This window comes from Paraburkholderia sp. GAS41 (genome assembly GCF_050436545.1).
Taxonomy (GTDB): Bacteria; Pseudomonadota; Gammaproteobacteria; order Burkholderiales; family Burkholderiaceae; genus Paraburkholderia.
Map to the genome: position 1 here is coordinate 346030 of NZ_JBNDMK010000003.1, position 57671 is coordinate 403700.

The following is a 57671-nucleotide window of genomic DNA, read 5'->3' on the forward strand; positions in this document are numbered from 1 at the left end:
GATCCTTGATGCCGAGCACTGCGTCGCTTGGCAACAGATACACGCTATCCACTTCAACGGGCGTGCCATCAGCGATCGGATGGACGGGAAGAGACGTAAAGCGCGCCACTATTTCAGGCAGCATGCTCTCGCGGTTGGGACTCAGGTGCGTGACCACGACGAACGCGAGGCCAGGATTGTCCCGGCATGCCACGGAAAAAGCCTTCGAGCGCCTCGACTGCGCCGGCGGAGGCACCCATGCCGACGATCGGGAAATTATTGGATGACATGACGCTCACTTTGACGGAGCAACGGAGGATTCGGCATCGGTCACCTCTCGCAGTTACCAGGCGGCCCCATGCAGGAGGAAACGCGGCCACAGGCGAGCATGGCTGAAATGTTCGGAGCGCATTCTACATTCCATTGCAGCAATTTCGAGGGGCGGTCTGACCGGAAGCGGACCGGGTTTGGAGCGGAGCGCGTGAACGCGTTCGCGTCAGGATTCCGGATGCTCAGCCAAGATTATTTTCTTAAACCGTATATACGGTATTATTGAAGGACAGTGCTGCGTTCCACAAACGGTGCAGGCGCTGTCGTTGCTCTGATCGGGGTTGCTAGCTGGAAGACACGTTTCACGCGACCCCGTTGCGCCAGCGCGCAGAGTTCGCAGAAGAAGGTGAAACGGACGTAGGGAGGAAAGCCGTGAAACATTCACATAGACTGAGCACACATACGGCGGGGCCCGTCTGGGGCCTCGCTTTCGGTTCGTTCGTATCGCTTGCCGGGATTGGTTTGTGGTGCGATGCGAAGCTGTCGGCATTCCCCGGCCCATATGACGAGCCGTTGGGGATAGCGGCGTTGCTTATCGGCGTTTTCGTTGCCACTTACGCCGCGCACGAATTACGACATCGCTAGTCGTGGTCCAGGGGGCGTGCGATTGTTCCCATTTCAATTTGCACTCCTGCGGGGCTCCGACGATCGCAACTCACATACCGCCGAGCGGCTTCTGCACCGTCAGTTTGTTGATCACCGAGGTGGCATCAGGAACACCTCCGGCGATCTCGGCAATCTCTCTCACCTGAGATGCATCGGCGGCTGTGCCATTGAGCGTGACTACTCCGTTTTTCGCCGTCACACTGATGTCTCCGGCGTTGATCTCCTTATGCCTGGCAATAGCCGCATACACTTTGCGGCGCAGAACGCGATCAGCTTTCCTGCCGCTCGACGCCGGCATGCCTCCTGATGCCGTCACCGCAGCCTGCACCGGCGCGCTGGCCGGTTCACTCGTCTGCGACCAACCATTCATTGACATCGTGACGGTCAGTAGAAAAACTGCCCGCTTGCATAGCGGAATGACTTTCATGGATTACTCCGGTCTGTGTAAGTGACGGGATCAGAAGGTATGACGTATGCCGATCATTGCCGCCGTAGTGGACACGCCGGGCGCGACCGGTGCTCCGTAGATGATCGTCTGGTTCATCGTCCCCTTGTTGTCGACGTACCCGACCTGGGCATACGCGCTGGTTCGGATCGAGAGACTGTATTCGGCTCCCACTGAGAATTCGCTTGAGTGATTGGCGGAGTGGTTCCGATCCTTCAGGTAATAGTAGCCAGACGTGACCTTGAAACGCGGATTGAACTGGTAGCCGAGGCCACCCGAAATCATTTCGAAGTCCGTTGTATTCGAGCTCGCAGGATTCTTGCCAATGCCATATGAGGCGGACACAGAAAATCCTGCAATCGTGTACATCGCGCCGAGGTAATAGAAGCGGTTGTTGTCGAGGCCGGTTGCAGACGTTGCCGGTGCGGCTGGATAGGTGATGGGAAACGGATTGGTGTCATGCCCGTTGTAGTACACCGCAGACAGATTCAAACCGTAATTGGAAAACTTGAGCACGGCCGATTCGCGCGTGCCCCCTTGAAATTGGCCGGCTACGCCACCCGGCGCGTATTCCAGTGCGAGCGAGGTGCCAAAGAACTTCGGCGAGCGATACACCACTGCATTGCTGTCATACAGTGCACCGATCGCTGCATTCGTACTGGTGCCGGGCCAGCCCGCCGCCTGATTCACACCTAACCACGCGGTCAGAATGCTTCCGAAATACTGCGCGCCGCGTACGTCGGTTTCGGCCATCGCATAGATCATCGGAATGATCTGCCGGCCCATGTCGATCGTGCCGAACGGACCGGATGCGCCAATCGTCGCGAACTGGTTGAAAATCGCGGTGGTGCCGGGTGTATCGGACAACCCGAACTTGCCGCTCATGGAGTTGAACACGCCCTGCAACTTGAAGTTGATCCTGTAGCCACCGCCAATGTCCTCGCTCCCCTTGATGCCCCAGAAGCTGGAAAATATGCCGCCGTCCTTCAGTTGATAGACGTGCCCCAGATTGGGTGCATGCGGCAGGAACGTTGCCGCCGATGTGCTCTGGTACAGCAATCCACTGTCAATCACGCCATATAGCGTGACCGACGATTGGGCGTAGGCGGTCGTAGCGGATATCGCCAGCGTCGCAGTGCAGATCAACTTCAATTTCATTCCGTGTCTCCAATGGTATGCCGGTCATGTCCGGCTATTCTTCTGGTTATTGCGTGAATGAAGCTGCATTGCTGCCCGAGCGGTTTGTCAGTCCGTCAGGTAGTAATGGCTGAATTGATCTCTCAACGGGTTCTTGAGCACTTTTCCTGTCGCACCGAGCGGAACAGTCTCCACGAACACCACGGCATCCGGCTTCCCCCACTTCGCCACTTGTCGTCAAAGAAGGCCAGCAGTTCATCTGCCGCGAGTGCGCTGCCGGGCTTTTTCACGACCAGCAGCAACGGCCGTTCATCCCACTTCGGATGCCGCGCGGCGATACACACTGCGCTCGTGACTTCGGGGTGCAGACACGCCACATTTTCGATCTCAGTCGAACTGATCCATTCGCCCCCGGACCTGATAACGTCCTTGCTGCGATCGGTGATCTGCATAAAGCCATCCGCATCGATCCGGGCCACGTCGCCGGTTGGAAACCATCCTTCCTGCAACGCAGCTTCATCGCTGCGGAAGTAGTGCCGTGTGACCCAGTGATCGCGCACCAGCAGGTCGCCGCTGGCGGCGTTGTCCCATGGCAACTCCTTGCCGTCCGAGCCGACAATTTTCATATCGATGCCGAATATCGAGCGCCCCTGCTTCGCCTGAAGCGCATAGCGCTCTTCAGTGGACAACGGCAACGTGTGCGACCTGAAACTGCAGACTGTACCGACGGGACTCAACTCGGTCATGCCCCAGGCGTGCAACACTTCAATATGGTGGCGCTCCTGAAAGGCCGTCGCCATGACGGTCAGACAGGCTGCGCCACCAATGATCGTGCGTCGCATCGAAGAGAACGCGTCCGGCATGCCTTCGACATGCGCAAGCAAGCCTTGCCAGATCGTTGGCACGCCGGCTGAGACGGTGACCTGTTCCGCCTCGATCAGTTCGTACAGAGACTTGCCATCGAGCGCCGGGCCGGGAAACACCAGTTTTGCACCCACCATCGCGGCGATATACGGCAGCCCCCATGCATTCACATGGAACATCGGCACGACAGGCAGAATCGCATCGCGGGCGGCACAGTTCAGCGAATCGGGCAACGCCGCCGCGTAGGTATGCAGGACGGTCGAGCGGTGGCTGTACAGCACCCCTTTCGGATGACCCGTCGTGCCCGACGTGTAGCAAAGCGATGAAGCACTGTTCTCATCGAGAGCTGGCCATTCGAAAGTATCGCTGTGCACATCGATCAGGTCCTCGTAACACAACAGCGGAATCGGCAGGCTGTGTGCGTGTGGCATATGCTCGCGATCGGTCATGGCGACAAACGCCTTCGGGCTTTTTACATGCGGTGCAATGCTTTGAATCAGGGAAAGAAATGGCAGGTCGAAGATGATGATGCGATCTTCGGCATGCTCGATGATGTACGCCAGTTGTTCGAGATGCAGGCGTGGGTTGAGCGTATACAGCACAGCGCCGGACCCGGACGCTGCGAAATACAGTTCAAAATGCCTGTAACCATTCCATGCGAGCGCGCCTACCCGCTCACCCGGCCCGATACCGAGTTCTTGCGGCACTTTGGCAATGCGGCGCGCACGGCGCGCGAGATCCCGGTATTGATGCCGGTGAATGTCTCCTTCGACGCGACGCGACACGATTTCCTGCGTGCCGTGATGGCGTTCAACGTGCTTGAGCAACGAAGCAACCAGCAGCGGCTGTTGCATCATCAAACCTTCCATGACTTCTCCTGCATGATTTACCAGGGGATCGGTGAGGCCGCACGCCGGATCAGAGCAGTTCACGAATCAGCGTTTCGGCCATTGGCCATTCACCAAAACCCGCTGCTGGATTGAGGTGACCGACTTCGCCAAGGTCAACGAGGCGGCTTCCCCAATCCTTCGCCATCCCAGACGCGCGCTCGAACTGCGCTAGCGGATCGTTGCGGCTTGCACCGACGATGCTTGTGAACGGCAGAGGATCGCGCGGCATGGGATGCCAGCCGTTCTGCGTCAACGTGTCGAAGTCGGGGTAGCCTTCCGACAGCGGCGTTTCGAGGTCGGCCGGTGCAGCGAGCAGCGCACCGTGAATCTGCCGGCGATGCCGCCTCGCCCAGTGCACCGTGATCATCACGCCCGCGCTGTGCGCGACCAGAATGACCGGGCCGTCGATCTTCGCAAGGGCAGCATCGAGTGCGGCGACGCGCGCTGCGCAACTCAACCCGTCACGCTCGAGAGGCGGCACCGATGCAGTTTTCGGCAGCTTTCTCTCCAACAGGGTTTGCCAATGTTGTGCGACGTGATCGCGCAAGCCCGGGACCATCAGGATGGTCGGGGCTGTATCGGTAATCATGAAACTGTCTCCTTCCCAATCTCGGTTCTCGATACAACTGTACGTGCAGCGCCGTTTCCACCAATTGACATTAGACGACACGCAATTAACATTTAACGACACTCACGGCGATACTTCACACTACCGAAGTGACCCTGTCGGCCCGGCCTGGAGAGGTATCTGGTGCGCACATCCACCGTCAAACGTAACAACACGCAGGTCCGTTCCGCAGTGCTATGCCATTACGAAGCGGTCGCGCAATCACAAGGGCTCAACCCGCTATCGCTTCTGCGCAAGGTGGGGCTGAGCCGCCGTATCCTGGCCACGCCCTCGCAACTGATCCCCGTCGATAGCGCTGTGGCCTTGCTCGAGGCGTCCGCCGAAGCCAGCGGTTGCGGCACATTTGGCCTGCTCATGGCCGAGGCTCGCTCGCTGGCGGATTTCGGCCCAATCAGCCTGCTTCTCTCGCATCAACCCTCGGCGCGCAACGCAATCAACACCATCATTCAATATCGTCATCTGATGAACGAGGCCCTCGGCATGATGATCGAGGACTTGGGCAAGATGGCCTTGGTGCGCGAAGAGATCATGACCGATCAACCCGGCGACGCACGGCAGTCGATCGAAATGGCGGCTGGTGTACTGATGCTTGTTTTCCGTTCGATTCTCGGATCGCACTGGCGTCCGCAGTCGGTGCACTTCACGCACAAAGCCGCGGGGAATCTGCAGGCATACCGGCGTATGTTCGGTTGCCCGATTCACTTCGACAGCGACTTCAATGGTGTGAAGTGTCTGACTGCCGATCTGGACAAACCGAACGCCACAGCGGACACCACCATGGCGGCCTATGCCCGCACCTTTATCGACGCGATACCTGAGGCGGGCCACAAAAGTATCGTTCGCGATGTCCGGAAATCGGTCTATCTGCTGCTACCGATGGGACGCGCCAGCGTCGAACAGATTGCCTCCGGTCTGGGTATGAACGTACGCACCTTGCAACGCCGGCTCGACGACAGCGAGGCGAATTTCGCTTCCATCGTGAACGAAGTCAGACGCGAACTCGCCCAACGCTACATCGTCCATACCGACTATTCTCTCGGCCGGGTAGCCGAGCAATTGGGCTACTCCAATCTCAGTTCATTCTCCCGCTGGTTTCAGGCGCAATTCGAGTGTGCACCCTCCCAGATGCGCGCCAGCAGACGCCCTGCATAGATCGCGCCTCGGCGTGGCATGTCGTCAACGGATAACTGTCTGTCGTCAAATGTCCAATCGTGTGAAATCCTTTGTTTGAATAATCGTTGGGGCATTGCGTCAAACTCACACCGAGAGGATTTATGTCAGCCAGGCAAAAGAAGGCCATCGTCACCTGCGCGGTGACGGGTTCGATTCACACGCCCTCCATGTCGCCGTATCTTCCCATCAGCGCATCCGACATCGGGAACGCCGCGGTGGACGCCGCGCAAGCAGGTGCTTCCATTGTGCATCTGCATGCGCGTCATCCGCATAACGGACAGCCGTCGCAGGACCCCAAGCTCTTCATGGAGTTTCTTCCGAGCATCAGGAAGCGCTCGAATGTCGTGATCAACCTGACCACGGGTGGCGCTCCCAATATGCCCGTGGAGGAGCGGCAGTACATTGCTTGCCTGCGCCCGGGCGTTTCTTGCTCTCGTCGCGCAACGCCGATGATCCGCGTTCACGCCGCCGCGAGACTCGTCGCACTCTCCACCGCATCGAGTTTGATAGCCGAAACACGCGCGGCATCGCGTTCATAACTTCGCGCGGCCTTGATGAAGAAGCAGGCTGCGAGAATGCTGAAGACCGGCACGACTGCTAGCGCTTCGCGCAATCCCCACCAATCGGATAGCGCACCGAGCAGGAACGGTCCGACGGCAAGGCCGAACAGATTCTGGAACAACGACAGCACAGCCGCGCCGGTTGAACGCACGCCGGGATGAATGACGTCCATCGCGAGACCCGGCACGACGCCCACCGTACACGTCATGAAGAAGCCACCCAGCACGATCAGTCGCAACTGTGCCGTGCCCACCAGCGGCCCGTTGAACGCAAACATCAGGACCGCCAGCGAGGCGAGACACAACACACTCAGCAAGGGCAACTTGTTGCGGGGGCGCCGCAGGGAAAGCCGATCGATCACGACACCCCAGATGAAGCACCCGAATGCGCCCGCCAGAATGACCATCGCCGTCTGCTTTCCAGCCTGAGACGGCGCAGCGCCGTAAAAACGATTAAGAAAGCTCGGCAGCCAGGACCAGATGGCCGATACCACGATCAGTTGCATTGCCGCCGCCGCACAGACCCACAGCAACGTAGGCGTTGCCGCAAGGCTTCCGAAGATATGCCTGAGCGTGCCGCCCAGCGACTGCTCGATCTGATTGCGCTGCGGCGCGAGCTCGACCGTTTTGTAGTCGCGTACCAGCAGATATAGCAGTGCAAGCACTAGCCCAGGCAGGCCCACCACGCCGAATGCGGCTTGCCAGCCCCATCTGGACGAGACCACGCCTCCCAGTACCACACCGAGTACCGAACCGAGCGAACCGGCGGCAAAGAGCGCGCCCATTAGCGTGCCGCGCATCCGCTTGGGAAAGAGATTGGACAGCAGCGCAGCACCCACGGACCCATATCCTGTTTCGCCTACACCAACCACCGCCCGCGCCACGAACAACTGCGCGTACGTGCCCGCGAACATACAGCAGATAGTGGCAAGGCTCCACGTCGTAGCCATGGCCACGATGCTTTTCACGCGGCTCAACCGGTCTGCGAGCAAAGCGACAGGAATGCCGCCAATCGCCACCACGATGGAGATAATGGAAACGAGCGCGCCCAATTCCTTGTCGCTCAGGTTCCACTCGGCCTTGATGTGCGGGAAGAGCGAGACGATGACTTGCCGGTCGATGTAGTCGAACAGCATCAACGCAAAGGTCATGGCAAACGCGAACCAGGCCTGCGTTCTCCCGACCAGATAGTCGTCCCCCGCGGTCGGCGCGACCGTGGTCGAAGTGGGCATCATGCTGCGTCTCCTGTTTTTAGCGGGCCGGGCGAATTCAAGCCACCGAAATTCAAGCCACCTTTCGCAGGAAGCCTTGATGGCCGCCGTTCCGGTTCGGCGCAAAACCGTTTTGCTGCAGACTTTCTTCCACTGTCTTGTAGAACACGCCGATCTTGCTGATCTCGCGTGCCTGCTGGGCGGTAGCGACTTCGCGGCCGAACTCGCGCGAGATGCGCACCAACTGCTCTATCTGCGCCGTTGTGGACATCTTCTCGGTCTGCAACTGGTTCCAGAGATTGTCCTCGATACCGCAGCGCACGTGCAGGCCCGCTGCAATGCCCATCATATTGACTGGCAGCACATTGCGCATCGAGCTTTCCACGGTGAGCACGGCGCCGTCGGGTACCGCGCGCACGAAATTGGCGAGGCTATACAGATTCGGCACGTCCATGCCGCCGCCAATCGCGACCCAGTTCATCACCAGCGGGCCTTTGTATATGCCACGTCGCATCAATCGCTCGACTGAATCGAAACTGTTGATGTTGTAGCACTGAAACGCGCTCTGAATGCCGGCGGCGTTCAGTCTGCGGATGTGCTCCTCGGCCCAGCCTGGCTGGGCCGGTACGGTCATTTCCTTGTAGGCGTTGTAGACGACGGGGTCTTCCATCGACGTACCCTTCGTGTCCTTATAGTCCCAGTGCTCGACCACGTTCATCTGCGAGGTGTTGATGGTGACCGTCACCTGATCGGGTTTTGGATCGAGTTCAGCCAGCATATGGCGCGTGTCGTCGCTCAACCACTTTGCAGCGGCGCCCTCCGTTTCCGGTGCGAAACTGATCGAGCCGCCCACCTGAATAATCATCTCGGGCACAGCGTGCCGCACACCGGCAATCAGTTCGTTGAACTTCGAGAGACGCTTGCTGCCCTTACCGTCCAGTTCGCGTACATGCAGATGCAGCACGGTCGCGCCGGCGTTGTAGCAATCGACGGCCTTCTGGATCTGCTCGTCCATGGTGACCGGAATATCTTCGGGAAAGTCGGACGGCACCCAGGAAGGCGCATAGGGTGCGGCCGTGATGATCAGCGGTTGCTGGTTTTCGGGGAAAAGGTGACCGTCGAGGAAGTTCATGGCATGAGCTCTGAAAAGGATGGCTGAACAGGACGTCAGAAAGGCCGCGTACCAATGATCCCGGCGCGTTCCATCTTGCGGTGGCTGGGCGGGTAATCCATAACTGCGTAGTGCTGGGTCGCGCTGTTATCCCAGATCGCCACGCAATGCGCTGTCCAGCGCCAACGCACCTGATACTCGGGGATGTAGGCCTGGCTGATCAGATAGCGCAACAGGTCAGCCGCGCCGGGGTTGCCGTCCTGGCCATAACGCACGCGTGAAGGCGTATGAAAATTGGTGAAGTGAGTGGTGAAGCCGTTCACGTACAAAATTTTCTCGCCCGTTTCCGGGTGGGTTCGCACTACGGGATGCTCTGCGTCGGGGAACTGCGCCTTGAGCGCCAGGCGCTTTTCGATCGGCATCACCGCACCGAAACTCGCTTCAATGCTGTGGCGCGCACGCAGGTCGGCAATCTGCGTCTTGATGTGTTGGGGCAGGTTTTGATAAGCCAGCGCCATGTTCGTCCACATCGTATCCCCGCCCACTCGTGGACACTCGATACAGTGGAGCACCGCGCCAAACTGGGGAATTTCGCGCCACGTCGCATCCGAGTGCCACGCATTTTCGTACCGGTCGAGAGGATGTTCCGGCGTTTTGTAAATACGCACGAGGCCGGGATGATCGGGCACGCTTCCCAGTACCGGATGATCCTCCAGTTCCCCGAAGCGGCGCGCAAATGCAACATGATCCGCGCGGCTCAAGCTCTGATCCCGCAGGAAGAGTACCTTGTGCATGAACAAGGCCGACTTGATCTCGGCGAACAGATCATCGTCGCGTACCGCATTGCTCAGATTCACTCCGATCAACTCGGCGCCGATGGCACAGGTCAATGGTTCAACGCGCATGTTTGCCTCCGTGGATGGGTTCAGACGACAAAGACGGAAGACCCGGTGGTCTTGCGTGCCTCAAGGTCGCGATGCGCCTGAACGGCGTCCTGCAATGCATAACGCTGATTGATCTCGATCCTGATGCGCCCGGCCGTGATGTGCCCGAAGATTTCGCTGGCGAGTTCGGCCTTCTCAGCGGGGTCGGCGATGTAGTCGGCGAGCGCCGGGCGCGTCACGAACAACGACCCCCTCATGGCCAGAATCTGCGGATCGAACGGCGTGATGGTCCCGCTCGCGGTGCCCACGCAGATCAACAGCCCTCGGCGTTTTAGCGAGTCCAGCGAACTCATGAAGGTGTTCTTCCCCACGCTATCGATCACCACGGACACGCCCCCGCCGTCCGTCAATTCGCGCACCCGCTTCGCCACATCCTCGTGGCTGTAGTTGATGACGTGGTCGCAACCGTGAGCACGGGCCACGATCGCCTTTTCTTCGGTAGAGACGGTACCGATCACCGTCAGACCGAGCAGTCTGGCCCACTGCGAGACGATCAGTCCCACGCCGCCAGCGGCAGCATGCAACAGAATGGACTCGCCCGCCTTGAACGGATAGATGCGGCGCATCAAATAGGCGGAGGTCAAACCGCGCATGGTCATGGCCGCTGCTGTTTCGAACGTAATGGCGTCCGGTAGTCTGATGAGTGGCGCTGCCGGCACGAGTCGCTCGTTGCTATAGGCGCCAAGGGTGTTGGTGAAGCCGGTGTAAGTTACACGGTCGCCCACTGTGACGTTGGTGACGCCCGACCCCAGCGCTTCCACGTACCCCGCTGCTTCAACACCGATACCGTTGGGCAGCGGAATGGGATAGGTGCCGTTGCGGAAGTACGTGTCGGCAAAGTTCAAACCCACTGCCGCGTGGCGGATCCGAACCTGTCCCGGACCAGGATCACCCACTTCGACATCTTCGTAGCGCAATACCTCGGGGCTGCCGGGTTCGTAAAAACGTACTGCCTTGGCCATCTGCCGTCTCCTGTGAAAAGCTTATCGTTCGCCGCCTTCTGTTTGGACCAGTGTAGGGAGAGCGCTGCGATAACCGCTTCACATTTGATGACATTCACTTTTCTTTCGACGACAAATGACGCGACACCTGGGGTTACCCCGAGTGGAAACCGAAGCGGCCGCTGAACGGGTTCACATTTAAATTAGTCCACGGGATCAAGGCAACTGCGTTCGCTGGAGTTGCGAACTGCGCGTTATAGGTGGCCATGAACACAGGAGCGTACGCATTGGCTGCGGAGACCGTGCTGATGACGCGCGGCCTCCTGGTTCCCGAGCCGGTTGGGTAGTGGGAAGCGGCGCGCCCGTGGTTGTCGAGCCTGGAAAGCGTATTTAGCAGAAGCCTGCGATGCCCGAGCAGCACGCCGAGTTCGGCGAGATCGTTGTCCGAGATAAGCGGCAACGAATACAGATCGATGCCGTGGGATTCGAACAATGGCGCGTATTGCTCAAGCCCGAGAGGGCGCAGCCAGGATTCGAGCGTGTCCATGGCCAGACTCCGGTGAGGACGGCAGCTTGCTTGCCGGGCCGTGATGTCAGGCAAGACGCAGGAGATAGATAGTCGAGCGTTGTTACATACCGTAGTAAGAGGATGGGCTGTAGACAAGGTGCATCGTGAATGTTCAGGCGCCAGGTGGTGGGCGCGCAGGCAGCAGCAGATGACGGCATATTAAGTATGCGAGCCATTCGATGGTGTTCCCGAGTTTTAGTCGACCAAAGCCGCCGTAAGGGCAGGATCGAAGATAGGCCCCAGCACTTATGGAAACGCCACAACCGTCTGGATTCCCGAAACCTTGCCGGGAGACTGAGGGCGCATCTCGCGACCGTGCGACGCTGCCGCTTCCTAACGCACCTGCTGCCGCGATCTCTCAGCCCGTGCAATCCGCTTTTCCAGCCTCGGGGCCAAGGTCACCTGTTATCGGTGACCCGGGCGCGGTCATGTTGCCGCCAGCCGCTTCTATGCGACTCCGGCAGGTGCCTTTCCACCCAGCGCATGCGTCGTTCGATTTGCGCTGTCCATGAGCTCCCTGACCTCTTTACATTCCACTTCCGTGCGCAACGTGGTGGGTGATCCAATCAGGCTAATAGCAAATCGAAGATCTCCATCCCGGTCCCAGATCGGGGCTGCGATAGAAACGTAGCCCATGTCCCCGCGATGTACTGTCGTGAAGCCGCAGGTGCGCAATTCAGTGACCGCAGCTTTCCGGAACGAGGCGGGAGTCTGCGTCTGCTCTGAATGCATTTCACGTTCGATAAGGGCGTCGGTACGCGAAGGGTGCAGGCAGGCAACGAACAGCTTTCCTGCCGCCGTCGTCACCAACGGAATCAACCCGGTTCTCAGTTCGAGAATGCTGCGTGTCTGGCTTTCCTGCTTGAAGAGACTCACCGGCCCATCTTCGGTCCATGCGGTGACCGCCGCACTGCTCAGCGTTGCTTCCCGCAAGGCGATCACCTCCCGCCGGACGATATCAAAACCGTCCAGCTGGTTGATCGCGCTCATCCCCAAAGCAAGTGACGCCGGCCCTAGCTTGTAATAGCCGGATCTTTCGTCCGGTGATACCAGGCCGGTCCGAACCAGACTCACCATGTAGTTGCTCGTTGCGCTCGGCGACAGTTCGGCTAGCGCCGCGATTTCCTTCAGAGGAAGCGCGCGCACGGCTGTCTGCAACGCCGACAGGATCCGGAACGCAATCTCGACAGACTGAATACCGCGCCTTGAAGTCACATTGCTCATATTTGCGCCATACGGAGAGTCATGAAATTTACCGCACCGGGTTTCCACGGACGGTGCCTGTGTTGACACATATAGAGGTCACCCCTATAGTTTGTTCAACATGTATCGTAACATTCATTATTGTTGAATGCAACATCAGCGGATGGCGCGTCCAAGGATACGCGAGCAGCCGGAGAGACTCTGGATATGCGGTTGATTTCATTCAGTTAATTAGTAGTACAAATGTTAGTTTCATTCTCATTCAAATAACGCATTCGGAAGAAGCAATCGGATTGGAGACTGGGTATGGCAACTTCAGGACGTACGGTGGCAGCCGCGATCGTGGCACTTTCAGTGAGCGGCACCGCCAGCGCGCAATCCAGCGTGACCTTATACGGCATTGCAGACACAGCATTGCAATACATCAGCAACGTCGGCGGACACGCCTTGTTCCAGGAGGGGAATACCCATGCGCCAGATATCTGGGGCATCAGGGGTATCGAAGATCTCGGCGGAGGGCTGCGCGCCGTATTCGACCTGCAGAATGAATTCCTGCTGAACAATGGCCAGGCACTGGTTCCTGGCACGCTCTTCAATCGAAAATCCTACGTGGGACTGCAATCGAACACCTACGGCACATTGACGCTCGGTCACCAACCCAGCTTCATGTACGACATTCTGGCAAGTTATCAAACGCCCTACGTTCTGGGGAACATTCTTTCGCTGCACGAGGGCAACCTGGATGAAGTAGCCAACTTTTTCCAGTTCAACAACGCGGTCAAATATGTCAGCCCGACCATTGGCGGGTTCTCTTCCGGAGCCGAATTTGCGTTCGGAAATGTAGCCGGCAATTTCGGTGAGAGCAGGGACTATTCTTTCTTCGTTCAATATAAGGGTGGCCCACTGGGTCTGGCCGCTACTTACGCGAACGAGAATAACCGTTTTCTCGAGCTCTCCAGCTTCATAGGTCTCCCGTCGCTGTTTGGGACCGCACTTCCCCAAGCCGAGGGTGTCGTAGCTAACAAGCTCGTCAACTGGGGCGTTGGCGCGTCTTATCAAATTGCCAGCGTCCTGTTGCACACGACCTTTACTCAATCACGCATAACGTTGACCACCGGCCAGGGTAATGCCAACACCGTTGATGCGGGCGCCAACTGGACCGTCCAACCCGACGACGTCGTTGCGATTGGTGGATGGGTAGAAAATCTCGCCGGTGGCAACTGGAAGACAATCTCCCTCTCTAATTCCTACCTTTTTTCGAAACAGACGATCGTCTACCAGCAGGTGACATACCAACATGCGTCGGGTGCCAATGGCGTCGCCTCGCTCGCTGCCGCCGGAAGCGCGTCCGGCCGGAATATCATCGGTGTCTCAATTGGTATTCAGCACAACTTTTAGGACTGCCACACGAACTGCAAGCTGACAGCGGGCATGCGTACGCGCGCCCTTCTACACCTGCATATCTGATTGAACGCCTCGACACCAAGCGTGGCGTTCTTCTTCAGTCTGAAAAGCGACGCTCGTTGCAACCTACCTCTCGTATTCATATGTTTTCCCGCGATCCCTGACATCGCATCGGCAAACCTGTCCGGACCAGAAATTCCGGCCAAAGGTAGGTGCCAACACGGGTTGACACGTCAACTTGCGCATCCTAATATACAACTATAATGCACGCATTCACTATTGTTGAATATTAATTCCGATGTCCGACATTTACAACCGTACCGTGGAAGTCATGGGAACTTCGATGAACACGCTTTCGTATGAGCGCGGAGCACACGCTCCTGAGCTGATTGACCAGACTATTGGCGATTGCTTCGACGACGTCGCCACCAGGATAAGTAGCCATTCAGCGGTAGTCAGCCGTCACGAAGGAATCCGCCTGACTTACGGTGAGCTTCGCGAGAAGTCGGACCGGCTTGCGGCTGCACTCCTCGCCTCTGGACTTGAACCCGGTGACCGTATCGGCATCTGGTCTCACACGAACATCACCTGGCTGATGATGCAGTTGGCCACAGCAAAAGCCGGGCTGATACTCGTCAACATCAATCCGGCCTATCGGACCTCCGAGCTGGAGCATGCGCTCAACCTCGTGGCGTGCAAGGCCGTCGTGACGATGATCCGATACCGCTCCAGTGAGTACCTGAGCATGTTGCTCGAGCTGGGCAAGGCCCGGCTACCGAGTCTTAAGAAGATCTGGTGGATCGACGAAGCCGACAGCCCAGACCAGGCGGGCGCAGAACGGTTTTCCGAGCTGCTGCGTGCAGACGTAGACCGCGCGACGCTTCAGCGCATACGCCTCACCGTGCGTCCGGACGATGCCGTCAATATCCAGTTCACCAGCGGCACGACCGGGCTTCCCAAGGCCGCAACGCTGAGTCATCGCAACATCCTCAACAACGGATTCTTCGTGGGCGAGTGCATGAAGCTCACTCATGAGGATCGAGTGTGCGTCCCTGTTCCGATGTATCACTGCTTCGGCATGGTGATGGGCAACCTCGCATGCCTGACTCACGGCTCGACCATCGTCTATCCCTCGGAACGCTTCGACGCAGAAGCCGTACTCGAAACGGTGCAGGCAGAACAGTGCACGGCTTTGCATGGCGTGCCAACCATGTTCATCGCCGCACTCAATCATCCGCGCTTTGCCGAGTTTGATATGAGCAGTCTGCGGACGGGCATCATGGCTGGCTCGCCCTGTCCTATCGAGATCATGAAGCGGGTGGTCGACGAGATGCATCTGTCCGGGATCACCATCGCCTATGGCATGACGGAAACGAGCCCCGTGAGTTGCCAGAGCCTGACCGACACACCCCTAGAAAAACGCGTCTCCACGGTCGGCCAGGTGTTGCCTCACCTCGAAGTCAAGATTGTCGACACGCTGACCGGCCAGACTGTCGAGCGTGGCCAGACCGGCGAACTCTGTACGCGCGGCTACTCAGTCATGCTTGGCTACTGGAAACAGCACGACCGCACACGCGAAGCCATTGACGCCGAAGGCTGGATGCACTCAGGTGATCTCGCCACCATGGATCGCGATGGCTACGTCAACATCGTCGGGCGCATCAAGGACATGGTCATCCGCGGCGGTGAAAACCTCTATCCCCGCGAAATCGAAGAGTTTCTCTACACCTGTCCCGGTGTGCTCGACGTACAGGTGGTCGGTGTGCCGGACAAACATTACGGCGAAGAACTATGTGCATGGATTGTGGCCAAGGACGGCGTCATTCTGGACGAAATCGCCGTCCGCAACTATTGCGCAGGCCGGATCGCACATTACAAGGTACCCCGATACATCCGCTTCGTTGATTCGTTCCCGACTACGGTGACGGGAAAAGTCCAGAAATTCCGTATCCGGCAGATCATGAGCGCCGAACTCGATCTGAAGGAACAACAGACCGCATGACACTCGCCACTACGCGAGATCGCATCCATCCCATCACCTCATTTTCAGGAGCTTCCCTATGGCAAAAGTCGATTTGCAGACCGTGTATATAGTCGCGAAAGATACCGGCCGGCTCGATGCGTTCTATACACAGGTTCTCGGAATGCCGGTCCAGTTTCGCGACGGGAACAAGTGGACGCAATTTCGCGAGCAACGGAGTGCCTTTGCTCTGAGTTGCGCAGAGGAAGCAGCGCCAGGAGCCGTCGGCGCAGTTCCTGTCTTCCAGGTCGCCGGAGACGCAGCAGACGAATTGCACCAGAAGATCACGTCCGCAGGTGGCGAGCTACTCGCGCGCCGCGACATGGGAAGCCATGGCGTCGTCGCCACTTACAAGGATCCTGAAGAGAACATCTTCCAGATATTTAGCAAAGCTCCTGCTCGCTAAACCATCAAAAGCCGCTCGAATTCTTTATATTGGAAAAGTGATGAAGTTCGGAATCTTTGATCAAAACGATCACAATGGTCTGCCAATTTATAAGCAGTACGAAGAACGCCTGCAAATCATCGAGCTTTATGACAAGCTTGGCTTTTACGCCTATCACATGTCGGAGCACCACTCGACGCCACTAAGCGCGTGCCCGTCACAAAGCGTGTTTCTCTCGGCAGTCGCGCAACGGACAAAAAGGCTCCGGCTCTGTCCGCTCGTCTATATCCTCCCGATCCATCACCCGGTGCGCCTTGCAGAGGAAATCTGCATGCTCGACCATTTGAGTAACGGACGCCTGGAGTACGGCGTGGGTCGAGGCGCCTCGCCGCATGAAATCGAGGCACTCGGCATCGATCCCGCCAAGGCTCAGGCCCGGTACATCGAATCGTATGAAATCATCAAGCGGTATATGAGTTCCGACGCGCTCAGCTACCAGGGTGAGTTCTGGCAATTCAACGACATGCCGATCGAACTCAAGCCGCTGCAGACTCCGCCTCCGAAGTGGTATGCGCTGGCATCGCCCGAGTCAACGGTCTGGCCGGCCCAGGAGCAGATGAACATTGTGTGCGCCGGCCCAGTCCATCGTGTGCGGGCGATCACCGATCGATATCGCGAAGAGTTTGCAACGCGACATCCGTCCGCACCGGAACCGCTCATGGGTGTGAATCGCTATATTGTCGTCGCGGAAACGGATCAGGAAGCGCTGGAAATTGGCAAGCGCGCGTGGTCGGTCTTTTATCCGAATTTTTTCAAGCTCTGGCAAAAGCATGGGACGCAGCCCGTGAACCAGAAGCTGCCACCGACGTTCGAGCCGCTCGTGGAATCGGGTCTTGCCGTGGTCGGACGGCCGGAGACGGTCCGCGAAAAGCTGCTCGAACAGGCACACGCTGGGGCGTTCAACTATCTCATCGGCACGTTCATGTTCGGCGATATGTCTATTTCCGAGGCGAGGACATCGATCGGTCTCTTTCACGAATCGGTTATGCCGGCGTTCGGTGAATGCCAAAAGGCTCTGGCATGAGCGCGAACCTCTCTTCGAACGCAGATCATCCGGTGTCCGCGACTTTCGACAAACGTCAGTTGAGGAACGTACTGGGTTCGTTCGTCACCGGCGTCACCGTGGTCACCACGCGCGATGCCGAGGGGAAATTGCATGGCCTCACGGCCAATTCGTTCTCCTCAGTCTCGCTGGATCCGCCCCTCGTACTGTGGAGCCAGGCAACCTCCGCAGGCAGCCATCCGGCGTTCCGGGATGCCGAGCGATTTACCATCAACATCCTGGCCGAGAACCAGTACGGTCTCGCCAATCACTTTGCGACCCGGTCGCCGGACAAATTCTCTGGCGTTGAGCACGACCTTGGTGTCGACGGCTTGCCGCTGCTGCGCGATTGCAGCGCATGGCTGGAGTGCAAAGTGGTTTCGCGCTTTCCAGGCGGTGACCACGTGATTTTTGTCGGCTCGGTGGAAAACATTCGCCAGAGCGGGAGCCGACCACTTGTCTTCGGCGGAGGCCAGTACCTCGTAGCCGACCCGCATGACCTGGGACGCGCGCCACTAGGGACAGCAGGTGCGATGCTGTCGCAGCCCCATGCTGTTCGGCTCGCGAGCCGATCGATGCTGCGTTTGTCGAGCACGCTCGACAAGACGCTTGCGCTTGTCGCCTGGGGCAACCATGGTCCCACGGTCATCGCCTGGCAAGCGGCCACGACGCCTGTCGCCGCCGACCTCCCGCTGGGGCTCGTGCTGCCTGTGACGTCGTCTGCCTCGGGGCTGGCGCTTGCCGCCTTTCTGCCACCAGAAGCCATCGAACGGTTCGTGACAGCGGAACTGCGTGACAACGAGCACCGGGCACATGACGAACTACCCGTCACTGTAGAGTCGCTCGCCAAGATACTTGAGAGCGTCCGGTCTTCGCATATTGCAACGCGGCGCCCTGGGCCATTTTATGGTGATCGCGTGCTTGCCAACGCCATCAGCGTGCCCATTCTCACGCCCAACGGGACGGCCGTGCTGGCGCTGACCGCGACCGGCCCGGCCGATCAGTTCGACGCCGCGCCCGACGGGCCGTGCGCCGAAGCGCTCAAGGCCGCCGCGAACGAAATCTCTGCTGCCTTGCGTGCCGCGTAAAGCGATTTATTGTTCGCGACAGCTTCCAATCTGGCCATATTTAAATCATGACTGAAGCAGACAGACAACTTCTTGAAACCCCGTTGCCCGATATTGAACGTACGCAACTGGATTGCCCCAAGCTCGATGACGGCAGGCTGATCACTTACCGTACTGCTGGCGAAAAGCAGGCACCTGCAGTCGTGATGCTGCACGGCATTGGCTCGAATTCTTCAGGCTACCGCGCGCAACTCGGCGCACTGAGCAGGACCCATCGGGTCGTCGCGTGGGACGCCCCCGGGTTTGGACAAAGCAGCCCGTTCGCCATTGACACCCCCTCCGCCGCGGATTATGCCGATGTCCTCATGGAACTGATGTCAGCGCTAGACATCTCGAGTGCAACCATCGTCGGCAGTTCGTGGGGCAGCGTGATTGCTGCGACTTTCGCGTCACGGCACGCCTCTGCGACAAAAGCGCTCGTCCTGAGCGCACCCAATATCGCGCGCGGTAATCTGTCCGAAGAGGAACGGGGCGCGGCGCGTGAGGCGCTCATGCGAAGCGGCGCTGCCCAATCGCCCGAAGCGCGCGCCGCCGTGGTGGATGCGCTCATCGCACCAAATGCCGACCCGCTCATTCGCGCTCTTGTTTCGAAGCTGAGGGATGGGGTGACGCCAACTGGCTGGGCACAAGCCGTCGACATGCTTTTCTCCGCGCATACACCGTCTGTGGTCAAGTCAGTCCAGATGCCGATGGCTGTCATCGCCGGCAAGCTCGACCGAATCGCTCCTATAGACAACCACGCCCGGCTCATTCACGAGGCAGCACCCAATTCGTGGCTCTTTGTACTCGATGGAATCGGTCACATGCCAAAACTGGAAGCACCGGGGTACTTCAATTCCATTGTATTGGCTGCTAGTGCCGGGGAAATCGAAAGCAGAAGGCAATCGCCCTCTGTTTCGGCTCACTCTGTGTAGTCGCAGACAAATATTTCGTTCATTTCCGTCGCCATTAACTTTCAGGAGACTCCACATGTCCGTTATCCGTTTCGAACGCCAAGGTAATGTTGGACACATCATTCTCACCGATGCGCCGCTAAATCTGATCAATAACCGCTTCTGCGAGGCACTAAAAAATGCCGTGCACGAAGCAAGTCGTTCCGGGATCCGGGCTTTGATCGTGCGCGCCGAAGGCGAGAATTTCAGTCACGGCGGCGACGTCCTCGACTTCATTGATAAGGACTCCAACGACTGGCGCACGTTCATTGCTGAGATGAACCAATCGTATCGTGCAATCGAGGCCCTGCAGATTCCAACCGTCGCAGCGGTTCGAGGTAAATGCTATGGAGGTGCATTCGAGCTGGCGTTGGCGTGCGACTTCATCGTGGTTGCCGATGACGCAATCTTTCAACACTTCGAGGCTTCGGTCGGCTCCGCCCCGGTAGCAGGTGGCGTACAGCGCCTGGCAGAACGTGCCGGCCGCGCAGTGGCCGCCCGCTACACGATGCTGAGCGAACCCATGACCGGCAAGACGGCCGGTGAACTCGGTGTCGCTGCCTTTGTTTGCTCCGGCGCGGAAGTTGAGCGTACTGCAGCGTCACTGGTTACCCGGCTGTCCAATGGACCCACACGTTCGTATGCAGCGATCCGTGCACTTCTGAAGGCGTGGGCCGGCGGTGGTGTCCCCGCTGCCGACACCGTCTTGCTAGATATCACCATGCCGCTGCATGGTACCGAAGACGCTCGCACGGGCCGAACCGCACGAGTCGAGGCGTTGAAGCGCGGGCTGGAACCAGAGCCCGTCGTATTCGTTGGGCGATAGCTTCTCGGGATTGCGGCGAGGGTGCCAGGCAGCAGTCCGTTTGATCAGCGATGCATTTGAGAGAATATGACGTTCGTCGCAACAGCGGGTGCTATGACAGCCAGCAATTGCCGCTTCCGTTGTGTCGCGACCGCTGGATGCTCTCCTGGATCTCCTTCTGGCGCTTATCGACCTTGCTCTCGGTGAAGTGGCGATCACCTGTATTGACTGTCTTGAACCTGCTGCCGTCAATGGCGACTGGCGCTTGCGAGAACCGCTTCAGCTCACAGCACGGCATCACGAAGCGACGACACACGTTGCAAATGCCAATGCCGTTGTCTCAACGGAAGTCAGAAACAGCCTTGCATGGTCGGCCAGTTCATCAAGGACATGTCTGCCGAGGCCAGATAGCAATAGACGACGCCATAGCGTCGCCCTGCCCACAGGTCACCCAGCAACCGCAGCCGGGCGTCGGGTATTACCGCACGATACCTTTCCCCCAGCCCACGCGTCCATTGCCGCGACAATCGCGCCCTGCAATGCCGCCCTGTTACCAAAAGCGGCTACCGCAACCTCGGGTGGATACGGGACTGCAGTTTCAAGCCGCGATCTGATCGCCGCAACAATACCGGGAACCCGAGCCATACCACCGCCAACCACGATTCGCGACGGATCGAGCAGAAGCGCCATGTTGGCGACGTGCACGCCAAGCCCATCAAGTGCATCGTCGATCAACGCGGCGACCTGTGGGACGGACTTTGAGAGTTCGAACGCTTCCCGCGTACTCACTGCGCGTCCGAGCAGGACGCTGGTCCGCTCGGCAATCGCGCGCCCTGAAATGAAATTTTCCAGAGGCGCGCCACCTCCTGCGAACGGGACCTCGTCCCGCGCGCCGCGCAACTGATAACCGATTTCGCCCGCTGCGCCATGCGCGCCACGCAACACCTTGCCACCGATGACCGCAGCCGCCGCAAGCCCAGTTCCGACGTTCAGATACAGGCCGCATTCAACGTCAGCGAGCGCCCCACATCGCGCCTCCGCGAGCGCCGCCGCCTTCACGTCGGTTTCGACGCTCACGGATTCGATGCCGAACCTTTCGCGCAGACGCTGCGCAAGGCGAAGTCGTTCCCACCCGGGGTTATTCGGAGCGAGATGAATTCCGTCCGATTGAACGATTCCCGGCGTCACAGCAGCAACAACAAGCAGTGAACCACCGACCTCAACAGCCGTGTTTGACAGGATGGACGAAGCCGCTTCGAACATTCGTGCCAGCACCCGCTCAGCACCCTCCTCTGCCAACGTCGGAATCTCGGTTTCGTGAATGCGTTGCCCCGATGCGGTGACGCTCGCCATCGCGATCTTTGTGCCGCCAAAGTCAATCGCGAGCAGAAAGCCGTCGTCGTAGCTGGAATGTTGCATGGGTGAGGCCGTGGTGTGCATGGGTTTTTTCAGTTACCGGAGGCAGTCTTTTGTCGCTCGATATAGGCTTCGCGAATGTGCTTCGGACCGAACGGCCACTGGCGGGCAACCCGCGCCCAGATGACAAACGCAACCAGGCCCAGCACGACCCAGCCGGTCGACATGATCTGCGACTGATGGTCGGTCGCATAAAACACGTAGAGCCACCCGACAAGGGCCACCAGACTCGGCACCGGATAAAGCCACTGGCGGTACGGCCGCACGAGCTGTGGCTGACGCCGGCGCAGGACGGTCAACGCTGCGATCTGAGCAACCGACTGCAGCAGAACCGCTACGGCGACCAGCATGTTGATCACGGTTGTAAGATCGAAGAACGTTCCAGCGGCGGTCACCACGCCCATGACAAGCAACGCCACGTGCGGAAAGTTATGCTTTTCATGCAGCCTGCCGAACGCCGACAGAAATACGCCATCGCGCGCCGCATAGAACGGCACACGCGAGCCACCCAGCAGGCCGGCGAACACGGACGCAAATGCTGCAATCAGGATCAGCACCGTCACGAAAGCCGCAGCCGTATGCCCCCAGTTACGCGACACCACAAGTGACGCGACCGAGGTTGATTTTGCGACCTCCTGCCACGGCACCGTGCCGATCACACCGATGTTCATGGCGAGGTAGAACACCATCATCGCAAGAATCGAGATGATGATCGAACGGGGCATCACACGACCCGGGTTCTTGAGCTCATCGCCCATATACGCCGTGGTGTTGTAGCCGGCATAGTCATAAATGGCGATGATCAACCCGGCGCCCAGCCCGGTAAAGAACTTGCCGATATTTCCCGCGTCCGGCGGAAGGGAGAACGCGAGGCTCATGTGGAAATCGGAGTAAGCCGCAGCAGTCGTCAGCCCGACCGCCAGAACCATGATGATCCACAGCACTGCACTCAGGGCGCGGATCGACTCGATGCGGCGGTACAACGCAAAGACCACCAGTGCGACCACCAGCAGGCCGATGGCATGGGCCTGCCAGGGCGTAAGATCTGGCAGGAAGAATCCGAGGTACTGGACAAAACCGATGATGCCCGTGCTCATGATGAGCGGAATCGACAGCATCGCGGTCCAGACGAAGAGGAACGGCATCAGTTTGCCCGTGCGGTACTGGAAGGCCTCGCGCACATAAAGGTATGTGCCCCCGGCTCCTGGCATCGCTGCCCCAAGCTCGGCCCACACCAGACCGTCGGCCATGGCCAGAATCGCACCGAATATCCAGCCGATGACAGCCAGCGGCCCATTCATCACCGCCACGATGGCCGGAATGGTCAGAAATGGCCCCACGCCGCAAATCTGGATCATGTTGACAGCAATGGCCGGGAACATCCCTACCGAGCGCCGGAAATGCGGCTCTTCAGCATCAGCTGTCCGGGTTGCATCCGCACTCGCACTGCTGGACCGCTCCCGCCAGGTGGAATCGCTCATCAATGTCTCCTTGCGGCCTGAGCCGCATCTCGTTATCTGGGACTACGCCCGGGTAGGCACCCCTCTTTCTGGTGGTGTCGTGCTGCAAATGATAGGAAAGATTCTTTACGAATGCAAATGCGTCAAAATTCCCTCATATCCGTCGACCATGGCGCTGTTGGAATGTCCACGCATGCTCCCGCTTGCCGGATGAACAGGGTCGTTGATAGCATCGACCATCCTCTAACCTTGCCGCGCATGAACCAGCACACTCTGAAGAGCATCCAGTCCTCCGCTCCCGTCACCCGGGGGCCGGCATTCGTCCGTCAGGGCAACGAATGGGCGATTTATCAGCACCTGTTGTCGCTCGCACCCGCGTCCAGTCCGCAACTGGCCGCCAGCACCGGGCTGTCCAAGGTGACGGTGTCCGCTGCGCTGGGTAACCTCGAGCAGTTGGGCCTCGTCGAGCAGACGGGTGTACGCGCCGGCAACGCGGGGCGTTCGCCGCGACTCTATGCGCCGCGGGCTCGCGCCGGATTTGTGGTCGCCATCGATGTGGGCGCTGAATGGATTCGCGGCGCCGTGGCCGATCTGACGGGCGGTATTGTCTCGCGCATGGAAAAGCGCACCCCCGCCCGCGTGACCCAACACGTCACCCGCATTGCCGAGCTTGTCAACGCGATGCTCGACATGCAGAACGTGCCTCGCGACGATGTCCTGATGACCGTCATCGGTTCACCCGGTGTGCTCGACGCGGGCAGCGACCGGCTTCGTCTCGCACCTAACCTGCCGGACTGGGAAAAAGCTGGACTGATTCCGTCGCTGCGTGCGGCGCTCGGTGCCGACATCGTCATTGAGAACGACATCAATCTGGCGACGTTAGGCGAACAGCGGCACGGTATCGGGCGTGGGGTGGAAAATTTCGTGTTCATGTCCATTGGCACCGGCATTGGCGTGGGCATCGTGGCGGGCGGCCGGCTGCATCGGGGCGCGCATGGCTTTGCCGGCGAAATCGCCGTGCTGCCTTCAGCACCGGCCGCTGGCGGCAAAATGCATGACGAGGGCCGTCGGACCTTCGAATCATTTGCTGCTGCGAAGGGCATCGTGGCGTACGCGCAGCGTCTTGGGCTTGCAGTATCCAATGCAGAAGAGGTATTCATCGCCGCACAGACGGGCGACGACCGCGCGCAGCAGTGCTTGACCGAAGAAGCACGCCAGCTTGCATGGGGACTCGCTTCAATTATCCCGGTTCTCGATCCGGAACTGGTCGTACTCGGAGGCGGCATTGGTCGGAGCGGCGCGCTGATGCTGCCTGCTATTCGCGAGCATCTGTCTTCATGGCTTCCGATTCCGGTCCCCGAGTTCGCCGTGTCCGCGACCGGTACAGACGCGGTATTGCTCGGCGCGATCGTGCACGGCATCGAGCGCGCGCGTATCAAGGCCTTCGAGCGCATCGGCTACAAGACCTAGCCAGGAAAACGCCCGCGCCAACGGATGCTACCGCTGTCGCTGCACGGTGAGAAGTCGTGCAGCGGGTCTGGCTTCCAGGTCGGACGTCGTCTTGTCCAGGTCTATCAGTGGATAGTATTTCGTCGTGCTACCTATACCGTCTGGAAGAAGATCGACATCCGGATCACATCGACCACTTCCTTACGGTGATCCTTGAACTGATAGATCGTGATAGCGGCATCCTTTAGGTCACCGTGTGGGTCGAAGGCGATCTTTCCAATCACACCGTTGTATTGAGTTGCAGGCATCGCCTGCAAGTATCTTCGCGCGATCGGTCGAATTCGCGCGAGTCATGGCGTTGACGATGACATAAACGGCATCATAGGCAAATGGGCCATAGGCATCGATAGGCACTTTGTAGCGCGCCACGTACCGCTGATCGAACGCCGCGCCTTTCGGCATCTTCGACAATGCCTGACCGGCTTCGGAACACACGACGCTGTCGATCGCGTCGCCTGCGAGCTGGATCATCTTGTCGGTGCAGGCGCCATCGCCGCCTACCACGTGTGCAGTCATGCCAAGCGCTGCCGCCTGCTTCGCGAGTGGGCCTGCCGTCGCATCCGATCCGCCGTACATGATCACGTCGGGTTGAAGCGCCTTGATCTTTGTCAGGATCGCGCGGAAATCGATCGCCTTGCCATTGGTCGCCTCATGCGCGACGACCGTCGCGCCGGCAGCCTTGACGGCCTTCTCGAATTCGCCTGAAAGGCCTTGCCCATAGGCAGTCGAATCGTCGATCACTGCTATGCGCTTCGCGTGGAGTGAACCCAGAGCATAGCGCGCCAGAGCGGGGCCTTGCAGCGCGTCGGTGGCGACGAGCCGGTAGGTCGTGCGAAATCCCTGCTGGGTGTACGCCGGATTGGTCGACCCTTGCGAGATCTGTGTCACGCTCGCCTCGCTGTAGATACGAGAGGCGGGAATCGACACGCCCGAATTGATGTCGCCCACCACCGCTACCACACCATCGTCTACCAGCTGCTGGGCGATCTGGGTGCCAGTGCGCGGGTCGGCTGCAGCGTCCCGTGAATCGAGCTGCAGAAGCACAGGTTTTCCGCCGATAGTGAGGTGCTCGCTGCGCCTCCATTCAATGCTGGAGCACCCGATGTCGCCCCGCGAGCAGTCCTGGAACTGGTCAAGCAACGCTCGGAACAGGGGCTCGCGGCCCGGCGTCGAGTCGTCATGGAGATCGCTGCCGATCGAACCTGAGTTGAGGCTTCGAGTCAATCCGGTTCACCTACGGGGCAATCAAGATGGGCGATCTAAATTCCGGCCGCGGCCCGACGTCTGCATCGTACCGTGCGCACGCGCTACACAAGGCACTTTCCGACAGAGGGCTGAATCCAGACGGATTCGTCGAGCAATAGACGCACACGATGGAAATTGAATGGAATCGCCAAGACGGGGCTCGAGTCGTTGCACGCGCATGGGTCGATCCCGCATTCAGGGAGTTGCTGCTGCGAGACGGTACGGCTGCCTGCAAAGAGTTCGGATATTTTGGCCCGCAGGGCGAATACACCGGGTGTCGAAACCGAAGCAAGAATGGATGGAGAGTTTCATACCGCGCTGACCGCCGCGGCACACAACCGGATTCCGGACATTCGCCGCTCGCCACCTGGGGCTAAAAGCATGGCTCCAGAGGTAGCGCCGAGGGGTCGAAGCCGGCTTTACGGTATGCCGTTGAAAGCGCTTCTCCACGAGCAGTTCTGCGACGGCATCATCAGCGCGATCCACTTCAAGATCCACATCAGGAAAGTCCCCGAACCGGACGGTGGCGAGCGCGCGGGTATCGCACTCGCCGGCACGTATCTGCCGGTCAAACCGTTCTGAAGCGCGCCAACCTGCGCGTGCAGCCAGGTTTCAGTCACTCCGCGTGGAAAGTCGGCTCCATGTCGGGTAATGAGGGAGCGATCTGATTGAGCCGCCTGAGCATATTTTCGACTCTTCCGGGCGGTGAAAAACGGTTAGCGCGGCCCTACAGTTCAGCCTGGGCGATCCGGGTATTCCCACTGATTTGGGACAGGCGGTTTGCCAAGTCTATCGATTTCCGTGACGCGTGGGTGATTGCCCTGAGCCGTCGCCATTTCAGCAGAGACACCATGAACACCATGTTAATCAACCTGTCTTCCAGATCGGAGACATCCAGGCCACTTGTCATCGCAGCCGTGATGGCCTCGCTGGCGATGGTCGCCATCGAAGCGACCATCGTCTCGACCGCCATGCCGCAGATCGTGACGAAACTCGGAGGACTGCATTTATATAGCTGGGTTTTCTCGTCGTTTTTGCTGACGCAAACCGCCATGACGGTGGTCTTCGGCAAGCTCGCGGATATCTTTGGTCGCAAGCGCATCATGCTGACCGGCATTGCGATTTTTCTGATCGGATCGGTGCTGGCCGGCTTCGCCTGGTCAATGCCTGCGATGATCGTCTTCAGACTCATTCAGGGCATTGGCGCGGGTTCAATACAACCGGTCACGCTGACCATCGTCGGCGACCTCTATCCGGCGAAAGAGCGTGGCAAAGTCCAGGGCTATCTGGCCAGCGTGTGGGCCACGGCGGCGGTTCTCGGACCGATGATTGGCGGCTTTATTGTTCGCGACTTTTCGTGGGCGTGGATCTTCTGGATCAACATCCCCATCGGGTTGATTTCAGCGACAGGATTTGTTCTGTTTCTGCACGAAAAGGAAAGAGACGCTCGGCCGTCGATCGATATCGGCGGTGCGGTTCTCTTCACCGCCGCGATCGCCGCGTTCATGATCGGCTTGACGAGCCTGAGTACTGCGAACTATACGCACGCGGTGCTCAGCGGCAGCGTGTTCGTTGCAAGCGCAGCGCTGTTTGTCTGGCAGGAGCGGCGAAGCACAGACCCGATGATCTCGTTTAGTCTGTGGGGACATAGGCCCATTGCGATGACCAACCTCGCGACGGTTTTCTCCGGTATGGCCTTGATGGGGCTGACATCTTTCCTGCCGATGTATGTTCAGGGGGTGTTGCATCGCACGCCAGTGGTCGCAGGCTTTGCGCTAACCATGGTCATGGTGGGATGGCCGCTGGGCGCCACGCTTTCCGCCCGCTCCTTTCACCGGTTCGATCTGCGCAAGCTGTTGATTGGTGGAAGCGCGGTGATCCCGCTTGGCGCGATAGTTTTCGTCTCGTTGACCCCTCATAGCGCACCGCTTCTGGCCGCTATCGGATCGCTGGTCATGGGCTTTGGAATGGGCGCGCTTAGCGTCAGTTCTCTCGTCCTCATCCAGGAGCAGGTCGACCAGTCGCAACGTGGCAGCGCTACCGCTTCAAACCTGTTCTCGCGCAATCTTGGAAGCACACTCGGCGCGACCGTCTTCGGCGCCTTGCTGAACTACGGACTGGCTCATTCGAAGACGCTTGGTGTGGTTACTTCCGATCAACTGCGCAAGGTGATCGAGTCAGCGCCCGGCAGTATGGACAGCTTTGCCGCCATTCGTCTGGCGTTGCACCAGTCAGTTCACCTGACGTTTGTCGGACTCTTTATCGTTGCTTTGGCAATCGTCGTTTTCGCGGTTCTCGTACCTGCCGTTGCTGCGGCTAGAAACCGTGAAGCGCCTCAGCGTTGAGCAAGGCGCCATTGACCCACTCACAGGCGACGGAACCAGCTTTTTCAATCGATGGGCAACGGTAGGCGTCTCGAACGATTCGTTTGGTACGTTCCTGCTAGGGCGTGAGCTCGCCATTTCCAACGGTCTTTGGGACTTCGATCCGCTCGGCCAGGGAAACTGGTCGTCGGCATCGCTGGTGCGCGGTCGCAACTGGCTGCAATCGAGCAATAACGTTTCATATCAATCACCGAAATACCTCGGATTCGATGCCTATGGCCAGTACTCTCTTTCCAACGCGACGAGGTGTTCATCACGTCGACGATCATCTTTCCCTTCCAGCTGGACAGCGCCTTCGCAACCTCCGGGTGCGACTCGAAACGGACAGCCAAAAAGAGTGTGTCCGTCTTGACGGCTTCCGCCAGGGCTTTGGCAATGATTCCGGGTCCGATCGCCGCCACCTCGGATGCAAAGCTTGTCGGGTCGCGAGTGGTTGCAACGGATACTTCGATGCCGCTTCGGGCAAACGCCCTGGCAAGTGCCTGCCCGATCTTGCCGAAGCCAATAATTGCGTAGCTCATATATTCTCCTTGGGTTTACCACGTCCTGCGGGCGCCGGATATCGAATGGAGCGCCTGGCCGGGCGTCGTGTCAGAGTTGTGCAAGGCCGCCGTCGACGGCGACCTCGCTGGCGGTCATGAAGCTGCTGTCCAGCGACGCGAGAAAGGCCGCCACCGCTCCAATCTCCGCGGGCTCGGCCAAGCGCTGGAGCGGCGTCATCGACGCAAAGACCTTCTGGCCCTCCTCGCCTAGCGCTTCCTTCGCGAGTTCGGTCGCCGTCGCTCCGGGCGACAGTACGTTCACCCGGATGCCGGTGCCCTTCAGGTCCTCCGCCCAAGTCCGCGCGAGGTTGCGCACGGCCGCCTTGCTCGCGCTGTAGGCGCTCATTGCCGGAGCGCCCGTGGTGCCGGCGCTCGATCCGGTCAGGATAATCGAACTACCCTCGCCCATCAGCGGCAACGCTTCTACTTTCTAGATACCCATGCTCGATAACGTCACCATCAACCCACTGCGCGCCTTCGTCGCCGTGTGTGACCACGGGAGCTTTTCCGGGGCTGCACGGGAGCTGAGGCGTGCACAGTCGGCGATCAGTCACGCGATCACCGCGCTCGAGAGGGCCTTTGACGTGGCGCTGTTCGAGCGCAACGCACGCAAAGCGACGCTGACGGCCGCGGGCCGCAGCCTGCTGCCTGATGCACGAGGGGTGATCTCACGCACCAAGGAAAGGAAGATGCGGGCGGTTTCGATTGCTGAAGCCGGGGTCCCGCAGGTTTCGATTGCCGTGGATACCTATTTCCCGCGTGCGCACCTGATTGATTGCCTGCGCACCCTGCAGGCGGACTTTCCAACGGTTGCCATCAATCTGCGCGTGACGACCATGCAGGACGGCGAGCGTCTGGTACTCGAAGGCACGTGCGCATCGGCCGTGACGATCACGGACGTACCGGAGCTGAGCCCGGGTGCCATAGAAAGACAGCATTGATGTGAAGCGCAAATGGTGACCGTCTGTGCGCCAACGCATCCGCTGGCCGCGATCGCCGGGCCGATCCCGCGGGAGGAATTTGGCCGGCACATCCAGCTCGTCGTAACCGACAATCAGCCCGATGCGGAAAAGACACAACAGGGGGTCGCCAGTGAGCGCCAGTGGCGGGTGAATGACCTCGGCGCAAAGCACGATCTGCTCAGGGGAAGCTTGTGCTGGGGGCACATGCCGCATCATATGGTTGCTCAAGACCTCGCGAATGGCACGCTTGTCGAACTTCAACGGTGCGCATGGCACATGCGCCCCCTCACCTTCATGATCTCGCAGCGGCGCGGGTACGCATTTTCCGAATGCGAGACACGGCTGGTCGAGCTTCTTGGCAATCCTCAGCGCCTGCCCAAGGATGCCAGCGAGCGCGCCGTCTCACGACAAGGCAAAAAAAGACCGTAGGCGTTCGACACGGCCGGTCAGAACATGGAGAATCGGCTGCACCCTTCCAGAGGATGTGTCATGCATATTGAGCCATTTCAGATTCACGTGTCCGATGTTGAGATCGACGACCTGCGCCGGCGCCTGCGCGCCAGCCGGTGGCCGTCCGCCACACCGTCCGAGCCGTGGCAACAGGGCACAGACAGTACATGGCTGCGCGAACTGGTGAGTTACTTTGCCGAAAGCTTTGACTGGAGGGCTGCGGAGCGAGGCCTGAACCAGCAGCCTCAATTCATCGCCGACGTGAACGGCCAGCGTGTCCACTTCGTTCATCAACGTGGTAATGGGCCTCGGCCTTATCCATTGATCATCACACACGGGTGGCCCGGATCGTTCTTCGAACTTCATGCGCTGGCGGAGCGGTTGCGCGATCCGGCTGCATTCGGTGCGGACCCGAACGATGCCTTCGACGTCGTCATTCCTTCACTGCCGGGTTTTGCGTTTTCGCCGGCGCCTGCTACCACCGGCACTTCGGCATTTCAGGTGGCCGATCTGTGGGCGTCGCTGATGCGCGGTCTTGGCTACCAGCGATTTGGTGCCCAGGGTGGTGATCTGGGCGCGGGAGTCTCGGTTGCGCTTGCTTCGCGGCACGCCCAGGCCGTCGATGCCATCCACCTGAATTTTCTGCCGAGTTCGTACGAACCAGCCATTGAGGCGACTGACCCACCGCTTACCCTCGCAGAACAGAACTACCTCAAAGAGAAAGCTGAGTGGGCTGCGCTCGAGGGTGGCTATGCGCATATGCATGGCACGAGGCCGCAAACATTGGCCGTATCGCTTAACGACTCACCGGCTGGGCTAGCTGCGTGGATCAGCGAGAAGTTTCGCGCGTGGAGCGATTGCGATGGTGTTATCGAAAGGCGATTTTCGAAAGATGAATTGCTGACCAACCTGTCGCTCTACTGGTACAGCCAGAGCATTTGCACCGCGATTCAGATGTACTGGGAAAACCGCTTGCAGCCCATGCGTTTCAAGCCCGGACAACGGGTATCGCCGCCAGTGGGATTTGCACATTTTCCGAAAGAGATAAATCACCCTCCACGCGAATGGCTGGAACGGGTGTTCACCGTCGCGCAATGGACCGACATGCCACACGGTGGTCATTTCGCGGCGATGGAAGAACCTGAACGACTCGCGGCCGACATACGTCGCTTTTTCAGGCGCTTCCGGCAGTAAAGTCGTTTGAAGGATCGCCCCCAGGCGGATGCAATCTGCGCTTCGCGGTGGTCCGCTGGGGAAGACGACGACCACGTCAGAACCCGGGTCGCGACACTCAGTGACCCACGCCGTGCAGGATGTACTCGAAGCCCTTGCCTTCCTCGCCGATGCGGTCGGCACCCGGGATGATCAGTTCATCGATGAACACCGGGTTCGAGTCGACGCACTTGCGGCCCATTTTCTCGATTTCGCGCAAGCGCAAGCGATGAATGTTTGTCTTCGCGTCGCGCTTCAGGTTAGCGAATCACCTTGTCCAAGGTGATCGGAAGATCGCGAATCCGCTTACCAGTGGCGTTGAAAACCGCATTCGCGACCGCTGCACCCACTCCCGTGATCCCGATCTCGCCAATGCCACGCGCGCCCATCGGCGTGTGAGGATCCGCTTCGTCATTCCACATGATGTCGATGATCGGCACGTCCAGATGAACTGGCACATGATAGTCAGCAAGCGACGGATTCATGACGCGTCCCGTTCTCTCGTCGAACTGGGTTTCTTCCATCAATGCGAGGCCGAGGCCCATGACAATACCGCCGCGAAACTGGCTGGCAGCGGTTTTGGCGTTGATGATCCGGCCGCAGTCGAACGAGCCGAGGAAGCGACTTACGCGTATCTCGCCAGTGACGGCATTCACCCGCACCTCGCAGAAGAGCGCGCTGTGGCTGTGCATGGACCAGTGTTGCAACTCGAACGGCATTGGCGCGTCCGCCTCGACAGTGACGTCCTTGCGCCCGGCGCGAGCGAGCAGGGAGACATAGCTCTCGAATTGCCGCTCATCCTCCAAAGCACAGAGACCGCCGTCCCGGCCGACGACTTGGTCCGGCGACAGGCCGAACAGCGGCGAACGGGTGCCGCCAAGCTGGAGCAGTTGCTCGACGAGCTGGTGATGGGCAGCCATCACGGCGGCACCAATCGCGGCTGTCTGCTGCGAACCACCTGCCAGCACCACGCCCGGCAAGGAGGAGTCGGCATAATTGAAGTCGACGTCTTCCATGCTCAGGCCAAGGCGCTCGGCCGCGATTTGGGTCTGCGCGGTGGATGTGCCCATGCCCATTTCGTGCGCGGCGATGCTGACCGTAGCGCGCCCTTCGCCGGTGAGCGTGATCCGCGCTGAACCGCCCGGCATCCGATAGTACGGATAGGTGCCAGTGGCGCAGCCCATGCCGACAAGCCAGTCGCCATCGTGCCGGGCGCCCGGCTCCCCTCTCGCTTTCCAGCCGAATCGTTCGCGACCGGCCTTCCAGGCTTCGACGATACCGCGCTGGGAAAACGGCAATCCCGTGGTCGGATCCTTGTCCGGCTCGTTCCTGATCCGCAATTCGATGGGGTCCATGCCCATGACATGGGCGAGTTCATCGATGCCGCATTCGAGTCCGAAAGTGCCGACGGCCTCGCCAGGTGCCCGCATGAACGTGTTGGCTGTCATGTTCATTTTAACGGTCTCGACATCGAGCAGGAAGCTGCGCGAAGCATAGGCGCTCTTCGCCGGAAGGATGAAGGGTTCCGGCATGTTGTTGTGTGATGTCATGGCGACTGTCCCGGTGTGAATCAGGGCGTCCAGGGTCCCGTCCGCCCGTGCGCCGAGGGCCACGCGCTGTTCGGTGAGCGTGCGGCCGCCGACAATGCGGAACACGCCCTCCCGCGACAGCATGATTCGCACGGGGCGTTGCGCCAGCTTCGCCGCTGCCGCTGCCAGCACCTGATGTTGCCAAACCGTTTTTGACCCAAATCCGCCGCCGACGTACGGCGAGGTCACGCGGACGTTTTTCTCATCGATGCCGAACACGTGCGCGATGGTCCACGCCTCGTGGGCTACAGCCTGAACGGTGTCATGGATCCTTAGCTTGTCTGCGTCCCAGGCGAGCGTCGCTGCGTGCAACTCAATAGGATTGTGGTTCTGGCGAGGGGTCGTATAGCGTACGTCGATCTTGTACGGCGCTGCCGACAGCATCGCCTCGGCATCGTTGACCTCGAGCTTTAACGGCTCCCCCTGGAAGACACCGGGCTCCGAGCCTTTCGCTTTGGCAGCCTCCAGGGAAGTCACGCCGTCGCCGCGCTCATAGGTAACGTCGATCAGCGACTGCGCGTAATCGGCCTGTTCCTGCGTCTCAGCCAATACCAGCGCGACCGGCTGACCATTCCAGTGGATCTGATCGTCCTGCATGACCGGGAGGTTGTCGCCGCCGGCGGCCTTCGGCTGTGTCATAAAGGCCGGTATGGGCCTCAGGCGAGGCGCGTTTTTATAAGTCATCACCAATACGACGCCTGGCGCGGCCTCCGCTGCGGCGACATTCGTCGCGACGATGCGGCCTCGAGCGACAGTCGAATACTTCAGCGCCGCATAGGTCATCCCTTCCATGGGGAACTCGGCAGCAAAGTTCGCCATGCCAGAAACCTTCAATGGTCCGTCGATCCGGCTCACCGGTGCGCCGATCAGCCCACCTCTGCGGCGAATCAGCGGGTCTGGCTTACCGCCGGGTATGACGCTGTCAGGCGCGAGGGAAATGGCCTTTTTCATCACCGCCTGCATGGCTTCCTTGAGGATGGGCATCAGCGGATCTCCTGCAGTGCAGTCAATTTGACGAGCGTATCGGCAATCACGCGCTCACTGAGTTCAATCTTGAATGCGTTGTCGCGAAGCGCCTGAGCGGAAGCGAGTTCCGTATGCGCCGCTGCGTGGAACGCCCGTTCGGTCGCCGGACCGTCCTTTAGAGCCGCTTCGGCTTTCCGGGCGCGCCACGGTTTGTGGGCGACACCGCCCAGTGCGATCCGCACCTCCTTCACGACGCCGTTCTGCACGTCCAGAGCCACAGCTACCGAGATCAGCGCAAATGCATAAGACGCGCGGTCACGCACCTTGCGATAGCTGGAGCGGCCCGCAAGGCCGGGAGGCAGCGTCACGGCGGTGATCAGTTCTCCTGCCTCGAGCACCGATTCGATGTGTGGCGTTTCGCCGCGCAACACGTGAAAATCTACCAACGGAATGTGGCGTGCACCATTGCGCCCCTCGACCGTTACCGCTGCATCCAGAGCAGCCAGGGCCACGGCCATGTCCGATGGATGAGTTGCGACGCAGGAAGCGGAGGCACCGAGGATGGCATGCATGCGGTTAAAGCCTTCGATGGCATCGCAGCCCGCTCCGGGCGTGCGTTTATTGCAGTGCGCGGCGGCGTCATAGAAGTAACCGCAACGGGTGCGCTGCAGGAGGTTGCCGCCCACCGTAGCCATGTTGCGGATCTGCGCCGAAGCACCTGCCAGGACGGCTTCAGCTAGCAGTGGGTAGCGCTCACGCACGCGCCGGTCAGCCGCCACGGTCGTGTTCTTGACGCCAGCGCCCATTCGAAGGCCACCGTCGCCCGTTTCCTCGATTGCGCACGAAAGGCCGGTGACGTCGACCAGCATCGCCGGATGCTCAATGGTCTCGCGCATCAGGTCGACGAGGTTGGTACCGCCACCCAGGTATTTGGCTCCCGGTTGGCTGCCAAGCGCCAGCGCCATCTGCCGGTCAGAGGCACGTTCATAGGTAAAGGGGTTCATCAGGCGGCCTCGCGCTTGCTCGTGCCGCTCTCTGCAGTACTGAACGTGTCCCGGATCGCGTCAACGATACCGTTGTAGGCACCGCAGCGGCACAGGTTGCCGCTCATTCGCTCACGGAGTTCTGCGTGAGTAAGTGCGAATGCATCGGCGGCCACGTCCTCACTGACGTAGCTTGGCACGCCGCACTTCAACTCCCGAAGCATGCCGACGGCCGAGCAGATCTGGCCGGGCGTACAGTACCCGCACTGAAAGCCGTCGTGTTCGACGAAGGCAGCCTGCAGCGGGTGAAGCTGATCCGGTGTCCCCAGGCCCTCGATGGTGGTGATCTCACAACCTTGATACTGCACGGCCAGAGCGAGGCAACTATTGATACGTGTGCCGTTGGCCAGCACCGTGCAGGCGCCACATGCACCCTGGTCACAGCCCTTTTTGGCGCCGAAGAGATGCCGCTGCTCACGCAGCAGGTCGAGTAATGAAGTCCTCGAATCGAACTCCAGTTCGACCTCGTTTCCGTTGATGACGAAATTCATGCTTGCTCCCGTTGAGTTCGGACTGACGCGATGACGTCAACGCTGTCTGACTGCCCCGGCGACCGGTACTCGCCCTGGTCTGGAGGTTGAGCAATTTCCAGTCCTCGCGAAAACATTAGCATCGCCGGCGCCACGCAACTCAAGACTTGTCCATCATCACCTCGAACGATGAGGGGTGCTCGCAGCGGCCATCCACCAGCGGCAGGACCAACACACTCACTTCGTCGATGAGACCTCATTTACAAACCCATCGCTCACATGCGAACCGCCTTCGACAATCAGCTCTTTTACACCGAGTTCGCGACCTAGCGTTTGCACCACCGCTCCCAAATCAATGTCAAACTTGCCGCCAAACAGACACGACACGCCTATCGATTGCAGATAAGCGAGGTAATCGTCAGCGACCTGTTCGGTCAGTACTTCGACTACGTGCGATTCAAGCGCCGTATTGCTTTTCCACGCGACGCGTCCGTGCGGATCGATTGAAATGGCGTACTGATCCGCTTTACGTTCGACGAAATAATCGGTGCGGGACACCTTTTCTTTCGCGAGACCTTTCGGATAATCCGTGCCGTGTGAAATCGCCTGCATCGTCATGCGTCCGCAGACCCACCCGTCGGCTTCAAACGACTTAGCGGTGCTTTCATACAAATCGGTCGCGAAATCGAGATTCCAACCGTCCGTCAAGCTGCGGCCATCGAGTGACGACATCATATGAACAACCATATACGGTTTCATGTGCGGGCCTCAGTGCAATTCATAGTGCGGAATCAATCAGCAAGGCCTGTTCCGCACGAATTTATGGTGGCGTTCGCATCTGAAGAACACGGCTCCGCCTACGTGGACTGGATGTTGCTACGTCTAACATTGTGAAAAGGGAGAAATCATGATGCGAATATTTATTGCGTTGACCTTGATAGTCGGGTTGGCGGGTTGCGTTGTCGCGCCTGCGTCTGGCTACGGTTATGAGCCCGCTCCGGCATAGGGTTACGGGCCCGGCTACCATGCCGCGCCGACGGTTGACGTGGGCATCGGCGTTGGAGGCTATGGCGGAGGCCGCGGCGGTTGGCACGGAAGATAAAGTGCTGCTCGACGAGTTTTGACGAGTTCCGACGTAACGGAACTCATTCGATTCCTTCATGCTTCAAAGGCAATCGAACAGCCTCACGGGTACGCATACGCTGTTTGAAATCCTCGAGTTGTTGCCGAGCCTCCAGATTGACTTTGCTGGCCCAAAAGCAGCATCGTGAAAAGATATGCATGGGCTACCTCAGCCTCAGCCCCGAACAGATACGGCCGCCCGGGTGACGACCGTTCATCGCAATCGCTAAAGCCTCGCGCGATTACCGCTGAAGAGACGGATGACGAAAAGCAGGACTACGGCGCCTATCAGTGCGGTGATCAATGACCCGATAATGCCGCTCCCCAGATGCAGGCCGAGTGCTCCACCGAGCCAGCCCCCTATAAAGGCGCCCACAATCCCGACAATGATGTCCACGACGATGCCAAAGCCGCCGCCATCGACAATCCTCCCCGCCAAAGCGCCGGCAATGCCTCCGATAATTAACCAGAAAATAATGCCATGTGAGACCGGGTCCATGTTGAGCTCCTGAAAAGTTCAGCCCGTTAGCGACGGTAGCGCATTCCGGTCATCGACCTGCCCGTACGGGGGCACTGGCGAGCTGACACCGATTCAAAGGACTGTCGAACTGCCGGGAATGTCCAGCAGCGAGCAAGCATCGTGCCGCTCCGGCGCGTGGCTCCTGACCATTACGGACCGGACCGTGCCCGATATCGCATCTTCCTGCGGATTCTCCGATGCATCGCATCTGGGACGCGAATTCCGCAAAGCGTTTGGGGAATCGCCCAATGCCTACAGGCTGGCCGCAAAGTGCGGGCCCAAAGCTCCCTGCAGCCGATCTAGCGCAACGAATCGGACGCGCCGCGCAGCCATTTCAATCGGTGAAGGGCAGACAGTTTGTTCTGCTTTTCGAAAAAGACGACCAATCCGTTTCAATGAAAGTAACGGTGTATGGACACGCAACCCTGTCACTGGATAAAAGGATGGCGTCTTCGCATGGTGGGTTTCATACTTGTTCTGCAATGCGAAGGTCTTTATAGGGCAGCACACAAGGGGTGCACCGGCCGCACTCACCGGCGTCATACAGGATGCCCCGCTGGCGCATTTGATTTGACAATTGCGATGTGTCTCCTATATTCCCTCCACGGCCGCGTCACACGAATGAATGGAATCGATCGCGCGCCGATCCGGCGGTCCACCCGCTAGCTGCGGTTATTTGCGCGTCGCGGGCACGACCGCAATGCATCGGTGGCATGCGACACGGCTCTTTGCTTTCCGGTAGTTGCTAATTACAGAAGCTATTGCACTGTATCTCTCGCACCTTCCGGGGAGGGGCGACCATGCATTCACCGTCCGGCTTACCACGCGATCGATTTGCGCGTATGCGCCGCCCGACCATCGTGCAATCCCTGATGGCCGCACTATTGCTCGCCTTTTCGTGCCTTTGGACCTTCGAAGCGGCGCATGCCGACGGAGGGGCCGCCCCGGGAACAGCGGCATCCACCGTGCGCTCGGCGCGGGCGGCGGCAGCGGCTTCCGCTGCTTCCGCTGCAAAGGCAGCCAGCGAAGCCGCAGCAGCGGCTCTCGCAGACGCGATCCAACACTACCCCGCCGCCTCGAAGGCGCCTTCGCCTTTCAAGGATGCCCCGGAAAGCGGCGTGGTCGAAAAAGACGCCCCTCCCGACGAGGCCGCGGCCACGGTCACGACCGGCGGCGTGCGTCTATTTCCCCGCAACGCGCAGTGCTTTCCGACCGAAACGCGCAACCTGTTCAGCGAAGTCGACAAGGTCGTGGTCGGTAACGACCCGGCACCGCGCCCGATGGACTGGTCCGACGGACACTCCGTTCCAAAGGACGCGCGTTCCGCCATCATGGGCCAGAACACCTGGATGCTATGGGGCGAAGGTAATGAGGCGTTCTGGGGCTGGGTGCAGGAGAACGGCTACGGCATTGCCGATTTTCTCGTCCTGATCAATTCGAAAAACCGTGACCACCGCTTCAGGGACGACGGGTTGATCAATCAGCCGGGTATGGTCAGGCGCGACAAGCCTCTGGATGGTCTCGGCCTGTATATCGACGGTCCCGGCGACGACAAGGTGTTCAAGATGCATGCGCCGGACACCGATATCGACGCCGACACCGGCAAGCCCGCGCAGCGTGTGGAAGAGCCGCACGACCCGATGCACGCCGATCATAAGACGTTCTTCGAGGTCGGAGATCAGGCGTTTTACGACAAGGCAATCAGTCAGCTCGGCGACGACGGGGTTGATCCATTCGTGTATGGCTACCCCTCGGGCATCGTCGGTTTGCGGCTGTGGCCGAACCCTGACTTTTTCGGCAAATCGGACGCCGCGAAGAGCGCGCGCGCTTACTGGAACAGCAAGGTCGTGAGCGACGCGGGCGCCCGATACTACTCCACCGATCCCAAGGACGCCGAGTTTCACGCTGACCCGCAACTCATCCGGCCGTTTCGCGTGAGCATGGCGTGCGCGTTCTGTCATATCGGCCCGCATCCGCTCGCGCCGGCCGCGCAGCTGACGCCTGAGAGTCTGGAGCATCTGGACTGGGGGAGCATGTCGAGCATGATCGGCAACCAGTACTGGCTGCCTTCAACCGCGTTCTCAAGCCTGAAAACGCCGGATAGCTTCCTCTGGCAGTTCGTCGCGAGCCAGCAGCCTGGCACTATCGACACCTCGCTCGTCGCGACCGACCACATCAACAATCCGAACACCATCAACGCGATTTTCGAGGTGAATGCGCGGCTCACTCGCGCTGCTGAGAATCCGCCGGAAGATCAGAGCAAGAACAATCTGATGCTGCGCGGCATCGAGGACACGCCGCTGTTTACGCTGGATCCGCGCCACACGCCGCGTGTGCTGCTGGATGGCGCCGACAGTATCGGCATCGAAGGCGCGTTATTGCGGGTGTATCTCAACATCGGCGCCTATTCGGAGCAGTGGCGCCTGATTCAGAACACGATCGTCGGGTTCACGGCGCAACGGCCCTTCGATATCGCGACCATCCGGGCGAAATCGGTCTACTGGAATACCACCGAGCGCTATCGCGTGGGCGAGCTCGAAAAGTTCTTCACGTATGTCACGAAGAGCGGCGCGACGGTGAGCCAGGCTATGAGCCTGGCGTCGACCGAAGAAGGGCGTCAGCGCATCAAGGACGTGTCCGCGAACATCGACGGCGGCCGCGACGTCTTCATCCAGAACTGCGCAATCTGCCATTCGAGCAAGCAGCCGCAGAGTATGCAACTCACCTTCTCACGCGACTGGCGCACCGCCATGGCGGACAGCCCCAACAAGCTCACGCTGCCGATGGATTTCCCCGATTGGGACGCGTTCAAGCTGAGCAAGCCGTACCTCGACTATGTTGAAAATCTACGCGGATACATAAAGGCACAGACGAGCGAGGGGCAGGACTTTTTCAAAAATAACTACCTATCCACCGACGTGCGCGTGCCGATCACCCTCGTCGGCACCAACTCGCAGCGCGCGGTGGGCACTAATGGCATGAGCGGTCAGGTGTGGGACAACTTCTCATCGGACACCTACAAGTCCCTGCCCGCCGTGGGCCTGGTTCATTTTTTCAATCCGTTCAAGCAGACGAGTGCCGTCGACCGGTGGGGCAACAACGATGTGTATGCGCCGCCGGGTGGCGGCCCGGGCTACTACCGGCCGGCATCGCTCGTCAGTCTCTGGGCGACGGCGCCTTACCTGCATAACAACACGCTCGGCATCTACAACCGTGATCCATCAGTGAAGGGCCGGCTCGAAGCCTACGACGACGCGATCGACAAGCTCCTCACCAACAGCAGGCGCGCGGTCAGCGGCACCTTCGCAAATGGCGCCCCCGCGCGCGTGAACTTCTACCCCGACAAGGCAAGGGAAGACTTTTGTCACGACAAGCCGGCCGACCAAAGCCTCACCTGCAGCGCGCTGCGCGGCGACTTCCGTCAGTCGTTCGCGGCGGCGGGCGTTGCCGGCCAAACGGGGTTCAGGGACATTGGATTCATCTACAGGACAACGAAAGACTCGTACATCGACTTCGGCGCAAAGTTCATCCATCCGCTTATTACCGGTATCCTTGGTCCGTTCTGGACGTCGTTCCTGTTCCTCTACGTGTGGGTGCTGCTGGCCCTCATCGCAGTCGTGCTGATCTTCGTAGGGAAACCGCGCCTCGCAGGCGGCCTGCTCGCGTTGCTCGCGGCGGTGCTGGCCGCCCTTCTGCGCGGTTCGGGTATCGACACGATCTACTTCTGGCTATGGCTGATCCCGGTGGTTCTGGTGGGTCTTGCGGTCGCGTTCTTCTGGTTCCCGGATGCGCGCAAGGCGGCGCGCGCATTTTTTGCGGCGAGCGCCGTGGTCTTTGCGCTGGTCGGAGGATGTGCGACGGCGTTCCTCGACGGTCACGTGACGGCCATCAACTTTGGTCCCATTCCGCGCGGCACGCCGGTCAATCTCCTCATGAACATCGATCCTGACGCACCCACCGTGGATCTGCTCAACGCGGTGGCGGGCCTTACCCGAGGCGTGTTGCGGGTGCGCCGCGACGACCCGCACGACGGCAGTTTCCAGGCGCTCGCCGAATTTCAGCAGGAGGCCGGACCGGCGCTGCTCAAGGCGAGCAAATGTCCCGACTTCGTGCTCGATCGCGGACACTGGTTCGGCGAAGCACTGACCGATGAACAGAAGCAGCAATTAAAGGCTTTCCTTCAAACGCTCTGATGTACTTCTTCGTCCACCGGAGTCGCGATGCAATCCTATGATCCGCTTTCGCAAGCCGAGGACCCGCAAACCACGCCGTTTGACTACATCGTGGTGGGTTCGGGCGCGGGCGGCGGCCCGCTGGCGGCGCGGCTCGCGCTGAACGGCCGGCACGTTCTGCTGATCGAGGCCGGCGGCGATCCCGCTTTGGCGCAGCCCGACGCAAGGGCTCAGCCCATGACGCAGGGCGATCCCAGTCTCGGCCAGCAGCCGATGCGCCAGGTCTACGCCGTGCCTGCGTTCCACGCGCCAGCCACCGAAGACGATGACATGAGCTGGAAATTCTCCGTGCGTCATTACACGGATTTCAGCAGGCAGAACAAGGACACCAAGTACAGCCGCGCAAAGGACCCGTCGGAGACGCCGGGCAACAGAGACCCGTCGACGGTGGCGCGTGAACCCGCCAAGGGCGGCATCTTCTATCCGCGCGCGGCGACCCTTGGCGGCTGCACGTCGCATCACGCGATGATCATCATCCGCCCCAACGACGCGGACTGGGACAATATCGCCGAATTCACCGGCGACGATTCATGGCGCTCGCAAAACATGCAGGGCTATTTCGCCAAGATCGAGAACTGCCTTTACTACACGGCATACCGGTCGTTCGGGGTGAAAACGCTCGGATGGATCTTCAGGTCGCTTGAACTGCTGGTCCGGTGGCTTGCGCCGCGCAGCGTGCTGGATCCAGGTGGACACGGCTCCAGCGGCTGGCAAAAGACCAGCTTCATCGACCCGGCCGTGATCGCCGGCATCGCGCGCGGCGACAAGGTCTTCAAGGGTGTCCTCAAAGACGTGCTGTTCGCCGCGCTTGCGAATCGCAACGCGGCCTCGATGTTCGGGCGCGCCGCCGCCCGCTTCCAGATCCTGCAGTTCCTCGATCCCAACGTCCGCTCGCCGGCCATCCAGAGCCGCGCCCACGTCTCAATGATCTCGATTGGCACCGACGGCAAGCGGCGCTGTGGCTTACGCGACCATCTGCTGAACGTGCAGGCCACATTCCCCGACCGGCTGGTGATTTCGAAACCGGCACACGCCACGCGGATCCTGTTCGAAAAGAGGGACCACCTCGCGCCCCGTGCAATCGGCGTGGAACTCTGCGAAGGCGAGCATCTTTACGAGGCCAGCCCGATGTATGCCGGGCCCGCCACGGAACAGGCGCATAGGCGTGTGTTCGCAAAACGGGAGGTGATCGTTTGCGGCGGAGCGTTCAATACGCCGCAATTGCTGATGCTGAGCGGTATTGGCGACGCGGCGCATTTGACTGAAAAGCACATCGAGGGGCTTAGCGGCGGCGACGGCAAGCCGGTCGCGCCGATCGTGCATCTGCCCGGCGTTGGCAGGAATCTGCAGGATCGCTATGAAGTCAGCATCGTTACCCAGACACGGGAAGCGTTTTCGACGCTACGGGGCGCGACCTTCGAGCCGGGAGATACAAAGGACCCAGTGCTCAGCCAATGGGTGAAAGATCAAACCGGACTGTACTCCACCAACGGCGGCGCGATTGCCATGATGATGTCGTCCGCCGGCGGCGCCACGCAGCGCTGCGACCCGGACCTCTTCATCTTCGGTCTGCCTATCGCCTTCCGGGGCTACTACTGGAACTATTCGCGGCAATTGCTCTGGCGGAACATGACCGCGAACCAGCAGACGCGCAATCTGTGGAGCTGGGTCATTCTCAAGGCGTACACCACAAACAATAACGGCGCCGTGCGCCTGCGCAGCGCCAATCCGTTCCTCACGCCGGAAATCAATTTCCGTTCGTTCGACGATACGCCCGAGGGTGCGAAGGTCTGCCAGGATGACGTGGATGCCTTGTGCGACGCGATCCAGCACATGCGCGAGATCAATAGCCACGTTTCCGTGTTCGACAGCGAGATTCAGCCGGGCGCGGACAAACCGGATTACTCGCCGAGTCTGCGCGAATGGATCAAAAATGAAGCGTGGGGACATCACGCCTGCGCCTCCTGCAGGATCGGCCATGACCCATGGCACGAGGATCCGAGCAAACTGCAGGACAAGTTTGCCGTGGTGGACAGCAAGTTCCGCGTGCATGGCGTGGAGGGGTTGCGCATCGTCGACACGTCGGTTTTTCCGACCATTCCAGGCTATTTCATCGTGACACCTACTTTCATGATTAGCGAGAAGGCCGCCGATGTACTGCTGGATGACTCGGAGTCCTACCCGGCCGCGCTCGAGAACGTCGAGGCGAAAGCCATTTGCAACCGCCGCAGGTGCGCCCGGCCGGGCAGCGAGGATTCTGACGACACCTACCCTGCCCGGTTGCCAGACAAAACGGTGGGATTGGCGCTATCAGGCGGCGGCGTGCGCAGCGCCACTTACTGTCTCGGCATCCTGCAGGCGCTCGCGAAACAGGACCGCCTGCGCGACATCGACATCATGTCGTCGATCTCGGGGGGCGCCTACATCGGGGGGTTTCTCGGCAGGCTTTATACGCGTCTTTCGCCCGACTCGCGCGACGCGGCCCCGGACCGGGTAGAACGGACGCTCAAGGACCTCGCTTCGCCCGAGATCCAGTGGCTGCGCTACAACGCCCAATACCTGGTGGGCGGCGGCCGGCATGACGTGCTGTTCGATATCGCGGTCATCCTGCGCAATCTCGCCGCGGTCCACGTGTGGATCGGCGCCCTGGTGTTCGGCCTTCTCGGCGCGCTGCACTGGTTCGCGCTGGACTGCTCGAAGTTCCCGCGTCTGTCGGTTATATGCGACACCGCGCCGCCGTGGTGGCACGGTTTGCAGTTGTCGACATGGTGGTGGGTGCCGCTCGCTCTTTTCGTGCTCGGCGTGCTGCCGCCGTCGATCGGCTACTGGCTGACCATGAGTCGCCGCCCAAAGCAGGAATGGCGGTCGTGGTTGCCCTTCATCCTGTGGATCGCGATGCTCGGCTGCGCGATCGCAGGACTGTCGGTACCCCGCATCGAAACATGGAGCGCCGCGGCACTCGGCGTGCTGCTACTCGCCTGGTTCGAACAGGAGGCAGCCGGGTTGTTGATACGCGACCCCACGCCGTCCGGCGCGGCCGCGCAACCGGTCAATCCGGGCGCGGCACAGCCCGCGGATGGGGCCACCGTCGTGCGCAATCGCCTGACCCGCCTGTTTGGCGCAGCCTTGTTCAGCTTCGTCGTCAGCCTGCTGTTCGTCGTGCTCGACACGCTTGCGCAATGGCTCCTGAAGAACGGTCTGCAAATCATTCTCTGGGCGACGAGCGGTACCGCGCCGTTTCTGCTGCTGCTGCGCGGGCTCGCAGCAAGCGTGCTGAAGCGCCCCAGCAAGACGGGCGAGACAGCGCCCGGCGGACCCGGCAAGACCTGGGCCAGTGGGCTTCTAATGGATGTCCTCCTCGCCGTGCTCGCGTTCGTGCTGGTTTTCGTGTTGCTGCTTTTCCTCGATGTACTCGTGTACGCGGCCTTCGACTTCGATCCGCATGCCGCCCGTTTCGGCGTGGTGGTCGCCCTCCTCATCTCGGCCGTGAAGGGCCGCGTGTTGCTGTTTCTCAACCTGTCCTCACTGCAGCAGAGCTATGCGCAGAAACTGGTGCGGACCTACCTCGGCGCGTCCAACGACGCCCGCGTGAAACCCATCGGCACGAACTCACCCGTGCCGGTGGGCGTCGCCGACCTTGGCGACGATGTCCCGTTCGACCAATATCACCCGGAAACCAGCGGCGGTCCATTGCATCTGATCAGCTCCTGTCTCAACAATACGGTCGACCCGTCGTCCGGCAATCAGTTGCGCGACGACAAAGGCATGCCCATGTGTGTCGGTCCCGCCGGCATCAGCACGGGAAGGCGGTTTCACGCACTCTGGGCCGAGCGTGACCTGACCACGCCGGCACGCGTTGCGCCCGTCAGCGCCGTGCGCGTGCGGCCGGACCCCAACGAGTTTCACGCGCTCGCCCGTTCCGACAATGAGCCGGTCACCGTGGAGCGGTTGCGGCTCGGTCAGTGGATCGCCATCTCCGGTGCAGCGGCGAGTACTGGTCTCGGTCGCAACACGAAACTCGCCGTATCGCTGTTGCTTGGCCTCACCAATATCCGCATCGGCTACTGGTGGAACACCGGCATTTCCCGCTACAAGCGGCCGGGATGCTATCCGGCGGGTCCCTGGCGGCAGATCAAATCAGTACCGTCAAAGATCTTCACCCTGCAGGCGAAACTGCTCGATGAATGGCGCGCCTACTTTGAGGGTCCGGCCGCGCGGCTCTGGTATTTGAGCGACGGCGGCCACTTCGACAATACCGGCGTCTACGAGCTGATCCGCCGCAGGCTGCCGTTCATCGTCGCGGTTGACGCTACGGCGGACCCGCATTACCGTAGCGACCCGCTCGCACTGCTGGTCCGTCAGGTGCGCTACGATTTTTGCGCGACCATCACCTGGCTCGATCCGATCGTAGCGCGTGCGAACCGGCACCAGCCGCCCGCCGGATGGGAGGCCTTCCCGCCCGAAAAGGACAAGCCGGCTCTGCCGGAGTGGATCAAGGGCTGGCTCGACCCGGACGCCCTCTGCGCTTTCGCCGACCTGAAGCGCGACGGCAGGTACGGCGCGGCGCTCGCGCGCATCACCTACTCGGACCAGCATGAACGCACCAGCTGGCTGCTGTTTATCAAGCCGACCGTAGGCGGCGATCTGCCCAACGATGCCCGCACCTACGCGGAAAACCATGAGGATTTTCCGCAACAGACCACGGCCGATCAGTTCTTCGACGACAACCAGTGGGAAGCCTATCGCGTGCTCGGCTACTGCGCGGGCGTGAAGGTCTTCCACGAGCGACCCGGGGCTTGACCTGAACACCAAGGAGTTCCCTAGTGGCTGATCACAACGACCCGAATGCGGTCAATACGATCTTCTCCGACATCGACGTGAGCGCCGCTGATCTGTACGACCTGTTCGGTTTTCCCAGCGACGACAGGACAGACGGCGAGCGCGACGAGGCTCTTACCAACGCCGCCCTTGCCGCCGCCCACGAGATAGATGGGATTGACTGTCGCATCCATCGCGACTTCGTGTAGATCTTCGCAACAGGCATCGTTACCATGGTGACGATATGCCGCGACCCATCGCCTCACCATGCTTTCTGCAATACCGAATTTCGCCGCAAGGAGCTTATAGCCCCCTTTGCCAGCGAGGTACTCGGCGTGCTGCCCGTTGGCAGATCCGTCGTTCGCATCGCGACTAGAGAGTAAGCCCGTTGTTGTATTCGAGCTACGCTTGTTCGTATGGGGACAAGACCGTTACAAGGTCGCGCCCAAGGCAACTGCGGCTAATGCGGAAACCAACGCAGGCAGCGTCACCACGACCCCCAGCTTGAGGAAAACCCATGCAGTCACCTGGATGCCTTCCCGACGAAGAGCGGTCAACCAGAGAATGGTGGCAAGGGAGCCCGTGACCGAGAAGTTTGGTCCGAGGTCAACGCCTACCAGGACCGCGCTTGCGACGGGAGTCGGTGCATGGGCGACCGTGAGCGCTGAACCGGCTATCAGGCCCGCTGGTAGGTTATTGATGAGATTGCAGGCGACAGCCATGACCGCACCAGAAATCCAGCTTGCGTGAGCGGGAATGGTTGTCGACGCTGCCCTGACGACATCGGCTATGTTTTCTATCACACCCGTGCGTTGAAGCCCCTCGACCAGAACGAAAAGTCCTGCGACCAAAGGGAGCACCGCCCAGGAAATCTCGGCGAGGTGCGCGCCTAGAAACTTTCGCTTAAGGATGCAGATGGCGACAAAGAGAGCCAGCCCTGCGCAGAACGTCGGCAGTCCAAGCGGCACGTCAAGTGCCGACGCGCCTAGCATCACGATTGCCATCACAACGATGCCGATACCCGTCGCTTTGCCAGCAGTCGATAACTCTGGAACATCGACCTTTGATTCAATCTGCTGCGTCAGTTCCTGCCGTTGCATGAGACGTAGCGCCAGATAGGTGGCGACAATGCTCAACACGGACGGTACGGCGAAACGACCGAGCCAGTTCAAAAGTGTGGGCATACGGTCCTGAAAAATCACCAGATTCGCCGGGTTCGAGATGGGCAGGGCGAAGCTCGCGGCGTTCGCGATGAACGCGCAAATGTAGAGATACGGCAGCGGCTTCTCTGCCTTAACGACGTGCGCAACGGCAATGACTGCCGGTGTCAGTACGACTGCCGTTGCGTCGTTTGACATGAAGACTGTCACGACCGTACCGACGCAATACATCAGAAAGAACAGTTTCTTCGCTGAGCCTCCCGCGCGCTTCGCGGCAAGAGCGGCCAGGTAGTCGAACAGTCCCTCCTTCCGGGCGAGTTCTGACGCCACCATCATTCCAGTCAGAAACAGGTAGACATCGAGCCCCTTGCCAACCGCGATGAGCGCATCGGACCACGACAGCATCCCGAGTCCGCATAAGGCGAGCGCGCCGAGTACCGCCCACACAGCCTCAGGTAGCTTGAACGGCCGGGTGATGACGCCGAGCGTGGATACCGCAGCGATAACCCAGACCGGAACGGACGAGCTCAGCAATGCATTCATTTTTCTAGTCAGGTCGATGTGGGAATCAAATCTTGCGGATGGCCGCCCGGCGCCGCCGTACTATCTCCGTTTGGTCGCGTTTCCGGCATGAACACCGCGAAGAATATTAGCGCGAGCGCGCTGATGGCGGTCAAGGTCAGAAAGCCTGTCGTGAAGCCGAATTTCTCGACAACATAGCCTCCAGTGACGTTACTCAGCGCTGCGCCGATACCGACAGCCAGCGCCACCAGTCCCTGTGCGAAATTGAACCGCCCCGTGCCGCGCATCAGGTCCGAGGCGATGACCACGCCGATAACACCAAAAATACCGGCGGCCACGCCGTCAAGCAGTTGAATCGCTACTACAGCATAAGGGCTGCTGGTCATCGAAAACAGCACCCCTCTTACCGGCAACACGGCCAGCGCGAGCAGGAAAATCTTCTTTCGTCCGACTCCTTTTCGCATCGCATGCCCGACAGTTGCAGCGACGGCGACCATCACGAGTTGTGCCGAGATGATGCACGCGCTCAGTGCGACGACATCCATTCCCGGATGAACCTTGGCGATGACCTGGCCAGCGAGCGGCAACATCGCCGCATTGCCAAAGTGGAACAGGATGACCGAGATGATAAACACCTTGAGGTCACGCTTTTTCCATAACTCCGAAAACGCAACGGGCTTACGACGGTTCTCGGCCTCTGAGGCGGCTTCGGCCCCCCGGGCGAGCTCGTGGTCAATATCCTTCGGCTTGATGAGCAGAACCACGAGCGCGCTCGCGACCGCGAATCCGCAAATGAGATAGAAAAGCCAGATGACTCCAACATACTGCCCCAAGCCGCCCGCCAGAAGAGCCGCTGCGAAGTTGCCTGCATGATTAAACGCTTCATTGCGGCTTATCCGGGCGGGCAGCAACTTGCGGCCAACGATGCCAAGGCTCAATGCGGCAAGGCAAGGCGGAATGATGGCGGACGCCGCGCCAAGAGTAATCTGTGCGGCAAGGACAGTTGGCAGTTTCGGGAAAACCGCAATCAGAAGACATCCGGTCCCCACCAGCAAACCGGAAATCGCGATGAGCAGGCGCTTCACGCGAACTGCATCGACGAGCAATCCGGCTGGAATCTGGCAGATTGCGGCCGCGGCCCCGCTGGCAGCCATGACAAGGCCGATGTTGCCCGAGCCCCAGTGTTGCGTACCTTTGAGGTACACGGACAGGAACGGGCCAAGACCATCCCGCACGTCGGCCATCAGGAAATTGAGTGAGTCCAGACCGCGCAAACTCCGTGACGACGGCGATTTCGGCGCTTCGTCGTCAACCTGCGACTGCTCTGATTGTGGGCTCACCACTTTCTCCCGTTACGGTTCGGTCGGAGCTGGGTGCCCAGGATGTTCTTCTCTTCCCAAGCGCCAATCGTGTCGCGGTCGCTTCCATCCGCACGCCGCTCCCGGGTTCCTTCGAATGTCGAGGTGGCTTCGATGTTGTCGACGCCGATATGCCTCATATCGACAACCGCAACGCGGAACTCCCGCAGCAAACCGTGGAAAAAAGCTGAGGCTTCGTCAGCGTCGGCCAGGTCTGCCGGATAGGCATGCGCGAAGACCACAGCCTCCTTGCCTGATGCAGCAGCGGTCTGAAGTTCTGCCTTAAGCCAATCAAATTGCGGGTTTCCAAGCTTGAAATCCGGCCCGCCAGTTCCGGCAGAAACATAGTCCAGAAAGAGGCAACGGAAGTCTCCTACCGAAACGGCTTTCGGGAGGCGTTCAGCGCCAAGTACCTCATGAAAAGCGTGCAGGTCGTGCGATTTGAAGTCATGGTCGCCGGGGATGACGTGAACCGGGAGCTTGAGCTGGTCCAGCTCGGTGCGAAGAATCTTGTACTGCTCAGGCGTACCATCGTCTGCATTGTCGCCGGGTAGCACGACAAAATCGATTTGCCCCGCGAGGTGCGCATTAGCCTGGGAGATGATGTCGCGCAGCGCGAGATGGTTGGGCAGTTCCGTCTCCGTCAGATGCAGGTCGCCGATGTGCATCCATACAAGCGGCTCGCCGCTTTGTGAAAGCTTCGATGGCGGAAACGTGTTTTGCCCTTGTACCATTTCGCATTCTCCTTCAAGAAACGTGTCTGGATTAGATTCAGTGCGCGGGACTACTCTGCGACCTCCGTAAGGTTCTCGGCATCGACCAGCTCGGCGATGTCGTCGACTTCGATAGTTCTGCCATATCTGTTTTTCACTCCGTGACCCCAGACCTGTATGTGAGTGCCAGGTTCGAGGTAACCGGACAACTCCTCTGCGGCATGAGGAGGCATACGAATCGACGTTCCGTCGGTCAGCAAGGCGCCGCGAAGTTCGCCTTTGGGCCCATACAGTGAGAGCCTCACTTCGCCCGCCACTTCCATGGGATGCTTGTCGACATGAGGCTTCTCATGCTTCTCACCGTGGTGATGGGGTCCATCGTCAAGAATCACGACACCTGTTTCTGATGTCAGCTGGACGGCTGCAACGATATCGGCAGCGCGCGGTTTGGCGCCACGCACGCGAACCGTGTCGCCAACGCTGACGTGTTTTGCGACCTGTCTGGACAGATGGGGCGGGAAATGCACCTGTCTGTTGTTGCCGAGAACGAAGCCGTCCAGCTCTCCATGGGGATTCAGGAGGAACTGCGTAATGGTGCCGCGCGTTTCCTGCAGGCATTCCGGGTCAATCCAATGCATGACGTAACTCCGATTAAAAGAGAATCAGTTGGGGGCTTTGTCGTACAGCTGCGTGACATTGCCTGGGGTGCCGAACGCTGTTGCCTGCAGCGCCTCGCCGTATTGATTACGCGTACCGTACCCGCTGGCAGCGACCACTACATCTGGCCGCATCAGGTTGGCAAACTGCTGTGCTACCGGCGGCGGCATCTTGATAACCGTTCCATTGCTAAGCATTACGCCATCAGGCTCTCCGCGTGGTGCTGTCGTGATACGTGCAACCGTGCCCTTAACACTGAGCTTGACGAGACCTGCCCCACGCAACGCTGGCGGAACACGCATTGCGTTGACTGGCGGAGGCTGGTCAACGACCTGTTGGGACGTTCGGTCATTCGTGATTTGCTGCGCAGTCACGTTGCCTGCACCGTCACGAAATCCTGCGATTCGGACCGGGTCGCCGGGATGGACAACGCTTACCAGTTGCGAGCTCATGTGCGGCGGGAAGTGGACAAGCGAACCGTCACCCAGAAGAAAGCCGTCAACCTCGCCTTCCGGGTTAACGACGAAGCGGCTCACCGTTCCAGTTGCGACAACCGACTGCGGCTGCGCTGCAAGGGGCGATGGTGGCGGGGCTATGGCTGGCATCGCGCCGGCGCGTCCACCAGCGACCGGCGGCGGAACAGGCACGGCGTCCTGAGCAGGCGGTGTTTGGGCGGCGCACGCGATTGTGACAAGGCACAATGAGAGCGCTGCAGCGCGAGCAACCTTTGCGGTCGGAATGGTACTGTTCGCCTGCGTGCGGTGGGTGGACGACAGGTTGAAATTTTTTGAGGCCATGATGCTCTCCGTTTGAACGACACGGAGACAATTGCAAGGCCTATGCCATCGCGATGCCCCTGCTAGATGGTACTTTGCGGGGCGCTTCAGCCGGGCAACTGTCAAGCGAACCGACACACCGCGTCAGATTGCTTGACACATTATTCGAGCTTGAGTGCTGCGAGCTTCGCGTACAGCGTCTGACGGCTTATGCCTAGCCGGCGCGCGGCATCGGCGCGGTTGTTGTCGGCGAGCTTCAGCGCGTGGCTAATCATCGCGCGCTCGACCGCTTCCACGGCGCCCGGCAATGACATTTCAAAGAAGCTTGCGCTCAGGAGCGGCTGACCATCGTCCGGTTTCGCGCTCAGAAAACCCAGGTCCTCTGCCGTAATCGAAGGTCCGGGAGCCAATGCACCCGCACGCTCAATTGCGTTTCTGAGCTCACGCACATTGCCCGGCCATGAGTAACCGAGAAGCAAGCGTTGTGCTGACGCGGAGAGTCGCATGTCCCGTGACCGGCGAATGGCGGCTTCGGCGAGGAAATGTTCGGCAAGCGGAAGGATGTCTGCCAGCCGCTCGCGCAGCGGGGGCAACTCGATAGGAATAATGTTGAGCCGGTAAAGCAGGTCCTCGCGAAACTCGCCCGATTCGACCATTGCCTCCAGGTCTCGATGGGTTGCCGCGACGAGTCTGATGTCGACAGGCGTCAGGCGATTGGAGCCGAGCGGGGTAATTTGCCGCTCCTGGATGACCCTTAAGAACTTGGCCTGCATCGGAAGGGGCATGTCGCCGACTTCGTCGAGCAGCAATGTGCCGCCATCGGCGGCCGCGAAGCATCCGGTCCGGTCCACCGATGCTCCCGTGAAGGCGCCTTTGACATGCCCGAACAGTTCGCTCTCGAGCAGGTCAGCAGGAATGGCAGCACAGTTCACCGCGAGAAACGGTTTGCCCCGGCGCTTCGATGCGTCATGAAGCACCCGTGCCGCGACCTCTTTACCGGTACCCGTTTCTCCGCTCAACAGGACCGTAGCATCTGATGATGCAGCGCGCCCAATCTGTTTCTGTACCTCGCGCAAGGTCTCACTGACACCTAGCAGCCGAGGTTTCGCACTCGCCACCTCAACGCGAAAAGAAGGCAACAGCTCGACGGACGCTTCGCTTGTCGCTGTCGAGGATACGATACGCTCGAGGAGTGACTGTATCGCCTGTCTACCGACCGGTTTCGTCAAATGATCGAAGGCGCCTAGTGTCATCGCGCCTACCGTGTTATCGCTTGATGCGAAGCCTGTCAGCATCACAACTGGCAGCGTCGACCCGTGCGCCGTTGTCTGCAATGCTTCAAGTACAGCGAGCCCGTCCATGCCAGGCAAGCGGAAGTCAAGAAACATGCAGGTAAATGGAGCAGCGGCATTGCTGAGCGTTTTCAGCGCCTGTTCGCCAGAGGTCGCCTCATCGACTGAGTGCCCAAGGTCAATCAGCGTTTCGACGAGCCCCTCACGGAAGCCATCGTCATCGTCGACTACGAGTATGTGTGCCATGGAATCTCAATGACGAAACATGCACCTCTGTCAGTGTCCTCGACGTACACCCGGCCACGGTGGGCCGTAGCCACTTCCCGGGCCACGGCCAGGCCCAGCCCAGAACCATCAGGCCGTCCGGTGACGAATGGTTCGAAAATACGTTCCCGGTCAGCCATCGCAACTCCGGGGCCATTATCGACTACCGCGACACGCAATAGACGGTCCGCGCCGGTACCGGCGCGATGTGCGCGCACCGCGACCTCGCCCTCGGGCGGGGCGTGCCTGATTGCGTTTAGTATGAGGTTGTCGAGCGCCCTTGCCATCTGTACCGGGTCAAACCTCGCCAGATGACCGTCAACGCCGGGTTGCGCCGGCTTCAGTTGGTCAACATCGAATGACAGATTGACACCCTTCAGCGCCGCCCCTTCGTGATGCGTGCCCACGGTCGCCGCCACCCATTCTGCCGCATCAATTGTATCCATCAAGAGTGTCACGGGCTGCGTCAACGCGAGCAGACTCGTTACCTGAGTTTCGATGCGCTCCACCTGCCCGAGAGCCGACGTGAGCGATTGATTCGGCGTGCAGACGTCATGCGCGAGCACATTCTCCAGTTTCAACCTGACGGCACCCAGTGGATTACGGATTTCATGTGCTACCTGCGCAGCGAGCTTGCCAAGCGAGGCGAAGCGCTCGGCCTGCAGTAACTTCTCGCTCAAAGCTGAGGCACGGGCTTGTGCAGCCCTGGAACGTGCGGCGAAAGCGTTGACGGCGTTGATGATTTTGTCGAGGTCGGGTTCCCCGACCAACTGCAGCGCGGTCAAGGAGGCAGTTGTGTCTGATGACAAGCCTCGTTCGAGCTTTGTCAGATTTTGCTTCCAGCGATACAGAGAAATGCCGAGAATTACCGCAATAGTCAGGATAGCTGTGAGCACAACGGCTAGCGATACCACGAGCAAGTGTCCGTATTGCCCGAGAGGAGCCTGGGCTCTAGTCAGAGTCCAGGCATAAAGGGTAGAGGTTCCGGCTACAGGGCACGCGGATGCAACTGTCGCCCCCGCTCCACCAGGAACCGAGTCCGAAAGCGCTGTATGTCCGGTTTCCGCGCGGTGCAAAGTGCGAAGTATCAAGGGCGTCTCTGCCTGCGGGATATCCCGCTTGAGGCCCGAGCCTTCATAGGTCGGGAACGAGTAGGCGAGAAACCCGTTGACGGCACTAGATTGAGTCGTGCTGGCGTCGCGGTCGGCCGCGGCCGATGGTCCCGAGGTCTGGTCAGAACGGCTTGTGGCGCCGGATTTCCAAAACCCACCTTCGATTTTCGGGGCCTGAATCAAGACTGTATCGAGCACCGCATGCATCAGGTCGGTGTCGTAAGCGTTCGTCGTGAACTGGCGAGAGAGCGAATAGCGCGCTGCTACATGTTCGCAGGCGGCTATGGACTGTTGACTGGCGATGGAAATCTGGCGGTTCTGGTCCGTCTGAACCAGCAACCAGATGATTCCAGCGAGCAGCGTGCAGACTACGGCAACGAGCGCCCAAAGAAGCACCAACTGCGTTGCGAAAGAGATTCGCTTCATAGGCTTGATAGTCCACAGCGGTTAGTCTAACTGTTCTCCGATAGCGCGGTTACGGGCGCCACTGCCCATCGGTTCAGGGCGACGAGCCTTCCAATCTGTCGGCGAGAGGCCCCGAGAGTGTTAGTCGAACCGGCGGCACCACGTGTACGTCGGCTTATGCGCGACTTGTCCAATGGGCCTGGCTTGTCAGGTCGCCCTGATGCCAGCGGACCGCATAAAGTAATCGAACGGGCCGACCGATTTTTGGTGAATTGCAATTCGCGAACGTCCACATTATCGTGAAGCAGTCTCCTCTCCATATCTCCTCCTGATGTGGAATTGCCCGTCCTTGAGGCGGGCATTTTTTTGAGAAGATTGCTTTCCGCGCGCGGCGCCCGTCGCCAGGCGTGACAGAACGCGCTGATGCCGTTTGGAACTCCGCCAGAAGGCACCCTTGCATAAGTTACCCACTGTTGTAAGAAAAAGTGACGCAGCTACTGACTTCTTCGGGCAAAGGTTCCATTCAGGCTGGCGAACGTCAGTTGGCGGCGCGGCCGAGTGACCGAGAATCGGGATGTGCGCGAGGTAAGGTCGAGCTCTCATCTCGCGGCACAGTGTCAGTCCATCCATCAATGGCATTATCCAGTCGGTAATAACAAGGCCAGGCAGATGCTGCTTCAGGCACTCGACCGCCTCGACGCCGTTTCGTGCGCGAGTCACGCTGTATCCCTCGTTGACCAAGATGAGGGACCACGCGGCGAGAATCTCGGGGGCGTCATCGACCAGCAAATTGAATACACCTTCAGTTGCCTATGTTGGTTAGCGTCATGTTTGCTCCGACCGGGTGACGCAAGAAACATTCCATTTGAGTGCCGACTGCCGTAGCAAGCGATTGTCCCTGTTGAGTGCCTGTGCGCCAGAACTATGCCGAGCTCCTTCAAGGTTCCGCTGGGCGTCCCGGCGCCAGTTAGTCCGCGCGAGCAAGCGGCCGACTTTCGCTGTCGTCGCCAGCTTCGGGTGACTTTCGTACCCTTGACGAAATTCGGGCAGAAGAACGTAGTCGCCGTCTCGCCGTCCGAGGTGACGTGTCCAATCATCCAGCGAGCGCAAGGCACTAACCTCTACATCGAATCTGTCGCCAGTTCCGCGACGAGCGCTTTCAGTCCAGCGCTGCATTTGGCTAGCTGCACCAGTTCGACATACTCGTCTTCGGTAGCAACCAGTCGCGGCATTCCCGGACCCCAAATAAGGTTCAGACATCCTCTGTCCGAACGCGAGAGTTCGACCTGCACGTCAACGTTTCTCTTGCCGGCCTCCCGCTTACTGAGGATGCCGGCCAGGGTTGCAAAAGCCTTGGCGCCGCGCTGAACATCAGCATTGACAGCTGGCGAGACCTGCGTATGTTCACCCATCTGGGGTGATGTCAAGCATCCCGTTGACGCCTCAGCTACGTGTTGCAAAAAGAAACGCGTGAACGCAAGAAGCGCCGTATCTCTGGATGCTAAGTGAATGCAGGATTGCAGCTTTTCAGCCCCGGATTTCTTGCTGACGTGGAAAATCGGCATTATCCATTGATTGGCTCTCACAACCTGCAGGTTGGTGGGGCAACCTGATATTGAGGCGAACGGTTGTACATCAGCGGCGAATGCTGAGACAGCATCGTCGACGGCGAGCTCTGTCCCGGCTCTGCCTCGGGGCCCGTAACGAAGGGAAATGTGTATTGGACAAGAAAGCGTTGCTGAGGTCATAACCGGTACCAGACCCAACAGCAGACCGACGAATCCTTTCATACTGTTTGCGCCTCTGCCATACAGTCGACCATTACGCACTTCCGGTCGGAAAGGGTTCGAACTCCAACGCTGTCCAGCAACGGATGCCACGTCACAACTAGCGAGGAACATGATGCCGCCTCTAACGTTGCCCGAGGCGTCCGGAATACTAGTGAACAACTCCCCGGCGCCACTCAGTTGCCTCGTGAACGTCTCAACTGCTAACCCTCGTCCGGTGAGGTACTCCTTAACGGTACCGACGAGGGCGAGGTTACCGTGGTAAGTGGCCGTGTCGATTTGAATAAGCCTTTCGACCCATTCCAGTGAGTCAACTTCGGCGCGCACTGGAGAGAAAGCGATGTCGGTCATTTGCACTCTTTACCTGAAGCAGTACTTCGCGGAAGGCCGATGGCACTCCCGACCCACCGCAACCAGCATTTCGTCGGTCGCCATGGCGCGACGGTCTTTAAGGGCAACCGTTGCGCCATCACACGCGCTAGTGCTGAACCCCCAGGCTGTCGCGCTTCCCGTCTGCATACGTGTATAGCGTGAGCGCTGCGTCCTTCACATCTCCTTTCGAATCGAAACGAGTTTCGCCGATGACTCCCTTGTAGTCGGTGTTTTTGAGGTAGGGAAGATACTTGGCCGGGTCAGAAGAGTTCGCCCGCTTCATCGCATCAACCAGAATCATGACGGCGTCATACGCATAGGGCGCGTAGATGACCACATCCTGAGCATTCTTCTGTTTAAACCGTTCTTTAAACTTATCCATCCCTGCCTGATACTCAGGCGTAATGCCACCTGCTTCAGCACATACCACTTTTCTTCCCTGCAGGGCATCGCCTGCAAGGGAAGGTAGTTCGCCCGTACAAATTCCGTCACCGCCCATGAAGTTGGATGCCATGCCCAGTTGCTGCATCTGCTTCAGCATCGGGCCGCCTTGAGCATCCATGCCGCCATAGAACACAACATCTGGCGAAGTACCTTTGACAGCCGTCAGGACGCCCCTGAAGTCCGTAGCCTTGTCGGTCGTGAACTGGCGAGTCGTTAGCTTCGCACCGGCCGCCGTGGCGGATGCAAGAAACTGGTCCGCGATACCCTGACCATAGGCAGTTCTGTCGTCGATAACGGCAAACGTCTTGACATTCAGTTTCTGGACGGCATATTTACCAAGAACCGACCCGAGTTGCGGGTCGTTAGCGACCAACCGGAAGGCCGTGTCAAATCCTTGCTGGGTGTACTTCGGGTTTGTCGACGACTGCGTGATTTGCGGGATGTGAGCGTCGAAGTAAATCTTCGATGCCGGAATTGTTGCCCCCGAATTGAAATGCCCAACAA

At 59.7% G+C, this 57671-nt stretch carries 41 protein-coding genes and 14 pseudogenes (2 of these 55 only partly in view); 20 read left to right on the plus strand and 35 right to left on the minus strand.

Annotated elements, in window-relative coordinates; genetic code table 11:
* The 5 genes and pseudogenes from P3T43_RS07700 to P3T43_RS07720 all read right to left on the minus strand — a co-directional run.
* Positions 1-124, minus strand: the 5' portion of a protein-coding gene (locus P3T43_RS07700) for a chemotaxis protein CheB (RefSeq protein WP_429280514.1). It extends 527 nt beyond the left edge of the window; 124 of the gene's 651 nt are visible here — the first part of the coding sequence; the start codon lies at positions 122-124; the stop codon falls past the left edge of the window.
* An 840-nt stretch (positions 125-964) separates the two neighbouring features.
* Positions 965-1342 (minus strand): BON domain-containing protein, encoded by a 378-nt coding sequence (locus tag P3T43_RS07705; RefSeq protein ID WP_429280446.1) that lies wholly within the window; start codon positions 1340-1342, stop codon positions 965-967.
* A gap of 30 nt (positions 1343-1372) precedes the next feature.
* On the minus strand, positions 1373-2518 hold the full coding sequence (locus P3T43_RS07710; RefSeq protein WP_429280447.1) for a porin: 1146 nt from the start codon (positions 2516-2518) through the stop codon (positions 1373-1375).
* 87 nt (positions 2519-2605) lie between these two features.
* A pseudogene (locus P3T43_RS07715) lies at positions 2606-4230 on the minus strand (3-(methylthio)propionyl-CoA ligase).
* A 49-nt stretch (positions 4231-4279) separates the two neighbouring features.
* On the minus strand, positions 4280-4840 hold the full coding sequence (locus tag P3T43_RS07720; protein WP_429280448.1) for an RBBP9/YdeN family alpha/beta hydrolase: 561 nt from the start codon (positions 4838-4840) through the stop codon (positions 4280-4282).
* 162 nt (positions 4841-5002) lie between these two features.
* On the opposite strand from P3T43_RS07720, the gene P3T43_RS07725 reads away from it, so the two are divergent.
* Positions 5003-6031 (plus strand): AraC family transcriptional regulator, encoded by a 1029-nt coding sequence (locus tag P3T43_RS07725; protein WP_429280449.1) that lies wholly within the window; start codon positions 5003-5005, stop codon positions 6029-6031.
* A gap of 122 nt (positions 6032-6153) precedes the next feature.
* Positions 6154-6480, plus strand: a pseudogene (locus P3T43_RS07730) (3-keto-5-aminohexanoate cleavage protein); the annotation flags it as partial.
* 32 nt (positions 6481-6512) lie between these two features.
* On the opposite strand, the gene P3T43_RS07735 reads toward P3T43_RS07730, so the two are convergent.
* The 6 genes from P3T43_RS07735 to P3T43_RS07760 all read right to left on the minus strand — a co-directional run bounded on the left by P3T43_RS07735 (position 6513) and on the right by P3T43_RS07760 (position 12611).
* The gene (locus P3T43_RS07735) at positions 6513-7847 is read right to left on the minus strand and encodes an MFS transporter (RefSeq protein WP_429280450.1); all 1335 of its coding nucleotides are present in this window, start codon (positions 7845-7847) and stop codon (positions 6513-6515) included.
* A 49-nt stretch (positions 7848-7896) separates the two neighbouring features.
* Positions 7897-8955, minus strand: a complete 1059-nt coding sequence (locus P3T43_RS07740) for a 3-keto-5-aminohexanoate cleavage protein (RefSeq protein WP_429280451.1) — start codon at positions 8953-8955, stop codon at positions 7897-7899.
* 35 nt (positions 8956-8990) lie between these two features.
* Positions 8991-9839: a TauD/TfdA dioxygenase family protein gene (locus P3T43_RS07745; RefSeq protein WP_429280452.1), complete on the minus strand. Its 849-nt coding sequence runs from the start codon at positions 9837-9839 to the stop codon at positions 8991-8993.
* Positions 9840-9859: 20 nt separating this feature from the next.
* Positions 9860-10840 carry a quinone oxidoreductase family protein gene (locus tag P3T43_RS07750; protein WP_429280453.1) on the minus strand — a complete coding sequence of 327 codons (981 nt, stop codon included), beginning with the start codon at positions 10838-10840 and terminating at the stop codon, positions 9860-9862.
* A 133-nt stretch (positions 10841-10973) separates the two neighbouring features.
* On the minus strand, positions 10974-11366 hold the full coding sequence (locus P3T43_RS07755; protein ID WP_429280454.1) for a hypothetical protein: 393 nt from the start codon (positions 11364-11366) through the stop codon (positions 10974-10976).
* Between the two features lie 468 nt (positions 11367-11834).
* Entirely contained in the window at positions 11835-12611 is a 777-nt protein-coding gene (locus tag P3T43_RS07760) for an IclR family transcriptional regulator (protein ID WP_429280455.1), read from the minus strand.
* A 285-nt stretch (positions 12612-12896) separates the two neighbouring features.
* On the opposite strand from P3T43_RS07760, the gene P3T43_RS07765 reads away from it, so the two are divergent.
* From P3T43_RS07765 to P3T43_RS07795, 7 genes are all read left to right on the plus strand, one after another.
* Positions 12897-13988, plus strand: coding sequence for a porin (locus P3T43_RS07765; protein ID WP_429280456.1), 1092 nt, complete (start codon positions 12897-12899; stop codon positions 13986-13988).
* A gap of 349 nt (positions 13989-14337) precedes the next feature.
* The gene (locus P3T43_RS07770) at positions 14338-15996 is read left to right on the plus strand and encodes an AMP-binding protein (protein WP_429280457.1); all 1659 of its coding nucleotides are present in this window, start codon (positions 14338-14340) and stop codon (positions 15994-15996) included.
* Between the two features lie 58 nt (positions 15997-16054).
* Positions 16055-16420 carry a VOC family protein gene (locus tag P3T43_RS07775; RefSeq protein ID WP_429280458.1) on the plus strand — a complete coding sequence of 122 codons (366 nt, stop codon included), beginning with the start codon at positions 16055-16057 and terminating at the stop codon, positions 16418-16420.
* A complete protein-coding gene (locus tag P3T43_RS07780; RefSeq protein ID WP_429280459.1) occupies positions 16347-17483 on the plus strand; it encodes an LLM class flavin-dependent oxidoreductase in 1137 nt (378 codons plus the stop codon). The genes P3T43_RS07775 and P3T43_RS07780 overlap by 74 nt, the downstream gene beginning before the upstream one ends.
* The gene (locus P3T43_RS07785; RefSeq protein ID WP_429280460.1) at positions 17480-18589 is read left to right on the plus strand and encodes a flavin reductase; all 1110 of its coding nucleotides are present in this window, start codon (positions 17480-17482) and stop codon (positions 18587-18589) included. The genes P3T43_RS07780 and P3T43_RS07785 overlap by 4 nt, the downstream gene beginning before the upstream one ends.
* A gap of 47 nt (positions 18590-18636) precedes the next feature.
* On the plus strand, positions 18637-19542 hold the full coding sequence (locus P3T43_RS07790) for an alpha/beta fold hydrolase (protein WP_429280461.1): 906 nt from the start codon (positions 18637-18639) through the stop codon (positions 19540-19542).
* A gap of 55 nt (positions 19543-19597) precedes the next feature.
* Positions 19598-20386, plus strand: coding sequence for an enoyl-CoA hydratase/isomerase family protein (locus P3T43_RS07795; protein WP_429280462.1), 789 nt, complete (start codon positions 19598-19600; stop codon positions 20384-20386).
* A 130-nt stretch (positions 20387-20516) separates the two neighbouring features.
* Here P3T43_RS07795 and P3T43_RS07800 read toward each other — a convergent pair.
* From P3T43_RS07800 to P3T43_RS07810, 3 genes and pseudogenes are all read right to left on the minus strand, one after another.
* Positions 20517-20729: pseudogene (locus P3T43_RS07800) on the minus strand (IS5/IS1182 family transposase); the annotation flags it as partial.
* An 83-nt stretch (positions 20730-20812) separates the two neighbouring features.
* Positions 20813-21784: an ROK family protein gene (locus P3T43_RS07805; RefSeq protein ID WP_429280463.1), complete on the minus strand. Its 972-nt coding sequence runs from the start codon at positions 21782-21784 to the stop codon at positions 20813-20815.
* A 29-nt stretch (positions 21785-21813) separates the two neighbouring features.
* Entirely contained in the window at positions 21814-23262 is a 1449-nt protein-coding gene (locus P3T43_RS07810; protein WP_429280464.1) for an APC family permease, read from the minus strand.
* A gap of 237 nt (positions 23263-23499) precedes the next feature.
* Here P3T43_RS07810 and P3T43_RS07815 point away from each other — a divergent pair, with 237 nt between their 5' ends.
* Positions 23500-24711 carry an ROK family protein gene (locus tag P3T43_RS07815; RefSeq protein ID WP_429280465.1) on the plus strand — a complete coding sequence of 404 codons (1212 nt, stop codon included), beginning with the start codon at positions 23500-23502 and terminating at the stop codon, positions 24709-24711.
* Positions 24712-24842: 131 nt separating this feature from the next.
* Here the strand turns inward: P3T43_RS07815 and P3T43_RS07820 are convergent.
* Positions 24843-25842: pseudogene (locus P3T43_RS07820) on the minus strand (branched-chain amino acid ABC transporter substrate-binding protein); the annotation flags it as partial.
* Between the two features lie 281 nt (positions 25843-26123).
* Here P3T43_RS07820 and P3T43_RS07825 point away from each other — a divergent pair.
* The 4 genes and pseudogenes from P3T43_RS07825 to P3T43_RS07840 all read left to right on the plus strand — a co-directional run.
* Positions 26124-26372, plus strand: coding sequence for a nitrile hydratase subunit alpha (locus P3T43_RS07825; protein WP_429280466.1), 249 nt, complete (start codon positions 26124-26126; stop codon positions 26370-26372).
* A gap of 37 nt (positions 26373-26409) precedes the next feature.
* A pseudogene (locus P3T43_RS07830) lies at positions 26410-26577 on the plus strand (cyanase); the annotation flags it as partial.
* 278 nt (positions 26578-26855) lie between these two features.
* Positions 26856-28340: an MDR family MFS transporter gene (locus tag P3T43_RS07835; RefSeq protein WP_429280515.1), complete on the plus strand. Its 1485-nt coding sequence runs from the start codon at positions 26856-26858 to the stop codon at positions 28338-28340.
* Between the two features lies 1 nt (position 28341).
* A pseudogene (locus P3T43_RS07840) lies at positions 28342-28650 on the plus strand (porin); the annotation flags it as partial.
* On the opposite strand, the pseudogene P3T43_RS07845 reads toward P3T43_RS07840, so the two are convergent.
* Both P3T43_RS07845 and P3T43_RS07850 read right to left on the minus strand, forming a co-directional pair.
* Positions 28598-28900 (minus strand): annotated as a pseudogene (locus tag P3T43_RS07845) (NAD(P)-binding domain-containing protein); the annotation flags it as partial. The pseudogenes P3T43_RS07840 and P3T43_RS07845 overlap by 53 nt on opposite strands.
* A 70-nt stretch (positions 28901-28970) precedes the next feature.
* Positions 28971-29345: pseudogene (locus P3T43_RS07850) on the minus strand (SDR family NAD(P)-dependent oxidoreductase); the annotation flags it as partial.
* A gap of 16 nt (positions 29346-29361) precedes the next feature.
* Between P3T43_RS07850 and P3T43_RS07855 the strand changes: the two are divergent.
* Both P3T43_RS07855 and P3T43_RS07860 read left to right on the plus strand, forming a co-directional pair.
* Positions 29362-30312, plus strand: a pseudogene (locus P3T43_RS07855) (LysR family transcriptional regulator).
* Positions 30313-30372: 60 nt separating this feature from the next.
* Complete coding sequence (locus P3T43_RS07860) at positions 30373-31527, plus strand: epoxide hydrolase family protein (protein ID WP_429280467.1); 1155 nt, start codon at positions 30373-30375, stop codon at positions 31525-31527.
* A gap of 106 nt (positions 31528-31633) precedes the next feature.
* On the opposite strand, the pseudogene P3T43_RS07865 reads toward P3T43_RS07860, so the two are convergent.
* The 5 genes and pseudogenes from P3T43_RS07865 to P3T43_RS07885 all read right to left on the minus strand — a co-directional run.
* Positions 31634-31774 (minus strand): annotated as a pseudogene (locus tag P3T43_RS07865) (acyl-CoA dehydrogenase family protein); the annotation flags it as partial.
* 31 nt (positions 31775-31805) lie between these two features.
* Positions 31806-34118: a xanthine dehydrogenase family protein molybdopterin-binding subunit gene (locus tag P3T43_RS07870; RefSeq protein WP_429280468.1), complete on the minus strand. Its 2313-nt coding sequence runs from the start codon at positions 34116-34118 to the stop codon at positions 31806-31808.
* A complete protein-coding gene (locus P3T43_RS07875; protein WP_429280469.1) occupies positions 34118-35104 on the minus strand; it encodes an FAD binding domain-containing protein in 987 nt (328 codons plus the stop codon). The genes P3T43_RS07870 and P3T43_RS07875 overlap by 1 nt, the downstream gene beginning before the upstream one ends.
* Entirely contained in the window at positions 35104-35634 is a 531-nt protein-coding gene (locus P3T43_RS07880) for a 2Fe-2S iron-sulfur cluster-binding protein (RefSeq protein ID WP_429280470.1), read from the minus strand. The genes P3T43_RS07875 and P3T43_RS07880 overlap by 1 nt, the downstream gene beginning before the upstream one ends.
* A 216-nt stretch (positions 35635-35850) precedes the next feature.
* Entirely contained in the window at positions 35851-36372 is a 522-nt protein-coding gene (locus tag P3T43_RS07885; RefSeq protein ID WP_429280471.1) for a dihydrofolate reductase family protein, read from the minus strand.
* Positions 36373-36520: 148 nt separating this feature from the next.
* On the opposite strand from P3T43_RS07885, the pseudogene P3T43_RS07890 reads away from it, so the two are divergent.
* Positions 36521-36715 (plus strand): annotated as a pseudogene (locus tag P3T43_RS07890) (hypothetical protein).
* A 246-nt stretch (positions 36716-36961) separates the two neighbouring features.
* Here the strand turns inward: P3T43_RS07890 and P3T43_RS07895 are convergent.
* Positions 36962-37234 carry a GlsB/YeaQ/YmgE family stress response membrane protein gene (locus P3T43_RS07895; RefSeq protein ID WP_429280472.1) on the minus strand — a complete coding sequence of 91 codons (273 nt, stop codon included), beginning with the start codon at positions 37232-37234 and terminating at the stop codon, positions 36962-36964.
* 145 nt (positions 37235-37379) lie between these two features.
* On the opposite strand from P3T43_RS07895, the pseudogene P3T43_RS07900 reads away from it, so the two are divergent.
* The 3 genes and pseudogenes from P3T43_RS07900 to P3T43_RS07910 form a co-directional block, all read left to right on the plus strand.
* A pseudogene (locus P3T43_RS07900) lies at positions 37380-37694 on the plus strand (helix-turn-helix domain-containing protein); the annotation flags it as partial.
* Between the two features lie 403 nt (positions 37695-38097).
* Positions 38098-41448 (plus strand): hypothetical protein, encoded by a 3351-nt coding sequence (locus tag P3T43_RS07905; RefSeq protein WP_429280473.1) that lies wholly within the window; start codon positions 38098-38100, stop codon positions 41446-41448.
* Between the two features lie 27 nt (positions 41449-41475).
* The gene (locus P3T43_RS07910; protein ID WP_429280474.1) at positions 41476-46287 is read left to right on the plus strand and encodes a GMC oxidoreductase; all 4812 of its coding nucleotides are present in this window, start codon (positions 41476-41478) and stop codon (positions 46285-46287) included.
* Positions 46288-46418: 131 nt separating this feature from the next.
* Here P3T43_RS07910 and P3T43_RS07915 read toward each other — a convergent pair.
* The 12 genes and pseudogenes from P3T43_RS07915 to P3T43_RS07970 form a co-directional block, all read right to left on the minus strand.
* Positions 46419-46499: pseudogene (locus P3T43_RS07915) on the minus strand (protein mobD); the annotation flags it as partial.
* Between the two features lie 36 nt (positions 46500-46535).
* A pseudogene (locus P3T43_RS07920) lies at positions 46536-46634 on the minus strand (helix-turn-helix domain-containing protein); the annotation flags it as partial.
* Between the two features lie 102 nt (positions 46635-46736).
* Positions 46737-48008 (minus strand): arsenic transporter, encoded by a 1272-nt coding sequence (locus P3T43_RS07925; protein WP_429280475.1) that lies wholly within the window; start codon positions 48006-48008, stop codon positions 46737-46739.
* 8 nt (positions 48009-48016) lie between these two features.
* Entirely contained in the window at positions 48017-49327 is a 1311-nt protein-coding gene (locus tag P3T43_RS07930; RefSeq protein ID WP_429280476.1) for an MFS transporter, read from the minus strand.
* On the minus strand, positions 49324-50079 hold the full coding sequence (locus P3T43_RS07935; RefSeq protein WP_429280477.1) for a metallophosphoesterase family protein: 756 nt from the start codon (positions 50077-50079) through the stop codon (positions 49324-49326). Before P3T43_RS07935 ends, P3T43_RS07930 begins: the two co-directional genes overlap by 4 nt.
* Before the next feature lie 50 nt (positions 50080-50129).
* Positions 50130-50696 carry a hypothetical protein gene (locus P3T43_RS07940; RefSeq protein ID WP_429280478.1) on the minus strand — a complete coding sequence of 189 codons (567 nt, stop codon included), beginning with the start codon at positions 50694-50696 and terminating at the stop codon, positions 50130-50132.
* Positions 50697-50720: 24 nt separating this feature from the next.
* Entirely contained in the window at positions 50721-51512 is a 792-nt protein-coding gene (locus P3T43_RS07945; protein WP_429280479.1) for a hypothetical protein, read from the minus strand.
* 140 nt (positions 51513-51652) lie between these two features.
* Positions 51653-53029, minus strand: coding sequence for a sigma-54-dependent transcriptional regulator (locus tag P3T43_RS07950; RefSeq protein WP_429280480.1), 1377 nt, complete (start codon positions 53027-53029; stop codon positions 51653-51655).
* The gene (locus tag P3T43_RS07955; RefSeq protein ID WP_429280481.1) at positions 53011-54585 is read right to left on the minus strand and encodes a sensor histidine kinase; all 1575 of its coding nucleotides are present in this window, start codon (positions 54583-54585) and stop codon (positions 53011-53013) included. The genes P3T43_RS07950 and P3T43_RS07955 overlap by 19 nt, the downstream gene beginning before the upstream one ends.
* A gap of 273 nt (positions 54586-54858) precedes the next feature.
* On the minus strand, positions 54859-55353 hold the full coding sequence (locus P3T43_RS07960) for a response regulator (RefSeq protein ID WP_429280482.1): 495 nt from the start codon (positions 55351-55353) through the stop codon (positions 54859-54861).
* Between the two features lie 332 nt (positions 55354-55685).
* On the minus strand, positions 55686-56702 hold the full coding sequence (locus tag P3T43_RS07965; protein ID WP_429280483.1) for a M20/M25/M40 family metallo-hydrolase: 1017 nt from the start codon (positions 56700-56702) through the stop codon (positions 55686-55688).
* A 127-nt stretch (positions 56703-56829) separates the two neighbouring features.
* A protein-coding gene (locus P3T43_RS07970) for a branched-chain amino acid ABC transporter substrate-binding protein (protein ID WP_429280484.1) crosses the window boundary here: on the minus strand, positions 56830-57671 show its 3' portion. 304 nt of this gene lie beyond the right edge of the window; the window shows 842 of its 1146 coding nt (coding positions 305-1146); its start codon lies beyond the right edge, outside the window; it ends in the stop codon at positions 56830-56832.

Coding starts and splice junctions, on each gene's coding strand:
- P3T43_RS07740 (WP_429280451.1), bottom strand. CDS start 8,955: ATGAACTTCCTCGACGGTCACCTTTTCCCCGAAAACCAGCAACCGCTG.
- P3T43_RS07775 (WP_429280458.1), top strand. CDS start 16,055: ATGGCAAAAGTCGATTTGCAGACCGTGTATATAGTCGCGAAAGATACC.
- P3T43_RS07935 (WP_429280477.1), bottom strand. CDS start 50,079: ATGGTACAAGGGCAAAACACGTTTCCGCCATCGAAGCTTTCACAAAGC.
- P3T43_RS07925 (WP_429280475.1), bottom strand. CDS start 48,008: ATGAATGCATTGCTGAGCTCGTCCGTTCCGGTCTGGGTTATCGCTGCG.
- P3T43_RS07705 (WP_429280446.1), bottom strand. CDS start 1,342: ATGAAAGTCATTCCGCTATGCAAGCGGGCAGTTTTTCTACTGACCGTC.
- P3T43_RS07895 (WP_429280472.1), bottom strand. CDS start 37,234: ATGGACCCGGTCTCACATGGCATTATTTTCTGGTTAATTATCGGAGGC.
- P3T43_RS07905 (WP_429280473.1), top strand. CDS start 38,098: ATGCGCCGCCCGACCATCGTGCAATCCCTGATGGCCGCACTATTGCTC.
- P3T43_RS07735 (WP_429280450.1), bottom strand. CDS start 7,847: ATGATGCCCACTTCGACCACGGTCGCGCCGACCGCGGGGGACGACTAT.
- P3T43_RS07825 (WP_429280466.1), top strand. CDS start 26,124: ATGGAAATTGAATGGAATCGCCAAGACGGGGCTCGAGTCGTTGCACGC.
- P3T43_RS07940 (WP_429280478.1), bottom strand. CDS start 50,696: ATGCATTGGATTGACCCGGAATGCCTGCAGGAAACGCGCGGCACCATT.
- P3T43_RS07815 (WP_429280465.1), top strand. CDS start 23,500: ATGAACCAGCACACTCTGAAGAGCATCCAGTCCTCCGCTCCCGTCACC.
- P3T43_RS07870 (WP_429280468.1), bottom strand. CDS start 34,118: ATGCCCATCCTCAAGGAAGCCATGCAGGCGGTGATGAAAAAGGCCATT.
- P3T43_RS07780 (WP_429280459.1), top strand. CDS start 16,347: ATGGCGTCGTCGCCACTTACAAGGATCCTGAAGAGAACATCTTCCAGA.
- P3T43_RS07750 (WP_429280453.1), bottom strand. CDS start 10,840: ATGGCCAAGGCAGTACGTTTTTACGAACCCGGCAGCCCCGAGGTATTG.
- P3T43_RS07760 (WP_429280455.1), bottom strand. CDS start 12,611: ATGAGCAATGTGACTTCAAGGCGCGGTATTCAGTCTGTCGAGATTGCG.
- P3T43_RS07720 (WP_429280448.1), bottom strand. CDS start 4,840: ATGATTACCGATACAGCCCCGACCATCCTGATGGTCCCGGGCTTGCGC.
- P3T43_RS07810 (WP_429280464.1), bottom strand. CDS start 23,262: ATGAGCGATTCCACCTGGCGGGAGCGGTCCAGCAGTGCGAGTGCGGAT.
- P3T43_RS07965 (WP_429280483.1), bottom strand. CDS start 56,702: ATGACCGACATCGCTTTCTCTCCAGTGCGCGCCGAAGTTGACTCACTG.
- P3T43_RS07770 (WP_429280457.1), top strand. CDS start 14,338: ATGAACACGCTTTCGTATGAGCGCGGAGCACACGCTCCTGAGCTGATT.
- P3T43_RS07785 (WP_429280460.1), top strand. CDS start 17,480: ATGAGCGCGAACCTCTCTTCGAACGCAGATCATCCGGTGTCCGCGACT.
- P3T43_RS07790 (WP_429280461.1), top strand. CDS start 18,637: ATGACTGAAGCAGACAGACAACTTCTTGAAACCCCGTTGCCCGATATT.
- P3T43_RS07950 (WP_429280480.1), bottom strand. CDS start 53,029: ATGGCACACATACTCGTAGTCGACGATGACGATGGCTTCCGTGAGGGG.
- P3T43_RS07765 (WP_429280456.1), top strand. CDS start 12,897: ATGGCAACTTCAGGACGTACGGTGGCAGCCGCGATCGTGGCACTTTCA.
- P3T43_RS07755 (WP_429280454.1), bottom strand. CDS start 11,366: ATGGACACGCTCGAATCCTGGCTGCGCCCTCTCGGGCTTGAGCAATAC.
- P3T43_RS07795 (WP_429280462.1), top strand. CDS start 19,598: ATGTCCGTTATCCGTTTCGAACGCCAAGGTAATGTTGGACACATCATT.
- P3T43_RS07910 (WP_429280474.1), top strand. CDS start 41,476: ATGCAATCCTATGATCCGCTTTCGCAAGCCGAGGACCCGCAAACCACG.
- P3T43_RS07955 (WP_429280481.1), bottom strand. CDS start 54,585: ATGAAGCGAATCTCTTTCGCAACGCAGTTGGTGCTTCTTTGGGCGCTC.
- P3T43_RS07945 (WP_429280479.1), bottom strand. CDS start 51,512: ATGGCCTCAAAAAATTTCAACCTGTCGTCCACCCACCGCACGCAGGCG.
- P3T43_RS07805 (WP_429280463.1), bottom strand. CDS start 21,784: ATGCAACATTCCAGCTACGACGACGGCTTTCTGCTCGCGATTGACTTT.
- P3T43_RS07745 (WP_429280452.1), bottom strand. CDS start 9,839: ATGCGCGTTGAACCATTGACCTGTGCCATCGGCGCCGAGTTGATCGGA.
- P3T43_RS07835 (WP_429280515.1), top strand. CDS start 26,856: ATGTTAATCAACCTGTCTTCCAGATCGGAGACATCCAGGCCACTTGTC.
- P3T43_RS07875 (WP_429280469.1), bottom strand. CDS start 35,104: ATGAACCCCTTTACCTATGAACGTGCCTCTGACCGGCAGATGGCGCTG.
- P3T43_RS07860 (WP_429280467.1), top strand. CDS start 30,373: ATGCATATTGAGCCATTTCAGATTCACGTGTCCGATGTTGAGATCGAC.
- P3T43_RS07710 (WP_429280447.1), bottom strand. CDS start 2,518: ATGAAATTGAAGTTGATCTGCACTGCGACGCTGGCGATATCCGCTACG.
- P3T43_RS07885 (WP_429280471.1), bottom strand. CDS start 36,372: ATGAAACCGTATATGGTTGTTCATATGATGTCGTCACTCGATGGCCGC.
- P3T43_RS07880 (WP_429280470.1), bottom strand. CDS start 35,634: ATGAATTTCGTCATCAACGGAAACGAGGTCGAACTGGAGTTCGATTCG.